The following is a 56983-nucleotide window of genomic DNA, read 5'->3' on the forward strand; positions in this document are numbered from 1 at the left end:
GAGTGCTGCATGGCCAGGTGCTGGATGTCGTTCAGTCCATCGAGTTCCGGCAGGCTCCAGAGCCCGCCCCAGAGCCCGCTGGAGGGGCGTCGGTAAAGCAGGATGGCGCCTTCGCGGTTGGCCAGCATGGGCATCAGGGTGCGCTTCTGTGGCACCTCCTTGCGCGGCTTGGGCACCGGGTAGCGGGTCTCAAGGCCGAGCATGTGCGCCTCGCAGTGCCGCTCCAGGGGGCATAGCAGGCAGCTGGGCTTGCTACGGGTGCACAGGGTTGCCCCCAGGTCCATCATCGCCTGGGTGTAGTGGTTGACCCGCGAGTGGGGCGTGAAGCGTTCGGCGGCCGCCCATAGCTGCTTGGCCACCTTGGGTTCCCCCGGGTAGCCCTCCTGGGCGGTGAAGCGCGCCAGGACCCGCTTGACGTTGCCATCCAGGATCGGCGCCCGCAGGCCCATGCTGATGCTGGCGATGGCCCCGGCGGTCGAGAGCCCGATACCCGGCAGCTCGGTGAGTTTTTCCACGTCGCGGGGAAACTCGCCGCCATGCTCGGCCATCACGATCTTCGCGGTCTTCTGCAGGTTGCGTGCGCGGGTGTAGTAGCCCAGGCCGGTCCACAGGTGCAGCACTTCGTCTTCCGGTGCCTCGGCCAGGGCCTGTACCGTGGGCAGGGAGGCCATGAAGCGGTCGAAGTAGTTGAGCACGGTACTGACCTGGGTCTGCTGCAGCATGATCTCCGAGACCCAGACCCGATACGGGTTGATGTCCTGTTGCCAGGGCAGGTCGTGGCGCCCGTGACGGTCATACCAATCCAGCACCGCGCTGGAAAAAGCCTCGGCTCTCATCGCTTGAACAGCCCCTTGATCGCGTTCTTCAGTTCCGGGCTGACCTTGTCGCCGAGTTTCTCGTCGATCTTTTCCTTGAGTCGGTCGCCGGCCAGCTTGGCTGCGACTTGGCCCAGGCCGTCCTTGTCCAGGCGGCAGGCCTTGGCGCCCAGCTCCAGCGGGCCACGGCAACGCAGCGGCAGCTCGATGCCACGGAAGCGCTCGCCCACCTGGCAGGCCGGATCCGGGTTATCGCTCAGGTCGCCTTCGACGATGATGCCCACGCGATAATCCAGGCCCAGCACGCGCAGGTCGATGTCGCCGTTGCCGTTGACGGTCATGCCGGGGATGCGCACCTTCAGGTCCGGGTTGCTGGCCACGCCATTACGCAAGGTCAGGTTGCCCTTGAGCTCCTGGAACGGGGTGTCCTTGCCGCGCGGGGTACTGGTCAGGTTCTTGCGGTTAAGCACGGCGATACCCTGGCACAGCTGTTGCTCGATGCTGGCGTTGAGCAGCACACCGTTGTTGATGGCGAAGCTGGCGGTGCCGTTGAGGCTGTCGATCAGCGCTTTTTGGCTGTTGCCATTGCCAGTGAGGTTGCTGCTCAGGGTGACCAGGCCCTTGACCGGAGGATTCTGGCCCTGGTTTTCCAGGATGCGCTCCACCGGCACCCGGTTGATCCGGGTCTGCAGGTTCAGTTTCGGGGTGCTCTGGCGTACGTCCAGGGTGCCATTGGCCTCGAAGCTGCCGTTGAACAGCTCGCCGCGCAGGTTGGCGAGTTTCAGCAGGCCGCCCTGGCCGGAGGCCTTGAGCGCGGCATTCTGGATCGGCAGCTTGTCCAGGGTCAGTTGGCCGAAGTTCAGGTCGGCGTCGACATCGAGCTGGGCCAGGCGCTCCACCGGCAGCAGGCGGTCGGTGCTCCAGGCGCCCTTGGTCGGTGCGTCGGGCAGCGGCGTGGTGCCGCCCGCGGCAGCCGCCTCGCTACCCTGTACTTCGGCCTTGCGGGCCGCGGCGGCGCTGTTGGCTGCTGCGGACTTGGGCGGCAGGTAGCGGTCGACATTGAAGGTATCGGCCTTGAGCTGGGCGCGCAGGGCTTGCTTGGCGAAGTCCTCGATGGCCAGGCGGCCGCTGAAGCTGCTGTCGTCGAGCTTCAGGTTGAGATCTTCCAGGGCCAGGCTGGTGGGAGTGCCTTGCAGGCGACTGGCCAGCTCGACCTTGCTCAGGCTGCCCTCGGCCATGGCCGGCAGGGTCTGGCCGATGCTGTCGACGAACTTCGCCAGGTCGAACTGGGCGATGGAGATCCCGCCGCTGATCTGTGGCGTCTTTTCCAGGTCATTGACCTTGAGTTCGCCCAGGGCCCGCAGCTGGTTGAGGGAGAGCTTCAGCCCGGTCCACTGGCCGACGTTGGCGGCCTTGTCCAGCAGCAGCTGGCCCTGGGCGGAGAAGGTCAGGGTCTTGCCTTGCAACGGGTCGCCGGCCGCCTCGCCGGACAAGCGCATGTCCTCGAACTGATAGCGCTGCAGGGCGCGGTCGAAGCGCAGTTCGCCGTTGAGCTCGGTGCGCACGCGCACTGCCGGTTGGCTGCTGGCCAGGAAGGCGGTGAGCTTGACCGGAGTGTTGGTGGCTTCGTGGATCGGCCCGGTGCTGAGCTGGATGCTCTCGGCGGTGAACTGCTTGCCGGTCTGTTCGTCGTTGTATTCGACCCGAGCGTTGTTCACCGTCAGGCTGTCGATATCCAGGCGGATCGGCTGCGCGGGTTTTTCCGCGCTGGTCGCAGCCTCGCCGGTTTCGCCGGTGCTGGTGGCAGGCGTCTCGGCCTGGCGGTCGGCCGGCGCAGCCTTGCCGATGTCCTGCCAGTTGCCGTGACCGTCCTTGTCGCGGTTCAGGCGCAGGTTCAGGCCCTCGACCCGGACGTCGCTCATCTGTACTTCGCGGCGCAGCAATGGCAGCACGCGAACCGACAGGCCCAGCATCTGCAGGTCGGCGAAAGGCTGGGTGGGGTTGGCCAGGGTGGCCACCCCGGCATCGTGCAGTTCCAGGCCGAGCCAGGGGAACAGGCTCCAGCCGATGTCGCCATTGAGGGTCAGCTCGATGTGGGCCTTGTCCCGGGCGATCTGGCGGATTTCGTCTTTGTAGTCGTTGGGGTCGAACAGGTGGGTCAGGGCGAAGCCCAGAGCCACGATGATCAGTAACAGCCCGAGAATTACCAGACCCAGGATTTTGCCGAGCGCTTTCATGGGCGAGTCCTTGTATGTCGAATTCAAAATTTAGCGGGGCAGTATAACGCCCCGGACCTGGCGACTGTTGACCCAAACCGTCTACGGGTACTTGAGCTCCAGTCGCAGCTTGGCCGCCAGGGCCTGGGCCTCGAGATGCCCGGCCGGTGCCAGCAGGCAGAGGTTCGCCCCCTCGGTCCGGGCCATTTCCCGGGCCTGGCTCACCAGGCGTTCGGCCACGCCGCGGCGCCGGGTGATCTTGCGCACACAAAGGTGGGACAGGGACCAGCCGTCCGAGTGCCGTTGCAGATATCCGGCTCCCAGCAGGCGGTCGTTGAAGCGCGCCACCAGCAGGCTGGCCTCCCCCAGGGCATGGGCGATCAGTTGCGGGGCATCGGCATGGGGGGCGAACAGCCAGTCCGGGGCGTCCTGGTAGATCTTGCGCAGGTCCTGCTGGTCCTGGGGGCTGGCGTCGTGCAGCGCTTGGACAACGATGGGCATTGGGGTTCCTGGAGCGAGGGTGGGCGGCGACCACCAGAGCAGTCGCGGTAAAAAAGGAGATAGCAGTTTGCTTTCTTAATGTTTTGCAAATGGTAACCTCTGGCGGTTCGTCCGTCCTTCTGCGACTTAATGTCGCGCCTGCCCAAAGGGAGCTTTACTCAATCAGAACGACCGTGCCCTCGTGCCAAGGTCGTCGCAGGGGAGTGGCCGATGAACAATTCTAATAATTGGGGGAACATCCATGAGCTCTAGCAACGTGGCGGCCAGCGTGCCCGCCCAGCCGGCGTTCTTGTCCAAAGAACGCATCATCGCCAAGCCCGGTTTCAACCGCTGGCTGGTACCACCGGCCGCCCTGGCCATCCACCTGTGCATCGGCATGGCCTATGGCTTCTCGGTGTTCTGGCTGCCGCTGTCCAAGGCGCTGGGTATCAGCGCGCCGGTGGCTTGCGAGCCGGGCATGGGCTTCATCGCCCAGGTCTTCTCGTCCCAGTGTGACTGGCCGATCTCCATGCTCGGCTGGATCTACACCCTGTTCTTCATCTTCCTGGGCTGCTCGGCGGCGATCTGGGGCGGCTGGCTGGAGCACGCCGGTCCGCGCAAGGCTGGGGTGGTCTCCGCCCTGTGCTGGTGCGGCGGCCTGCTGATTTCCGCCCTGGGGGTCTATACCCACCAGATCTGGCTGATGTGGATCGGCTCCGGGGTGATCGGCGGGATCGGCCTGGGCCTGGGCTACATCTCCCCGGTGTCGACCCTGATCAAGTGGTTCCCGGACAAGCGCGGCATGGCCACCGGCATGGCGATCATGGGCTTCGGCGGCGGTGCGATGGTCGGTGCGCCCCTGGCGGCCGCGTTGATGAGCCACTTCGCTACCCCCACCAGCGTCGGCGTCTGGCAGAGCTTCCTGGTGATGGCCGCGATCTACTTCGTGTTCATGATCGGCGGCGCCCTGGCGTATCGCGTACCGCCCACCGGCTGGAAGCCCGAGGGCTGGAACGCGCCGGCGAAAAAAGCCGGTAACGCGATGATCACCCACCGCCACGTGCATGTGAACGTGGCCTGGAAGACCCCGCAGTTCCGCCTGGTGTGGCTGGTGCTGTGCCTTAACGTGTCGGCCGGTATCGGCATCCTCGGCATGGCCTCGCCACTGCTGCAGGAAGTGTTCGCCGGCAAACTGCTGGGCAACGGCCTGAGCTTCAGCCAGCTGGACGCCGGGCAACTGGCGCAGATCGCCGCCATCGCCGCCGGCTTCACCGGACTGCTGAGCCTGTTCAACATCGGTGGCCGGTTCTTCTGGGCGTCGTTCTCCGACTACCTGGGCCGCAAGAACACCTACTTCGTGTTCTTCGCCCTGGGCTTTGCCCTGTATGCGCTGATCCCGAACCTCGGCCACCTGGGCAACATCGCCCTGTTCGTGGCGGCGTTCTGCATCATCCTGTCGATGTACGGCGGCGGTTTCGCCACGGTCCCGGCCTACCTGGCGGACCTGTTCGGTACCCAGATGGTGGGCGCGATCCACGGCCGCTTGCTGACGGCCTGGGCGGCCGCCGGCGTGCTGGGCCCGGTGCTGGTGAACTACCTGCGCGAATACCAGCTGAGCATCGGCGTCGAGCGCGCCGCGGCCTATGACATCACCCTGTACATCCTCGCGGGCCTGCTGGTGCTGGGCTTCCTGTGCAACCTGATGGTGCGCCCGGTGGCCGACAAGTACTTCATGACCGACGAGCAACTGGCGGCCGAGCAGGCCCTGGGCCATGACAAGGGCGCCGACAGCAGCGTCGTCCTGGAGTGGAAGGCTTCGCCTGGCAGCAAGCCGCTGGTGATCGCCGCCTGGCTGGTGGTGGGCATCCCCCTGGCATGGGGCGTGTGGATAACCCTGCAGAAGACCGCAGTGCTGTTCCACTAGGATCCTGCCTGGCGCGGGAGCGAGGTCGCTCGCTTTCGCGCCCGGGGTTGCTTGTCATGACAGGTACAACCCCGCAGCCATTGGTTCGCGCCCGTCAGGATGTCGTTCGACGTGTTCCTGTTTGGCCCTCCCCGGGCCTATACTGCTCGCCTTTTTCGCCCAATGATTTTGCGGAGCTGGTGATGGCCGAACGTAAGGCATCTGTCGAGCGCGACACTCTGGAAACCCAGATCAAAGCCTCGATCAACCTGGATGGCACCGGAAAGGCCCGATTCGATATCGGCGTACCTTTCCTCGAGCACATGCTGGACCAGATCGCCCGGCATGGGCTGATCGACCTGGATATCGAAAGCAAGGGCGACCTGCATATCGACGATCACCACACCGTGGAAGACGTCGGCATTACCCTGGGCCAGGCGTTCAGCAAGGCCATCGGCGACAAGAAAGGCATCCGCCGCTATGGCCATGCCTATGTGCCGCTGGATGAAGCCCTGTCCCGCGTGGTGATCGATTTCTCCGGCCGTCCCGGCCTGCAGATGCACGTGCCCTTCACCCGTGCCACCGTCGGCGGCTTCGATGTCGACCTGTTCCAGGAATTCTTCCAGGGCTTCGTCAACCACGCCAACGTGACCCTGCACATCGACACCCTGCGCGGCCACAACACCCACCACCAGATCGAGACCGTGTTCAAGGCCTTCGGTCGTGCGCTGCGCATGGCGGTGGAGCTGGACGAGCGCATGGCCGGGCAGATGCCTTCCACCAAGGGCGTGCTGTAATGCAGACGGTAGCCGTCATCGACTACGGCATGGGCAACCTGCACTCCGTGGCCAAGGCCCTGGAGCACGTGGGCGCCGGCAAGGTGCTGATCACCAGCGACGCCAGCGTGATCCGCGAAGCCGATCGGGTGGTGTTTCCCGGCGTGGGCGCAATCCGCGACTGCATGGCCGAGATCCGCCGCCTGGGCTTCGACGCCCTGGTGCGTGAAGTCAGCCAGGACCGTCCGTTCCTGGGGATCTGCGTGGGCATGCAAGCCCTGCTGGAGCGCAGCGAAGAGAACGACGGCGTGGACTGCATCGGGCTGTTTCCCGGCCAGGTGAAGTTCTTCGGCAAGGGCCTGGTGGAAGAGGGCGAGCACCTCAAGGTGCCGCACATGGGCTGGAACGAAGTGAAGCAGGCGGTGGACCATCCGCTGTGGCACAGCATCCCGGACCTGGCGCGCTTCTACTTCGTGCACAGCTACTACATCACCGCCGGCAATGCCCGACAGGTGGTGGGCAGCGGCCACTACGGCGTGGACTTCGCCGCGGCGCTGGCCGAGGGCTCGCGCTTTGCCGTGCAGTTCCACCCGGAGAAGAGCCATACCCATGGCCTGCAGCTGCTGCAGAACTTCGCGGCCTGGGACGGTCGCTGGTAAATGAACAGGTCGCGGACCAAGGCGCCGATACTGACGCTGACCCCCGAGCAGGAGCGCGAGGCGCTCGACAAGCTCAAACGCTTGCTCGAAGACCGCTTCGACCTGCAGCTGGGGTCGTTCGAGGTGGCCGAGGTCCTCGAGTTGTTCAGCAAGGAAATTGCCCCCCACTACTACAACAGGGCGATTGCCGATGTTCAGCTGCACCTCAAGGAGCGGTTCGAGAGCATCGAAAGCGACCTGTGGGCGCTCGAGAAGAATTAAGGCAGCGGCCAGCTTCCAGGCTGCAAGCTGCAAGAAATACCAATGCGTGCCTGCTTGCAGCTAACAGCTTGCAGCTTGCAGCTCTTTTGACGAAGGAAAAAGCATGCTGATCATTCCCGCAATCGACCTCAAAGACGGTGCCTGCGTGCGCCTGCGCCAGGGTCGCATGGAAGACTCCACCGTATTCTCCGACGACCCGGTGAGCATGGCCGCCAAATGGGTCGAGGGTGGCTGCCGCCGCCTGCACCTGGTTGACCTCAACGGTGCCTTCGAGGGCCAGCCGGTCAACGGTGAGGTGGTTACCGCCATCGCCAAGCGCTACCCGAACCTGCCGATCCAGATCGGCGGTGGCATCCGTTCGCTGGAAACCATCGAGCACTACGTCAAGGCTGGCGTCAGCTACGTGATCATCGGCACCAAGGCGGTGAAGGAGCCGGAGTTCGTCGCCGAGGCCTGCCGCGCCTTCCCGGGCAAGGTCATCGTCGGCCTGGACGCCAAGGACGGTTTCGTCGCCACCGATGGCTGGGCCGAAGTCAGCTCGGTACAGGTCATCGACCTGGCCAAGCGTTTCGAGGCCGATGGCGTCTCGGCGATCGTCTACACCGACATCGCCAAGGACGGCATGATGCAGGGCTGCAACGTGCCCTTCACCAAGGCCCTGGCCGAAGCCACCTCGATCCCGGTGATCGCCTCCGGCGGCATCCACAACCTGGGTGACATCCAGGCCCTGCTGGACGCCAAGACGCCAGGAATCATCGGCGCCATCACGGGCCGGGCGATCTACGAGGGCACGCTGGATGTGGCAGAGGCTCAGGCGTTCTGCGACAGCTACAAGCCGTAAGCTGCAAGCTGCAAGTTAAAAGCGCGGCCTCGGCCTGCTCTTACTTGCAGCTTGAAGCTTGAAGCTTCTTAATCGGAGATTAAGTCTATGGCGCTAGCCAAGCGCATCATCCCTTGCCTGGACGTGGACAACGGCCGGGTAGTGAAGGGCGTCAAGTTCGAGAACATCCGCGATGCCGGCGATCCGGTGGAGATCGCCCGGCGCTACGATGAACAGGGTGCCGACGAAATCACTTTCCTGGACATCACCGCTAGCGTCGATGGCCGTGATACCACCTTGCATACCGTCGAGCGCATGGCCAGCCAGGTGTTCATCCCGCTGACCGTGGGCGGTGGCGTGCGTACCGTGCAAGACATCCGCAACCTGCTCAATGCCGGTGCGGACAAGGTCTCGATCAACACCGCCGCGGTGTTCAACCCGGAGTTCGTGGGCGAGGCTGCGCAGCACTTCGGTTCCCAGTGCATCGTGGTCGCCATCGATGCCAAGAAGGTTTCCGGCCCGGGCGAAGAGCCGCGCTGGGAAATCTTCACCCATGGCGGGCGCAAGCCCACCGGGCTGGACGCGGTGGAGTGGGCGAAGAAGATGGAGGGCCTGGGGGCCGGCGAGATCCTGCTGACCAGCATGGACCAGGACGGCATGAAGAACGGCTTCGACCTGGGCGTCACCCGAGCCATCAGCGATGCCCTGGGTATCCCGGTGATCGCCTCCGGCGGTGTCGGCAACCTGCAGCATTTGGCTGATGGCATCATCGAGGGCCACGCCAGCGCCGTGCTGGCGGCCAGCATCTTCCACTTCGGCGAGTACACCGTTCCCGAGGCCAAGGCCTACATGGCCCAGCGCGGGATCGTGGTGCGATAGCCACTGGACAGCATGGCGGGCTCGCGGCACTCTTGAGTTCGCCATGGTTCCTGGTAACCCGTCATGCTCAAACGTCTTCTTGTGGTTGTCGCCAGCGCCGGTTTTCTGCTCGGTGGCCTCGCCCGCGCCGCCGAACCCGCCGACACCTCCCTGGTGTTGCTGACGGAAAACTTCCCTCCCTACAACATGGCCATCAACGGCAAGAATTTCGCCCAGGGCGAGAATATCAACGGTATCGCCGTGGATATCGTCCGTGAGATGTGCAAGCGCGCCGGCATCAACTACAGCCTGACCCTGCGCTTTCCCTGGGAACGCATCTACAAGATGGCCCTGGAGCAGCCGGGTTATGGCGTGTTCGTCACGGCCCGGCTGCCGGACCGCGAGCCGTTGTTCAAGTGGGTCGGCCCCATCGGCCCGGACGACTGGATCATGCTGGCCAAGGCCGGCAGCAAGATCACCCTCGAATCCCTGGAGCAGGCGCGCAAGTACAAGATCGGCGCCTACAAGGGCGATGCCATCGCCGAGACCCTGGCCAAGCAGGGCCTGGCCCCGCAAGTGGTACTGCGTGACCAGGACAACGCCAGGAAGCTGGTGGCGGGGCAGATCGATCTCTGGGCCACCGGTGATCCCGCCGGGCGCTACCTGGCCAAGCAGGAAGGCATCACCGGCCTCAAGACGGTGCTGCGTTTCAACAGCGCCGAACTGTACCTGGCCTTGAACAAGGACGTATCCGACGAGGTGGTAGCCAAGCTCCAGGCGGCCCTGGACGAGATGCGCAAGGAAGGCCTGGTGGAAGAGATCATGGGCCGCTACCTCTAGATCAGCGGCAAGCTACAAGTAACAGCAGATCGGTGGCGCTTTGGCTTGTAGCTTGAGGCTTGCCGCTTAGCGCTGCCCTATCTGTACTTGCCGTTCTTGCCATGCCCGCTCATGGCCTGGTTGCTGCGCAGGCTGATCATCGACTTGATATCGATCCACTCGATGCCCTGGGCCTTGAGCTTGGGCAGTTCGCGCTCCAGCACCGCCAGGGTCTGCGGATACGGGTGGCCGATCATCACCGCCGAGCCCTGCTTGTGTGCCAGCTTGATTGCCGTCTGCAACTGCTGGGCAATCGCCGGCTCGGTACGTTCATCGTCGAGGAACACATCCCGGGAAACGCTGGCCAGGCCGATCTTCTGCGCCTCGGCGGCGGCCACGGTCTGGGCACTGGTGCGGCTGTCGACGAAGAACTTGTTGCGCCGTTGCAGCTCGCCCATGAGCCAGGCCATGGCCGGTCGCTGGGACGTCATGCGGCTGCCCATGTGGTTGTTGATACCACTGGTGTAGGGCACGGCCTGGAACGCCGCTTCCAGGCGCTTCTGCAGTTCTTCCTGCGGCAGCTCCGGGTGCCAGGCGAAGGGCCCGGTGGCTGGGTCCATGGGCATGTGCAGGATGACGATCTTGCCCGCGCGGTGGGCTTCCCGGGCGAATTCGGCAGCGTGGGGCGTATCGGGCATGATCGCCGTGGTCACCGGGCCGGGTAGACCCAGCACGCGGCGATCGCGGGGCAGGTTCTGGCCCAGGTCGTCGATGATCAGGCTCAGGTAGGCCTTGGGCGCCTGTGGGGTGGCGGCCTGGGCCGGGAGGCAGCAGAGCAGGGCCAGCAGCAGGCCGCCGAACAGCCTGGAGAGCGGCTGGCGGCTGTGCGTCGAAGGAAAGTGCAGCATGGGAATCAGCAATGGCCTTGGCAGTGGGACGCCCTGGCGGACGCTTCGCCGGCTAGCCGGCTCCCTGCTTGGGAGTCGGCCGGCCGGCGAGGGTTCAATCATTTTCCGCGGGTGATGCTCAAGCCCTTGAGCAGGCTCAGGGCCTGGGCCAGCTGGTAATCGTCGTCCTGCGGCATCGGCTTGGCCTTGCCGCTCGAGCCGCTTGGCTTGTCGGCGCCGCCGTTGCCGTTGCCCAGGTGGCCCTGGAGGTCGGCTTCCTTGAAGTACTCGCCGTCCTGGGACTCGCTGGTGATCTTGGCGCGGCGCACCTCGATGTCCGGGACGATGCCCTGGGCCTGGATCGAGCGGCCATTGGGGGTGAAGTACAGCGCGGTGGTGATCTTCAGGGCGCGATCGTTGTTCAGCGGCAGCACGGTCTGTACCGAGCCCTTGCCGAAGCTGGTGGTACCCATCAGCACGGCGCGCTTCTGGTCCTGCAGGGCGCCGGCGACGATCTCCGAGGCCGAGGCGCTGCCGCCGTTGATCAACACCACCATGGGCACGGCTTCGCTCTCGTCCTTGCCGGTGGCGGAGAAGCGCAGCTCGGAATTGGCGATCCGGCCCTTGGTGTAGACGATCAGGCCCTTGGTGATGAAGTGGTCGACCACTTCCACCGCCGCCTGCAGCACGCCGCCCGGGTTGTTGCGCAGGTCGAGGATGATGCCGTTGAGCTTCTTGCCGTTGTCCTTGCGCAGCTTGGCCAGGGCCTTGGAGACTTCCTCGCCGGTCTTGACCTGGAACTGGGTGATGCGGATGTAGCCATAGCCGGACTCCAGCAACTGGCTCTTCACGCTCTTGACCTGGATGGTGGCGCGGGCCAGGGTCACGTCGAATGGCGTGCCACCGTCGCGGACCAGGGTCAGGGTGATCTTCTGGCCGATCTTGCCGCGCATCTTGTCCACGGCCTCGGTCATGGTCTGGCCGCGGGTCGGCTGGCCGTTGATCTTGACGATCAGGTCACCGGCCTGGATTCCGGCCTTGGAGGCCGGGGTATCGTCGATCGGCGACACCACCTTGATGAAGCCGTCTTCGGCGCCGACCTCGATGCCCAGGCCGCCGAATTCGCCGCTGGTGCTTTCCTGCAGTTCGGCGAAGTCTTCCGGCCCCAGGTAGGACGAGTGCGGGTCGAGGTTGCTGAGCATGCCCTTGATGGCGTTTTCCAGCAGGGTCTTGTCATCGACAGGTTCGACATACGCGGCCTTGATGCGGTCCATCACCTCGGCGAAGGTGCGCAGTTCTTCCAGCGGCAAGGGCGCCTTGGTGGTCGCGGCGCTGGTCGCCTGGGCGGTTTCGGCGGCGAACGCCAGGGGCGCGCCGATCACCAGGGCGATCGTCAGGGCCAGCGAGGTAAGGCGGGACAAATGCAGCATGTCGAACGAACTCCTAATTTAGATGCAGCGCTTATCCTTGCGCGTGGCACCACTGTGCCGGGTCGCTGGGGCGGCCCTGCTGACGAATTGCAAAGTACAGCGCAGGAGTGTCCTGTCCGCCACTATTACCCACTGTGGAGATGGACTCTCCGGCCTTGACCACGTCGCCAGCTTCCTTGAGCAGCGTCTGGTTGTGTCCGTAGAGGCTCAGGTAGCCGTTGCCGTGGTCGAGGATCACCAGTAGCCCGGCACCGCGCAGCCAGTCGGCGAATACCACCCGGCCCCCATGCACGGCATGGACCTGGCTGCCGGCGGCAGCGCTGATCATCACCCCGTCCCACTTGGAGCGGGCATCGTCGCCACGAGTTTCACCAAAGCGTGCCAGCAATCGACCATCGACTGGCCATGGAAGTTTGCCCCGTGCCGAAGCGAATGCTCCGCCATAGGACGGCCCACCGCTGGAAACCAGTGCCCCAGGGGTGGAGTGGACCGGCTTGCGCGGCGCATCGCTGGTGTCGGCCTGGGCTTCACGCAAGCGCTTTTTTTCGGCTTCCTGCTGGGCGATCAGCGCTTTCTGGCGCGCCTCTTCCGCCTCGCGAGCCTGGCGTGCCAGGGTTTCCTCGATGGTCTTGAGAACCTTGCCCAGGTCGGCCTGGTCCTGTTCGCGCTGCTGCAGCTTCTGGTCCCGGGCCTTGACGTCGTCGTTGAGCTTGGCCAGGGCCAGCTGGCGCTCCTTGCGGACCTTGGCCAGTTCTTCGCGCTGGGTGTCGAGGCTGCTTTTCTGCACCAGCAACTGGGCCTGCTGCAGGGAAATTTCCTTTTCCACGTTGGCCAGCTGGCGCAGGGTCTCGTTGAAGTTCTTCAACTGCTCCAGGCGGGCCTGGCTCAGGTAGTCGTAATAGGTGAGGGTACGGGCGAATTTTTCCGGATTCTGCTGGTTCAGCAGCAGCTTGAGGTATTCCTGGCGCCCGTTCTGATAGGCCGCGCGGGCCTGGATGGCGATCAGTCGCTGTTGTTCAGTGCGCGCGCTCTGGAGTTTTTTTTTCTCCTCATCGAGTCGCTGCAGCTCGGATTCGCTTTTCTTCAGCTCTTTCTGCAAGGCCTCGACCTGCTTCTCCAGCTTGCCCATCTCGGTCTCGGTACCGCGCAGCTCCTTCTGTACTCCGGACTTTTCTTCCTGAAGCTTGCCCAGCAGTTTCTTCAGCTCGGCAATGTCCTGACGCGTGGCGTCCAACTGTTGTTGGGTTTGCGCGCGCTCATCGGCGAAAGCCGGTTGGAGCAGGCAGGTCAGGGCAAGGGCAATCAAGGCGCGAAGCATAGAGGCGGGCGACACCAGGGAAAGGGACGGCCTAGTATGCCCGCCCATCGCCGCAAAAAAAACGCCTCAAAGCCAACTGCTTTGAGGCGTTCGTCATAAAAGGCCGTTTGCGGCCAATTATTGGGCCATTTGCTATCAGACCAGGATCGATTTACCGGTCATTTCCGCAGGTTGCGGCAGGCCCAGCAGCTTGAGCATGGTTGGCGCCACATCCGCCAGGACGCCGCCTTCACGGACCTTCAGCGGCCGCTTGCCGACATAGATGAAGGGCACCGGCTCGGTGGTGTGGGCGGTGTGGGCCTGGCCGGTGGTTTCGTCGGACATCTGCTCGACATTGCCGTGGTCGGCGGTGATCAGCGCTTCGCCACCGACCTTCTCCAGGGCGTCGACGATGCGCCCGACGCACAGGTCCAGGCATTCGACGGCTTTCACTGCGGCGTCGAACACACCGCTATGGCCGACCATGTCGCCGTTGGCGTAGTTGACGATGATCACGTCATAGCGCTGGTGCTCGATGGCGTCGACGATCTTGTCGGTGACTTCCGGGGCGCTCATTTCCGGCTGCAGGTCGTAGGTAGCGACCTTCGGCGACGGGATCAGGATGCGTTCCTCACCCGGGAACGGCTCTTCGCGGCCGCCGGAGAAGAAGAAGGTCACGTGGGCGTACTTCTCGGTCTCGGCGATGCGCAGCTGGGTCTTGCCGTTCTTGGCCAGGTAGTCGCCCAGCACGTTTTCCAGGCTGCTGGGGGCGAAGGCCGCCGGGGCCGGGATGCTCGCCGCGTACTGGGTGAGCATGACGAAACCGGCCAGTTTCGGCTGGCGCGCACGCTCGAACTCCTGGAAGTCGTCCTCGACGAAGACCCGGCTCAGCTCGCGGGCCCGGTCGGCGCGGAAGTTCATGAATACCACGGCATCGCCGTCCTCGACCTTGACCGGCTCGCCGATGGTGGTGGCCTTGACGAATTCGTCGCTCTCATCGCGCGCGTAGGCCGCTTGCAGGCCTTCCTGGGCGCTGGCGGCGCTGAACTGGCCCTGGCCCTCGACGATCAGGTTGTAGGCCTGGGCCACGCGGTCCCAGCGGTTGTCGCGGTCCATGGCGAAGTAGCGGCCGATCAGGCTGGCGATACGGCCCTTGCCCAGGGTCTTGAAGGTTTCGTCCAGCAGTTCGATGGACGACTGGGCGCTCTTGGGCGGAGTGTCGCGACCGTCGAGGAAGGCGTGCAGGTAGATTTTCTCGGCGCCACGCTTGAAGGCCAGCTCGGCCATGGCCACCAGGTGGTCCTGGTGGCTGTGCACGCCGCCGTCCGACAGCAGGCCGAGGATATGGACCGCCTTGCCGGCAGCCACGGCCTTGTCCACGGCGGCGCAGATGGTCGGATTCTCGAAGAATTCGCCGTCGCGGATGGCCTTGGTCACCCGGGTGAAGTCCTGGTACACCACGCGGCCGGCCCCGAGGTTCATGTGGCCGACCTCGGAGTTGCCCATCTGGCCGTCCGGCAGGCCGACATCCATGCCCGAGCCCGAGATCAGGCCGTTGGGCACGCTGGCGCACAGGCGATCCAGGACAGGCTTGTTGGCGGCATAGACGGCGTTGGATTCGTGGCTCTCGCTGTGACCGAAGCCATCCAGAATCATCAGGACCAAAGGTTTAGGCGTGGTAGTCATGGCGTCCACTCGTGGCTGGAAAAGGAGGTGTTGAAAAAGGGAGTGGCAGTTTAAAGGCAAGTTCCATCGGCGTCACCGCCGGGCGGGGTTTGGCCGGCCTTGAGGGCTGTGTATACTGGCCGGCATTTTCACGCCCTGGAACCTCCTTAGATGGTTGCTCACCTGATTCAATTCGCTACTGAACACTACTTGCTCGTCGGCGCCTTCGTCATTCTCCTGGCCCTGCTGATCGCTCACGAACTGAGCCGCGGTGGTCGCAGCCTCAGCACCGGTGAGCTGACTGCGCTGGTCAATAGCGAGCAGGGCGTGGTGATCGATATCCGTCCATCCAAGGAATACGCCGCGGGCCATATCGTCGGCGCGCTGAACATTCCCCAGGACAAGCTCACCGCTCGCATCGGCGAGCTGGAGAAGCACAAGGCCAAGACCATCATCCTGGTGGATGCCCAGGGCCAGCACGCCGGCACCCACGCCCGCGAGCTGATGAAGTCCGGCTTCACCGCGGCCAAGCTGTCCGGCGGTGTCGCCAGCTGGAAGGCCGATAACCTGCCATTGGTGAAGTAATGTCCCAGGTCATCGTCTACTCCAGTGATTACTGCCCTTATTGCTCGCGGGCCAAGCATCTGCTCGCAAGCAAAGGCGTAGCCTTCGAAGAGATCAAGGTCGATGGCAAGCCGCAGGTGCGCGCCGAAATGACCCAGAAGGCCGGGCGTACGTCCGTGCCGCAGATCTGGATCGGCGCCACCCACGTAGGTGGTTGTGATGATTTGTTTGCCCTGGAGCGCGCCGGCAAGCTCGACGCGCTGCTGGCAGCCTGAAACTTCCCTTATAGACCCCGAGATCAAGAAGGATCTGAGATGACTGACCAACAGAACACTGCTGCTGCCGAAGACGAAAGCGCACCGCAATTCTCCCTGCAGCGCATCTACGTGCGTGACCTGTCCTTCGAAGCGCCGAAAAGCCCGGCGATCTTCCGTCAGCAGTGGGAACCCAGCGTCTCCCTGGACCTGAACACTCGCCAGAAAGCCCTGGAAACCGACTTCCACGAAGTGGTGCTGACCTTGTCCGTGACCGTGAAGAACGGCGACGAAGTGGCCTTCATCGCTGAAGTGCAGCAGGCCGGTATCTTCCTGATCAAGAACCTGGACGAGGCTTCCATGAGCCACACCCTGGGTGCCTTCTGCCCGAACATCCTGTTCCCGTACGCTCGCGAAGCGCTGGACAGCCTGGTGACCCGTGGTTCGTTCCCGGCCCTGATGCTGGCTCCGGTGAACTTCGACGCGCTGTATGCCCAAGAGCTGCAACGCATACAGGCCGGCGAGAACACCGTTCAATAAGAGCTTCGCCAAGCCATGAAAAAAGCGCCTTTGACGGCGCTTTTTTCATGGCTCGGCGAAACCTCCAGGTAGGAGCGAGGCTTGCCCGCGACAAGGGCGACGCGAAATGCCTGAGCACCGCGTACCGTTCATCGCTGGCACGCTTGGCTCCGGCACGAGCAGGCGCTTATTTGAAGCCCAGTTGGCGCCAGCCTTCATAGACCGCCACCGCCACGGTGTTGGACAGGTTCAGGCTGCGGCAGCCTTCGCGCATGGGCAGGCGCAGGCGCTGTTCGCCGGGCAGGGCGTCCAGCACTTCGGCCGGCAAGCCACGGCTTTCCGGGCCGAACAAGAAGGCGTCGCCTTCCTGGAAGCTGGCGTCGTGGAAAGGCCGCGAGCCCTTGGTGGTGAAGGCGAACAGGCGCGGGTGGCCGAGGCTCTGCAGGCAGCTGGCGAGGTCGGGGTGGCGTTGCAGGGTGGCGTATTCGTGATAGTCGAGGCCGGCGCGACGCAGGCGCTTGTCGTCCATTTCGAAACCCAGCGGCTCGATCAAGTGCAGGTGGCAGCCGCTGTTGGCGCATAGCCTGATAACGTTGCCGGTATTCGGCGGAATTTCTGGTTGGAAGAGGATGACGTGAAACATGCACGGCTCCGAAGAGAAAGACAGGCAGCATTCTACGCCTGAAGAAGACCCGCGGCCGAAGCTAATGCTGCGGGTGTTCGGCTCCCTGGCCATAGTTGGGTTGATGGTTGGCTTGATGATCGGGCGCCTGACCCAGACCGAGCCGGTGCAGTTGCTCAAGGTCGAAGGCGTGGCCGAGGGCCTGGTGGTGTGGTTCGACCGTGAGCCCAAGGTCCATGGCGAGCATATCGAGGGGGCGGTGGCGCTGCTGTTCGATGCCACGGGCCAGGCACAACAGGGTCAATTGCAGGTCAACCAGCGGACCGCGAACTGGCGGATACGCCTGGCGGACCAGGGCTTGTTGCTGAACCTGGTGGCTGCTCGCCCGCTGCGGGGCGAATGGAGCGCAAGCGAGGTGGACGGGCGTTGGCGCCTGGAAGTCCGCCTACGCGAGCAATAAAAGAGGGAAACCCCGGCCTGCCTGTACCAAGGCCCCCAAAAGGGAAGGGCTGGTCGTTTTGTCGGCGACGAGCCCTGGTGTAAAGAAGGGGATTCCCGGCCTGCCTGTACCAGGGTCCCCAAAACTCTGGCCTGCTCGCTTGGCGCGGGCGGACCGGGTGTTAAAGAGGGGAGTCCTGGCCTGCCTGTACCAAGGTCCCCGAAACGGGTGAGCGGTGGCGCTCGTGATCTTGTTATTGCAGGGGGCGTGCCAATTCGGGATTAAACGGTTCAGTTAATTGCAGGCTCAAGCTGAGGGCCCCGTTTCTCGGGGCTTTCGCCGTTTTTTGAGTTTTTCTTGCCCGGCCTGGTGCGGCCGTTCGCAAGCGGATCCTGCGTCTGGCTGAGCCTTTTGCTGGTGCAGGCTCACCATTTCGGTGCACGAAAAGCATCGCGGGCAAGCCTCGCGCCTACGAAACACAAGATCCGTAGGGGCGAGGCTTGCCCGCGATAGGGGTTACAGAACAGCAGCTCAAGCCTCGTCGCTGTCCTCCTCGTCGCCACCGTCGACCTTCATGCCCAGTTCCTTGATCTTGCGGGTCAGGGTATTGCGCCCCCAGCCCAGCAGGACTGCGGCGTCGCGGCGCCGGCCCGCGGTGTGCTTGAGGGCGGTCTCGATCATGATCCGCTCGAAGCTCGGTACCGCGCTGTCCAGCAGGTTGGACTGGCCGCGGGCCAGGGCCTGGTCGGCCCACTGGCGCAATGCCTGCTCCCAGTTGGTCACCGGCGCCGAGTCCTGGGGCAGGCTCAGCAGTTCCGGTGGCAGGTCGCCGATATGCACCTCGCGCCCGGAAGCCATCACGGTGATCCAGCGGCAGGTGTTCTCCAGCTGGCGCACGTTGCCCGGCCAGGGCAGGTTCTTCAGGTATTCCTCGGTCTCGTGCTTGAGCAGCTTGGGTTCCACCGCCAGCTCCTGGGCCGCGCGGCCGAGGAAGTGCCTGGCCAGGGTCGGGATGTCCTCGCGACGATCCGACAGGCGGGGAATGTGGATGCGGATCACGTTGAGGCGGTGGAACAGGTCTTCGCGGAACTTGCCGGCATGGACCAGGGTTTCCAGGTTCTGGTGGGTGGCGGCGATGATCCGCACGTCGACCTTGACCGGGGTATGGCCACCGACCCGGTAGAACTCGCCGTCGGCCAGCACCCGCAGCAGCCGGGTCTGGGTGTCGGCCGGCATGTCGCCGATCTCGTCCAGGAACAGGGTGCCGCCGTCGGCCTGCTCGAAGCGCCCGCGCCGCAGGTTGGCCGCGCCGGTGAACGCGCCTTTTTCATGGCCGAACAGCTCGGACTCCATCAGGTCCTTGGGGATGGCCGCCATGTTCAAGGCGATGAACGGCGAACTCGCCCGGGGGCTGTGGCGATGCAGGGCATGGGCCACCAGTTCCTTGCCGGTGCCGGACTCGCCATTGATCAGCACGGTGATGTTGGAGTGGCTCAGCCGGCCGATGGCGCGGAATACCTCCTGCATCGCCGGCGCCTCGCCGATGATCTCCGGGGTGCGGGCCAGGCTCGGGGCCACTTCCAGGCCTTGCTGTTCCTGGGCGTGCTGGTTGGCGCGCTTGACCAGGGACACCGCCTCGTCGACGTCGAATGGCTTGGGCAGGTACTCGAAGGCGCCGCCCTGGTAGGAGGCGACGGCGCTGTCCAGGTCGGAGTGGGCGGTCATGATGATCACCGGCAGGCGCGGGTGCTGCTCGCGAATCCGTGCCAGCAGGTCGAGGCCGCTGGCCCCGGGCATGCGGATGTCGGAGATGATCACGTCCGGGGTCTGGCGTGCCAGGCGGCTCATCACCCCGTCGGCGCTGTCGAAGCTCTGGGTGGTCATCCCTTCCTGCTGCAAGGCTTTTTCCAGGACCCAGCGGATTGAACGGTCGTCATCGACGATCCACACGGTTTCACTTCGGCTCATGTCGATGGGGCTCCTTGTTCCAGTGGCAGAAAGATCGAGAACGTGGTGTGGCCTGGGTGGCTGTCGCACTCGATCAAGCCCTGGTGCTGGCTGATGATGTTCTGGGTGATGGCCAGGCCCAGCCCGGTACCATCCGGACGGCCGCTGACCATGGGGAAGAAGAGGGTGTCCTGCAGTTCGGCGGGAATCCCCGGGCCGTTGTCGATGATCTCGATCTTGGTCACCAGCCGGTGGCGTACGTGGCCGATGGTGAACTGGCGCATGGTGCGGCTGCGCAAGGTGATGCGGCCCAGGCGCAATTCGTTCTGGGTGCTGATGGCCTGCATGGCGTTGCGCACGATGTTCAGGACTGCCTGGATCATCTGCTCGCGGTCGACCAGCACGTCGGGAATGCTCGGGTCGTAGTCCCGGACCAGGGTGATGCAGCCCTGGCTCTCGGCCTCCACCAGGCTGCAGACCCGCTCCAGCACCTCGTGGATATTGGTCGGCGCCAGGACCGGCAGCTTGTTCGAGCCGAGCATGCGGTCCACCAGGTTCCGCAGGCGATCGGCCTCTTCGATGATGACGTTGGTGTAATCCCTGAGGCCTTCTTCAGGCAGCTGGCGGGCCAGCAACTGGGCCGCGCCACGGATTCCCCCCAGGGGATTCTTGATTTCGTGGGCCAGGCCGCGCACCAGCATCTTGCTGGTTTCCTGTTTGGACAGCTGGGCCTCTTCCTTGGTGATGCGCAGCAAGCGATCCCGGGGATGGACTTCCAGCAGCAGCAAGGTGTCGCCGTTGCTGAGGATCGGCGTCACTGCATAGTCCACGGTCAGGGTCTGGCCGGTCAGGGCGGTGAGCATCGCCTCGCGCTTGGTGAAGGGGTGGGCCTGCTCCACCGCCTGGCGCAGGGAGCTCAAGGCTTCGGCCGACTCGGTGAACAGCTCGCTGATGAACTGCCCATGGCTGCGCTGGCCGCTGATGGCCAGGAGCATTTCCGCCGCCGGGTTCATGTACTCAAGGCGCAGGTCGGCGTTGAGCAGGATGGTGGCGGTGGTCAGGTTGTCCAGTAACAGGCGATGCAGTGGGTCGCTGATGGTCATTCGGACCTCTTTTGGAGCAGGGCGATCTGCGGCCGGTCGCGGATCGTGCACGGGTTGAAGCACTGTCATGGGGAAAATGCAAAAACCAAACCAAGGCTCCGAAAAGAAGCGTCCGAGCCCCTGAAACAGGCGTTTGAACGACGCTTGCCTAGCGGGCTGCCAGCCCTGGCGAAGGTTTTCGACCCAAAATGGGTGGTCGATGAGCCATGGGTGCAAGGTTGTGCACCAATATAGTGCATGATCTGTGTCCGTGCATGATCCTTCGGCTGGATGGTGAATCGACGCCCGTTTTTCAGCGGCAACCATCCAGGCGCGGGTTTAGAGTGCCGGACCCGATGCTCGAAGATCCAGGATGCACCATGGACCACGCCCCCCTGCTGTTTCGCCTCCCCGACGACGACACCCTGTACCAGGCACTGCTGGATCGCGATCCGGCCTATGAAGGTTTTGCCTATGTCGGGGTGAAAAGCACCGGAGTGTTCTGCCGCCTGACCTGTGCCGCCCGCAAGCCCAAGCGCCATAACACGGTGTTCTTCGGCTCGATCAAGGGGTGTGTCGAAGCGGGTTTTCGCCCCTGCCTGCGTTGCCGCCCACTGGCCGAGGCGGGAGTCCAGGAGCCCTGGGTCAAGGTCTTGCTCGAGCAACTGCACGCGGATGCCGAGCGCCGCTGGTACGAGGATGACCTGGTGCGCCTGGGTTTGGACCCGTCCACCGTGCGGCGTGCCTTCAAGCGCTACTTCGGCGTGACCTTCCTGGAGATGGCCCGCTTGCGGCGCATGGGCCGGGGCATGCAGCAACTGGCATCGGGCGAGCCGGTGATCGAGGCCCAGATCAGTGCCGGCTTCGACTCCGACAGCGGCTTTCGCAAGGCCTTCGGCCGGCTGGTCGGCCAGCCACCCTCGAACTTGCGGGGGCGCGAGCTGCTCAAGGTGGATTGGTTGCAGACCCCCATCGGCGTGATGCTGGCCGTGGCCGATGCCCAGGTCCTGCATCTGCTGGAGTTCTTCGACCGCCCGGCCCTGGCGGGGGAGCTGCGCAAGTTGCAGGACAGCAGTGGTTCGAGCATCGGCTTCGGGCGTTTTGCCCCCATCGACCAGATCGAGGCCGAACTGCGCCGTTATTTCGCCGGTGAGCCGGTGTCTTTCCAGACACCGTTGGCGATGCAGGCCTCGGCCTTCACCCGTACGGTATGGCAGGCGCTGCGGGCCATTCCCCTGGGCAGCACTTGCAGTTACGCCGGGTTGGCGCGGGATATCGGCTCGCCGACGGCGGTGCGCGCCGTGGCCCGGGCCAATGGCGCCAACCAGATCGCCATCGTCATCGCCTGCCATCGGGTGATCGGCGCCGATGGCTCGCTCACCGGTTATGGCGGTGGTCTATGGCGCAAACGCTGGCTGTTGGAGCATGAGCGACGCATGCACCTGGCCGGACGGGAACAACCGGTGCAGGCCCAGGAGTCGTTCAGCGGTGGGCGCGCAGCAGGAAGAAACTGATTTCCGCGCTTTGCTGCAGGACTTGTTCGCCCTCAAGGACTTGCACCGCCAGGCGATGAAGGCCGCGGTCGAGGTTCGACAAATGCAACTGCGGGCCACGGCCAGGGGCGCCGTGAGGCTCGCCATCCAGCAGCAGGCGCAGGCGATGGGACGGCTGTAGCGGCGGGTGCAGGTCTACCTGGACGCTGAAGCTGCCGTTGTTGGCCCGCAGCGCGCCCTGCTCCTGCACTCCGTTGAGCTGCAGGCGGCGGTAGGCCTGCCTCTGGCTGGTCTGGCAGGCGGCCGGTGCCCTGTTCGAAGACGGCCAGTCGCTGGATCCTCGGTCGCTGCCGGTGCAATGGCCGGCGGTGGGGTGATAGAGGGCCGCATCAGCCGGCAGCAGGGTTATCCACAGCAGCCATAAAGCAGCGATACGCATGGTCCGGATCCTCCTGGTGAGCCCTCAGCATAGGGGCGCACCGGGCAGGGGCGGGCGTGGTTAACCTTTGAATACACATAATTCGGCGGTGGCCCGGATCATCGCCAGCTGGCGCAGCGGTTCGCCGGCGCTGGCCTGGTTGGCCCGGGCCAGCCACTGCGGGCAGTGCGGGTCGCTGCGCTGGGGAGCGAAGCTGGCCAGTTGTTGCAGCAGGCGCTTTTGCAGCTGGTCCAGTTGCGGGCGGATCTGTCCGGCCAGGTCCTGGCGGGGAGTGTCCGGAGCCCGGCCTTGCAGGTTCCAGGCCGAGAGCCTGGCGTATTGCACCAGCTTGTTGGCCTCGATCTGCGCGGCGAAGAACTGCTCCACCATGGCTTCATCCAGGCCATGGCTGGCAGCCTGGGCCGTGGCTGCGGCGATCACCTGTTGCTCCCGGGGCCGGTCTTCCACGGCCTTGTGGCTGTCCCATTTGCTCAAGGCCACCTGCTCGGCGAGTGTCAGGCGTTCAGCGATGCTGCCCAGTAGTGGGGCGAGGCTGGCCGGGCTGTCATCGGCCCGGGCCAGGCTGGCGGACAGGGCGCAGGCCAGGGCGAGAAACAGGCTCAGGGAAGATTTCATCGGCGGGCTTCCGGGTGGGTAATGGGCTGGCCATGATGCCTGCAAGCTGGCGGGACGCCCACGGAAAATCCCCGGGGCGTTTGTGCCGGGAATGAAAAAGGCCTCCCGAAGGAGGCCTTTCGATCACGCCGCTTGCGCGAGCGCTACCGGATCAGCAGCTGTAGTACAGCTCGTATTCCAGTGGGTGCACGAAGGTGCGGACCTTGATCTCTTCTTCGCTTTTCAGGGCGATGTAGGCGTCGATGAAGTCGTCGCTGAAAACGCCGCCTTTGGTCAGGAACGCACGGCCCTTGTCCAGCTCTTCCAGGGCTTCCTTCAGGCTGCCGCAAACTTGCGGGATCTCTTTGGCCTCTTCAGGCGGCAGGTCGTACAGGTTCTTGTCCGCGGCATCGCCTGGGTGGATCTTGTTCTGGATACCGTCCAGGCCGGCCATCAGCAGTGCGGCGAAGCACAGGTACGGGTTTGCAGCCGGGTCCGGGAAGCGTGCTTCGATACGGCGGGCCTTGGGGCTCGACACGTAAGGGATACGGATCGAAGCGGAGCGGTTACGGGCCGAGTAGGCCAGCATCACTGGAGCTTCGAAGCCTGGCACCAGGCGCTTGTAGGAGTTGGTGGCCGGGTTGGTGAAGCCGTTCAGGGCCTTGCCGTGCTTGATGATGCCGCCGATGAAGTACAGGGCGGTATCGGACAGGCCGGCATAACCTTCACCAGCGAAGGTGTTCTTGCCGTCTTTCCAGATCGACATGTGTACGTGCATGCCCGAGCCGTTGTCGCCGTACAGCGGTTTTGGCATGAAGGTGGCGGTGCGGCCATAGGCGTCGGCCACGTTGTGCACCACGTACTTCAGGGTCTGGGTTTCGTCGGCCTTCTTCACCAGGGTGTTGAACTTGACGCCGATTTCGTTCTGGCCGGCAGTCGCCACTTCGTGGTGGTGGACTTCGACGGTCAGGCCCATTTCTTCCAGTGCGTTGCACATGGAGGTACGGATTTCGTGGTCATGGTCGAACGGTGGCACGGGGAAGTAGCCGCCCTTGATGCCTGGACGGTGGCCCTTGTTGCCGCCTTCCACGTCCTGGTCGGACATCCACGAGCCTTGCTCGGAGTAGATCTTGAACATCGAGCCGGAGATGTCGGACTTGAACTTCACCTGGTCGAAGATGAAGAACTCAGGCTCTGGACCTGCGAATACGGTGTCGCCGATACCGGTGGCCTTCAGGTGCTCTTCGGCGCGCTTGGCGATCGCCCGTGGGTCACGGTCGTAGCCCTGCATGCTCGAAGGCTCGATGATGTCGCACACCAGGATCAGGGTCGGCTCTTCGGTGAACGGGTCGAGCACGGCGGTCTCGTCGTCCGGCATCAGGATCATGTCGGAGGCTTCGATGCCTTTCCAGCCAGCGATGGAGGAACCATCGAACATCTTGCCCGCTTCGAAGAAGTCCTCATCCAGCGCATCACGAGCCGGCATGGTCACGTGATGTTGAGTGCCCTTGGTGTCCGTGAAGCGCAGATCAATCCACTTGACGTCATGATCTTTGATGAGTTGAACCGACTTCGACATAGTGTCCTCCGGGGTGGCTTCGGGCTTGATGTTGGAGTGCCCTTAGAATGTGGGTGATGCCGGCGCGAATACTCTGCCATGGCAACCTGCCTCACAAGGGAGCAAATTGCATGCCAGTGCCCTGGGATGGGTTTTGTGCTCCAAAACCACGCTTTGTGCGACCCATGGCAACGAACGCCGGCTTTTTGCGCACTGCAATGTAGCGCTTATTCGAATGAATGACCCGTTTTGGTGCATTGAAAACCTTCTGCACATTAACTGGTTAAACCTTGAGCAATTTCCGCTATAATCCGCGCCCCCCTTTTTCGGCTGGCCCAGCGCGCGCTGTTTTCATGAAACTAATCGTTAAAGTTTTCCCGGAAATCACCATCAAGAGCCGCCCGGTACGGACGCGTTTCATCCGTCAGCTGGCCAAGAACATCCGTGCCGTGCTCCGCGACCTGGACCCGGCCGTGGTGGTCAATGGTGTGTGGGACAACCTCGAGCTGGAAACCGCCGTCAGCGAGCCCAAGGCCCTGAAGGAGATGACCGAGCGCCTGCGCTGCATGCCCGGCATCGCGCATTTCCTGCAGGTCGATGAATACCCCCTGGGGGATTTCGACGACATCGTCGCCAAGTGCAAGCAGCACTTCGGCCACGCCCTGGAAGGGAAGATCTTCGCCGTGCGCTGCAAGCGTGCCGGCAAGCATGAATTCAGCTCCATGGATGTGGAAAAGTACGTCGGCAGCCAGTTGCGCCGGCAGTGCGGTGCGGCGGGAATTTCCCTGAAAGAGCCGCAAATCGAAGTGCGGATGGAAATTCGCGACCAACGGTTGTTCGTGATCCACAGCCAGCACAACGGCATCGGCGGCTACCCGCTGGGCGCCCTGGAACAGACCCTGGTGCTGATGTCCGGCGGCTTCGACTCCACCGTGGCGGCCTACCAGATCATGCGCCGCGGCCTGATGGGGCATTTCTGCTTCTTCAACCTGGGCGGTCGTGCCCACGAATTGGGCGTGATGGAAGTCGCGCACTATATTTGGAAGAAGTACGGCAGCTCCCAGCGCGTGCTGTTCGTCAGCGTGCCGTTCGAGGAAGTGCTCGGCGAGATCCTGGGCAAGGTCGACGACAGTCATATGGGCGTCATCTTGAAGCGTATGATGTTGCGTGCCGCCTCGAGCATCGCCGAGCGCCTGCACATCGACGCGCTGGTCACCGGCGAGGCGATCTCCCAGGTTTCCAGCCAGACCCTGCCGAACCTGTCGGTGATCGACTGCGTGACCGACAAGCTGGTGCTGCGGCCGCTGATCGCCAGCCACAAGCAGGACATCATCGACCTGGCCAACCAGATCGGCACCGCCGATTTCGCCAGGCACATGCCGGAATACTGCGGGGTCATCTCGGTGAACCCCAAGACCAATGCCAAGCGCCATCGCGTCGAGCATGAAGAGAAAGAATTCGACATGGCCGTGCTCGAGCGAGCGATCGAGCGGGCCAAGCTGGTGCCGATCGATCGCGTGATCGACGAGCTGGGCCAGGACCTCAAGGTCGAGGAAGTCGACGAAGCCCTGGCCGGCCAGATCGTCATCGACATCCGCCATCCGGATGCCCAGGAAGACGATCCGCTGGAACTGCCGGGGATCGAAGTGCAAGCGCTGCCGTTCTATGCGGTGAACGCTCGTTTCAAGGAGCTGGACCCCAACCGCCAGTACCTGCTGTATTGCGACAAAGGCGTCATGAGTCGCCTGCATGCTCACCATCTGCTCAGCGAGGGACATGCCAATGTGCGCGTTTATAGACCGAGCTAAATGCCCGGGGCTGTTCGCCTGTGGCTTGCGTCACCGGCCCCCCGACGCCGCCGTCAAGCTGTAACGGCAAGGCCTGAATCTACTGTCCATCGCTGCCCGCACTGGTCAGCACACCGAATCCTCTGATCGAGATACACAAGTGATCGAAAATCTACGCAACATCGCCATCATCGCCCACGTTGACCATGGTAAGACCACCCTGGTAGACAAACTCCTGCGCCAGTCCGGCACCCTGGAGCGCAACGAGCTCAACGACGAGCGCGTGATGGACTCCAACGACCAGGAAAAAGAGCGCGGCATTACCATCCTGGCCAAAAACACCGCCATCAACTGGAACGGCTACCACATCAACATCGTGGACACCCCCGGCCACGCCGACTTCGGCGGCGAAGTTGAGCGCGTAATGTCCATGGTCGACTCCGTGCTGCTGCTGGTCGACGCTCAAGACGGCCCTATGCCGCAAACCCGTTTCGTGACCAAGAAGGCTTTCGAAGCCGGCCTGCGTCCGATCGTGGTGATCAACAAGGTCGACCGTCCGGGCGCTCGTCCTGACTGGGTTCTGGACCAGATCTTCGACCTGTTCGACAACCTGGGCGCTACCGAAGAACAGCTGGACTTCAAAGTGGTCTACGCCTCGGCCCTGAACGGCATCGCCGGTCTGGACCACACCGACATGGCCGAAGACATGACCCCGCTGTACCAGTCGATCGTCGACAACGTACCTGCGCCAAGCGTCGACCGTGACGGTCCGTTCCAGATGCAGATCTCTGCCCTGGACTACAACAGCTTCCTGGGTGTGATCGGTGTTGGCCGTATCGCCCGTGGTCGCGTCAAGCCGAACACCCCGGTTGTCGCCATCGACACCGAAGGCAAGAAGCGCAACGGCCGTATCCTCAAGCTGATGGGTCACCACGGCCTGCACCGCGTGGACGTTGAAGAAGCCGCTGCCGGCGACATCGTCTGCATCAGCGGTTTCGAGGAGCTGTTCATCTCCGACACCCTGTGCGACATGAACAACGTCGAAGCGATGAAGCCGCTGACCGTCGACGAGCCGACCGTTTCCATGACCTTCCAGGTAAACGATTCGCCGTTCTGCGGTAAAGAAGGCAAGTTCGTGACCTCCCGTAACATCAAGGAGCGTCTGGACAAGGAACTGCTGTACAACGTTGCCCTGCGCGTTGAAGAAGGCGACTCGGCCGACAAGTTCAAGGTTTCCGGCCGTGGTGAGCTGCACCTGTCGGTTCTGATCGAAACCATGCGTCGCGAAGGCTTCGAGATGGCTGTAGGCCGTCCGGAAGTGATCATCCGCGAAGTGAACGGCACCAAGCAGGAACCGTTCGAGAACGTGACCATCGACATCCCTGAAGAATCCCAGGGCAAGGTCATGGAAGAGATGGGCCTGCGTAAAGCCGACCTGACCAACATGGCGCCGGATGGCAAGGGCCGTGTACGCCTGGAATACAACATTCCAGCCCGTGGTCTGATCGGTTTCCGTAACCAGTTCCTGACCCTGACCAACGGTGCAGGCATCCTGACCTCGATTTTCGATCGCTACGACACCATGAAGTCCGGCCACATGTCCGGCCGCCTGAACGGTGTTCTGGTATCGGTTGAAACCGGCAAGGCCCTGACCTACTCCCTGGAAACCCTGCAGGCGCGCGGCAAGCTGTTCGTCGAGCACGGCCAGGAGATCTACAACGGTCAGATCATCGGCCTGAACAGCCGTGACAACGACCTGGGCGTGAACCCGACCAAAGGCAAGAAGCTCGACAACATGCGTGCTTCCGGCAAGGACGAGACCATCGCCCTGGTACCACCAGTTCGCCACACCCTCGAGCAGGCCCTGGAATTCATCCAGGACGACGAGCTGTGCGAAGTGACTCCTAAGTCGATCCGTCTGCGCAAGAAGATCCTCGACGAAGGCGAGCGTACCCGCGCTGCCAAGAAAGCCAAGTCCAACTAAGACTGGCTGAATGAAAAACGCCCCCGGTCGCAAGGCCGGGGGCGTTTTTTTATGCCTGGAGAAAACCTGTAGGGACCGTCTTGCCCGTTACCGGCCAAGACGGTATCTACAACGACAGCGGCGGCAGAGTTGTAGAGGGCGGGCGGGGATCAGAAGCGTTCCAGGGTCCGTCGGCTGGTGTTGCTCGGGCGTTCCAGGGGCTTGGGCTTGTAGGCGCAGTAGCCTGGGCGCGGGCCGATCTTGGGATGGTTGCGGCAGGTATCGGGGCGCTTGTCGTAAATGGTGCACAGGCGGCTCTTGCGGTCCAGATACAGGCAGTCGTTGTTGCTCATGCGCTGCAAGGTGAAGATTTCCGACTTCTGGTTGTAGCGCTCGACGATGCCTTCCTTCTGCAGGCGCTTGGCGATGTTCTTCGCCGGCTCACCCCGCTCGAACTCGTCGACGATGCCGATGCGGATCAGGTCCTTGATCTTCACTTCCACTGGCAGTGTGCAGCAACTGGACATGCAGGAACCGCACATGGGCGCGGAGTACTTGGCCCAGGTATCGAGGCGATCGATTTCCGCGGCGGCAATCAGGTTGGAGTTCATCAAGGTGGGTTCCGGCATGTTTTCGGGGGCGCGCGATCATACCGGGACTGCTGGATTTTTGAACAACTTTGCGTCGGATTTTTCGTACTGATGTGCCAGTTATTTCGTGCTGGTACGACCTCTGCTTGCTTTTTCACCGCTGGAGCGGGGGACGGCGCTTTTTGCCCGGTCATTTGAATCAAGGCCGAACCAGAGCCTTCACCTCGTGTCAGACCGACTAGGCTCAGTCAATTCCATGCTCACTGTGTATCTCGTCAGAGGTCTTAACGATGACTCAGGAATCCCCTGTTCGCGACACGGAGGTAGCGGCTTTTCGTGAAGCCGTCTTGACCAAACTCACCTATGCGGTCGGCAAGGATCCGGACCACGCCTTCGACCATGACTGGTTCGAGGCCATCGCCCTGGCGGCCCGGGACCACATGGTCGATCACTGGATGGATCACACCCGGCAGATCTATCGCCGGGGCCAGAAGCGGGTGTACTACCTGTCCCTGGAGTTCCTGATCGGCCGCTTGCTGGTCGACAGCCTGAGCAACCTCGGGCTGCTGGACGTGGCCCGCGAAGCCCTGTCGGACCTGGGCGTGGACCTGGAGCGCATTCGCCTGCTGGAGCCCGACGCGGCCCTGGGCAATGGCGGCCTCGGGCGCCTGGCGGCCTGTTTCATGGAAAGCATGTCGACCCTGGGGATTGCCGGCCATGGCTATGGCATCCGTTATGAACACGGGTTGTTCCGCCAGGCCATAGTCGATGGCTGGCAGCAGGAGCAGACCGAGCACTGGCTGGACTTCGGCAACCCCTGGGAGTTCGAGCGTCCCGAGGTGATCTACTCCATAGGTTTCGGCGGCGGTGTCGAGACCGTGGTCGACGAGAGCGGCGCGACCCGCCAGGTCTGGTGGCCGGCGGAAACCGTGCGGGCGGTGGCCTACGATACCCCGGTGGTGGGTTGGCGCGGTGCCAGCGTCAACACCCTGCGGCTGTGGCGGGCACGGGCCATGGAGGAGTTGCACCTGGAGCGCTTCAACGCCGGCGACCACCTGGGCGCCGTGGCCGAAGTGGCGCGGGCCGAGAGCATCTCGCGGGTGCTGTACCCGGCCGACAGCACCGAGGCTGGCCAGGAGCTGCGCCTGCGCCAGGAATACTTCTTCGTCTCGGCGTCCCTGCAGGATCTGCTGCGCCGGCACAAGAACATGCACGATTCGGTGCTCAGCCTCGGCGAGCATGCGGCCATCCAGCTCAACGATACCCACCCGTCGATCGCCGTGGCCGAGCTGATGCGCCAACTGGTGGACCTGCATGGCATCGCCTGGGATGCGGCCTGGCAGGTCACCGTGGAAACCCTGGCCTACACCAACCACACCTTGCTGCCAGAGGCCCTGGAGACCTGGCCGGTGGGCCTGATGGAGCGCCTGCTGCCACGGCACATGCAGATCATCTACCTGATCAACGCCCAGCACATCGATTCGCTCAGGGCCAAGGGCCTGCATGATTTCGACGTGCTGCGGGCGGTATCGCTGATCGAAGAGGACAACGGCCGCCGGGTACGCATGGGCAACCTGGCGTTCCTCGGCTCCCACAGCGTCAATGGCGTTTCCGGCCTGCATACCCAGCTGATGCGTAGCACGGTGTTCTCCGAACTGCACAAGCTGTACCCCGAAAGGATCAACAACAAGACCAACGGCATCACCTTCCGCCGCTGGCTGTACCAGGCCAACCCGCAACTGACCCAGATGCTGGTGGACGCCCTGGGCCCCGAGCTGCTCGACAGTCCCGAGGACCGGCTGCTGGCGCTCGAGCCCCTGGCCGACAAGCCGGCGTTTCGCAAACAGTTCGCCGAGCAGCGCCTGCACAGCAAGCGGGCCCTGGCGGCGATCATCCATGAGCGCCTGGGGATCGCGGTCAACCCGGCGGCGATGTTCGATGTGCAGGTCAAGCGTATCCACGAGTACAAGCGCCAGTTGCTCAACCTGCTGCATACCGTGGCGCTCTACCAGGCGATCCGCGCCGAGCCGGAAACCGACTGGGTGCCCCGGGTGAAGATCTTCGCCGGCAAGGCCGCCGCCAGTTATCACCAGGCCAAGCTGATCATCAAGCTGGCCAACGATATCGCCCGCACGGTGAACAACGACCCTACGGTGCGTGGCTTGCTCAAGGTGGTGTTCCTGCCCAACTACAACGTCAGCCTGGCGGAAAGCATCATTCCCGCCGCCGACCTGTCGGAGCAGATCTCCACCGCCGGTTTCGAGGCCTCGGGCACCAGCAACATGAAGTTCGGCCTCAACGGCGCCTTGACCATCGGCACCCTGGACGGCGCCAACGTCGAGATGTGCGAGCGGGTCGGGGCCGAGCACATGTTCATCTTCGGCCTCACCGCCCAGCAGGTGGAGGCACGCAAGCGCAACGGCGAGTTCAGCGCGGCGCCGGATATCGCCGCGTCCCACCGGCTCAACGATGTCCTGCAGGCGATCCGTGGCGGGGTGTTCTCCCCGGACGATCCGTCGCGCTATACCGGCCTGGTGGATTCGCTGGTGGACCATGACCGGTTCCTGGTCTGTGCCGACTTCGATGCCTACTGGAATGCCCAGGCCCGGGTCGAGGAGCGCTGGCACGATTCCAAGGAATGGTGGCGCTCGGCGGTGCTCAACAGTGCGCGAATGGGCTGGTTCTCTTCGGACCGGACCATTCGCGAGTACGCCACGGAGATTTGGAAGGCCCTGGAGTAAGCCCGCCGGCCAGGCGCTGGAACTGTGAGCAAGGCCCGGCGTTCGCCGGGCCTTGTCGATATACTGGGCAGCGTTTTTGTCCCGGCCCGTGCCTCGTCGCTCGTGCCCGGCTTCCAATGTCAATGGCGGCCCCGCACAGGCAGGGCCGCGGCCGAAGCGGTAAAACAACAACAGCTGGACCTGTCCGTTACCGGACTGTTTAGGGATGTCGACACATGCAATGGATGTTCATGCTGCTGGGCGCGGTGTTGGGGTGGATCGTCGATGAGTCTTTGGGCGATGCACTGATTGGCGCTTTCCTCGGACTGGCGGTTGGCCTGGCCTTTCGTCTTGGCCTGTTGCACAAGCAGGTGGCTGGCCAGCAGCTTGAGCTGCAGCAAGCCAGGCAGGACTTGTCCCGGCTGGGCCAGCGTCTGGAACTGCTGGAAGCCGGCAACGGCTCGCCGGCCGAACCTGTGGCCCAGCCCGAGGCCAGCAACGCCCCGGCTCCCGAGGTCCAGGTCGCCAGTGCTCCGGTTCCCGAGCCGGCCGCACCGCCGCAGTTCGTCCTCGACGAGATCCTCCCCGTGCAGCCGGCGCCCACCACCGCGGACCTGGTCTGGGAACTGCCTCCCGCCGCCACCCCGGCTGCCGTCAGCGAGCCGCTGCCTGACTCGGCCTGGCGTTCGCAGCCGCAGCGGCAAGCCGAACCGCAGCCGGCACCTTCGCCGGCAGCACCCGTGGAGTACGAGCCGAACCTGATCGAGCGCGCCATCAGCGGTGCGCGCAATTGGCTGTTCGGTGGCAACACCGTGCTGCGGGTCGGGGTGGTGCTGTTATTCCTCGGCTTGGCATTCCTCCTGCGCTACGCCACCGAAGGCGTGGTGGTGCCCATCGAGTTGCGCTATGCCGGGGTCGCGGCCTGTTCCCTGGGCCTGCTGGGCCTGGGCTGGTGGTTGCGCCGACGTAACGGTGCCTATGCGCTGATGCTCCAGGGCACGGGGATCGCGGTGCTGTACCTGACCGTGTTCGCAGCCATGCGCCTGCACCCGTTGCTCGATCCTTCCGCGGCCCTGGGCCTGCTGGTGGCGGTGACGCTGTTCTCGGCGATCCTGGCCATCACCCAGGATGCCCTGGGCCTGGCCGCCGCGGCGGCACTAGGCGGGTTCGCGGCGCCGATCCTCACCTCCACCGGCGCAGGCAGCCACGTGGCGTTGTTCAGCTACTTCGCCCTGCTCAACGCCGGCATCCTCGCCATTGCCTGGTTCAAGGCCTGGCGCCTGCTCAACCTGATCGGTTTCGTCGGTACCTTCGGCATCGGTTTCGCCTGGGGCATGCGTTCCTATACCCCTGAACTGTTGTGGAGCACCGAACCGTTCCTGGTCCTGTTCTTCCTCATGTACCTGGCCATCGGCCTGCTGTTCACCCGGCGCAAGCTGCTGGACCTGAACGATGCCCCCGCCGATGGTGACCGCCAGGCGCTGTTGCAATGGTCGGCGCGCAAGGGCGACTACGTCGACGGCAGCATGCTCTTCGGTCCTCCGCTGGTGGGCTTCGGCCTGCAACTGGCGCTGGTCCAGCACCTGGAGCTGGCCGCGTCCTTCAGCGCCCTGGCCCTGGGCCTGGTGTACATGCTGCTGGCCCGCTTGTTGATGGGTGGCCGGGCCCTGCTGCTGGGCGAGACCTGCCTGGCCCTGGGCGTGATCTTCGCCAGCCTGGCCATTCCCCTGGGCCTGGATGCGCGCTGGACCACCGCCGCCTGGGCGGTGGAGGGCGCCGGGATCTTCTGGCTCGGCATGCGCCAGCGGCGCTCGTTGGCCCAGGCCTTCGCCCTGCTGCTGCAGGCAGGTTCTGCCGCGGCCTTCCTCAATGAACTGCGCTTTGCCAGTACCAGCCTGCTGTCCGGTGCGCCCCTGGGGGCGTTGCTGCTCGGTGGCGCCCTGCTGTTCAGCTTCGACCAGTTGCGGCGCACGCCGCAGGAGCAACTGCCGAACTGGCTGAAAGAAGGCATCCGCCCACTGTTGGCGGTGGCTGGCCTGGGCTTCCTGTATCTGCTGGCGCCGCTGTTCTTCGCCGCCCAGGGCACGGCCATCAGCTGGGCCCTGGCAGGGTTGGCGACACTGTTCGTCGGCTTGCGCCTGCAATCGCGGACGTTCCTGTTCAGTGCGTTCGCCATCCAGTTGCTCGGGGGCGCGTTGTTCCTGCTGCACCTGAAGGGCGCGGACGGCGATGCCGGTGGGGTCTTGAGCAGTGGCTGGAGCGGGTTGATGAGCGCCTCGCTGATCGGCCTGGCGCTGATCGGCGGCATGCTGGTGGCCTCGCGCGATGCCATGGTGCGCGACGATCCGCGTTTGCTGCGTGGCCTGTCGGTGGTGCTGCTGGCGGGGTTGGTGCTGATCAACCTGGCGGTGCTGTTCGTCCTGCCGTGGCGCACCGCCAGCGGCGTCTGGGCTGCCAGTGGCTTGTTGATCATCTGGTTGAGCCTGTACCTGCAGCAGCGGGTGAGTTTCTTCTTCGGCCTGGCGTTGCAGGTGATCGGCGGCAGCGCCTTCCTGCTGGTCGGTTCGGACTGGTTCTACGCGGCGCTGGCTGAGGGCGTGCGGCCCCTGGCCAATGGCGACTTCTGGACGCCGATGGTGCTGGCCCTGGCGGCGCTGGTGGGGGCCTGGCGCCTGCAGCGGGGCAACCATGGCTCGGCGTTCGACGCCCTGGCCCTGGGCCGCCTGGCCGATTTGCTGCTGGCCTGGGGTGCCTGTTGGTGGGCGTTCACCTGGATCAAGGAAGTACTGCGTTTCGCTCCCGTGCATTGGCAGCCGGCGCTGCTGTTGGCGCTGGCTACGGCCAGCGTATTGCTAGCCACGCTGCTGGCGGTACGTTTGCAATGGAAGTCCCTGGGCTTGCTGGGCAGCCTGTTGATCCCGGCTGGCGGGCTGGTGCTGATGGCTTGCTGGACCAGCCGCTACAACCCGGCGGCAGATTTCGGCTGGCTGGCCTGGACGGCGCTGTTCGCCGTGCATTTCTTCAGCCTGCGGCGCCTGGCTGCGCTGCTGCCGGCGCGGGTGGCAAGCGTCGCCCATGTGCTGGGTTGCTGGTTGTTGATTGGCGTGTTGGCGCTGCAGCTGCGTTATGGCCTGCTGCTGTTGTCCGAGCAGTACAACGCTTGGCGCTGGCTGGGTTGGGCGATCCTGCCGAGCCTGTACCTGGTGGCGATGGCTGCGCCGCGCAACTGGCCGTGGCCGGTGGCCGGCCACTCCCGGGAGTATCGCCTGTATGCCGCGCTACCCCTGGCGGTGCTGATGCTTGGCTGGTTCTGGCTGGCCAACCTGTTCAGCGACGGACGCGCCGATCCGCTGCCCTACCTGCCGTTGCTCAACCCGCTGGAGCTGGGGCTGCTGTTCGCCCTGTTCGGGGTCTATGTCTGGGCCCGTAGCGCGGCGCTGGAGCTGGCGATTCGCAGTGACTACGCCGAGCGTGGCACGCAGTTGGTGGCCGGGGTCTCGCTGTTCGCCTTCTTCACCGTAATGGTGATGCGCGCTGCCCATCACTGGAGCGGGGTGCCGTTCCATCCCGATGCCCTGCTGGCCTCGATGATGGTCCAGGCCGGGCTGTCCATCGTCTGGACCTTGATCGCCCTGGGCCTGATGATCGGCGGGCACCTGCGCCATCGCCGCGAGATCTGGCTGATCGGCGCGGCGTTGATCGCGGTGGTGGTGGCCAAGCTGTTCCTGGTGGAGCTGAGCAACCGTGGCGGCCTGGCGCGGATCGTCTCGTTCATCGGGGTCGGGGCGCTGCTGCTGGTGGTGGGTTATTTCGCCCCATTGCCGCCCAAGCGGGCGGAGGCCGAGCCTGAGGCCGGCAAGTCGTTGAATGAAGGAGTGTCGCCTTGAGTCAGAAGCTGAACCTGCGCTGGTGGGGGGCCATGGGCCTGTGTGTGGCGCTGTCCGCCGTGGCCCAGGAGCAACCGGGGGACTTCAAGTCCCGGGTGCCGTTGAGCCTGAGCGGCGAAGGTCCCTGGTACCGCCTGGAGCTGCCCCTGGCGGTGCAGATGCGCGCCAGCCAGACCGACCTGCGCGACATCCGGGTATTCAATGCCGCCGGCGAGCCCCAGGCTTATGCCCTGGCCCGCCAACAGGCCCAGGCCAGCGAGCAGCGCAGCCTCAGCGCGGTGAAGTGGTTTCCGCTGTACAGCTCCGCCCAGGCCGGCGACAGCCCGGCCAGCGTGCGGGTGCAGTCGGGCACCAACGGTACCCTGGTGGAGGTGCAGCCCGAGGCGCGGGCGCAAGCGGAGCAGCAGGTACTGCGCGGCTGGTTGCTCGATGCCAGCGCGATCAAGGCACCGCTTCAGCAGCTGGTCCTGGATTGGAGCAGCGAGCATGACGGTTTCCAGCGTTTCAGCATCGAGGCCAGCGACGACCTGCGGCACTGGCAGGCCTGGGGCGAAGGGCAGGTCGCGCGTTTGTCGTTCGCCGACGAGCGGGTCGAGCAGCATGAAGTGGCGTTGCCCGGGCAGTCGGCGCGTTACCTGCGCTTGTTGTGGAAATCTGCGCAGGTGGCGCCGGCGCTGACTGCCGCGCAGTTGCAGAGCAGCACCACCAGCAACCAGCCATCGCCATTGGTGTGGTCGCAGCCGCTGGCCGGCACTGCGGCCAAGGCGGGCGAGTACAGCTGGCAATTGCCCATGGGCCTGAACGTCGAGCGGGTACGGGTCGAACTCAAGCAGGCCAACAGCCTGGCCCCGGCCCGGCTCTACGGGCGCCGCGACAGCAGCCTGCCCTGGCAGCCGCTGGGCAACGGCCTGTTGTATCGCCTGACCCAGAACGGCCAGGACGTGCAGCAGAACGAACTGCAATTGCCCGGGCAGACCGTACAGCAACTCAAGCTGGTGGTGGATGAGCGTGGCGGTGGCCTGGGAGCGGCGGCGCCGGCCCTGGAGTTCGCCGTGCGTGGCGCGCAGCTGGTGTTCCTGGCGCGTGGGGATGGGCCTTACACCCTGGCGCTGGGCAACCCCGGGGTGAGCGCGGCCAACCTGCCGTTGTCCACCCTGATTCCCGACTACAGCCCGCAGCGCCTCAAGCAGTTGGGCCAGGCCCGGATCGAGGGTGATGTACAACTGAGCGCATCCGCTCCTGGCGATGCCGCGGCGCCCGCAGCCCCCGGGCCGGACTGGAAGAAGATCGGCCTGTGGGCGGTACTGCTGCTGGGCGTGCTGGCCCTGGGCGCGATGGCCTTCAGTCTCCTGCGCAAGCCTCAAGCCAAGGCTTGAGCCCGGCGCGAGGGGGTTCGCTCCCTCGCCACCCGTGCCCGTGGTTTTGCGACTACGCTGAACCCGGCGCCTGAACTCTATCTGCCCGTTCCCTGTCTCAGAGGAGGAAATGCGCCTCGACTCGCGTTAAACTGCGCGGGTTTTTCAAGCCCCCCATCCTTCCGGAGCCTTCCATGTCCCGCGTTACCCTGAGTCGCTATTTGATTGAGCAGACCCGCAGCAACAACACTCCTGCCGATCTGCGCTTCCTGATCGAAGTGGTGGCGCGTGCTTGCAAGGAAATCAGCCATGCCGTTTCCAAGGGCGCCCTGGGCGGCGTGCTGGGCAGCATGGGCACGGAAAACGTGCAGGGCGAAGTGCAGAAGAAACTCGACGTGATCTCCAACGAGATCCTGCTCGAGGCCAACGAGTGGGGCGGCCACCTGGCCGGCATGGCGTCCGAGGAAATGGACAACGCCTACCAGATCCCCGGCAAATACCCCAAGGGTGCCTACCTGCTGGTATTCGACCCGCTGGATGGCTCGTCGAACATCGACATCAACGCCCCGGTCGGCACCATCTTCTCGGTACAGCGTTGCCCCAACGAGTACCTGAGCCAGAACGAAGCGCTGAATGAAAAGGCCTTCCTGCAGCCTGGCTCCAAGCAAGTGGCCGCCGGCTATGCGATCTACGGCCCGCAGACCATGCTGGTGCTGACCCTGGGCGACGGCGTCAAGGGCTTCACCCTGGACCGCGAGATGGGCAGCTTCGTCCTGACCCACGAGAACATCACCATTCCTGAAAGCACCCAGGAATTCGCCATCAACATGTCCAACGAGCGTCACTGGGAAGCACCGGTCAAGCGCTACGTGGACGAGCTGCTGGCCGGCGATACCGGTCCGCTGCAGAAGAACTACAACATGCGCTGGGTCGCCGCGATGGTGGCCGACGTGCACCGCATCCTGACCCGTGGTGGCCTGTTCATGTACCCACGCGACAGCCGCGAGCCGGAAAAACCCGGCAAGCTGCGCCTGATGTACGAAGCCAATCCGATGTCGTTCCTGGTGGAGCAGGCGGGCGGCGCGTCGACCAACGGCCACCAGCGCATCCTCGATATCCAGCCTGAAGGCCTGCACCAGCGCGTAGCGGTGTTCCTCGGCTCGAAGGAAGAAGTGGCCCGGGTTACCGCCTACCACCAGGAGTAAGTTCATGAGCGCACCCTGGCAGCCCCTGCTCGACTGGTGGTTCGGCGACGCCGAGACGCCGGCACAGATCGTCGCTGCCAAGGGTGGCTTGTGGTTCGGCAAGCGCGACAGCCAGGATCGCCAGGCGCAAGAGCGTTTCGGTGACCTGGTGGAGCAGGCCCTGGCCGGCGGCCTGGTCGAGTGGACGCAAAGTCCCCAAGGCTGGCTGGCCCTGGTGCTGTTGCTGGACCAGCTGCCGCGCATGATCCACCGCGATACCCCCGGGGCATTCTCCGGCGACGCCCGGGCCCAGGCCCTGGTGGCTCAGGGTATTGCCGCAGACTTCGATCGGCGCCTGACGCCCATGCAGCGTTGCTTCATCTACCTGGTGTTCGAGCACTGCGAACACCTGGCGGTGCAGAATGAAGCCGTATCGCGCTTGGCTGCCTTGCACGACGAGCAGCCGGAGCAAGACCGCCCGGTCTTCGCCAGCCAATTGGACTATGCCGAACGGCACCAGAAGATCATCGCTCGCTTCGGGCGCTTTCCCCACCGCAACGCCATTCTCGAACGTGAATCCAGCGCCGAGGAATTGGCCTTCCTGAGCCAGCCCGGCTCAAGCTTCTAATCCTTCTCCTGTAACCGCTGCCGAGCGGGCGAGGCTGCGCCAACGCCCCCAGGGCTTGCGGCGCTTTTGCCGATGCGACTCCCGCGTCCTTGCGGGCCGTGTACCGCCTCTAGTAGCGGCTGCACGAGGCTATCCCTGTTGCCCGACGTCAGATCCGGAAGCTGCCCACCAGGTGTTGCAGGCGCTGGGCCTGCTGTTCCAGGTCGGCGCAGGCGCGCAGGGTGGCTTGCAGGTTTTCCACGCCCTCCTGGTTGAGGGTGTTGATCTCGTTGATGTCGACATTGATCGACTCCACCACGGCGGTCTGTTCTTCCGTCGCGGTCGCCACCGACTGGTTCATGCCATCGATCTCGCCGATGCGCTGGGTCACGCTGCCCAGGCGCTCGCCGGCCTGGTTGGCGATGCCGACGCTGCTTTCGCTCTCGCGCTGGCTTTCGGTCATTGTCCCGACTGCCTGGCGGGCGCCTACTTGCAGCTCCTCGATCATCTTCTGCACTTGCTGCGCCGAGTCTTGGGTGCGGTGGGCGAGGTTGCGCACCTCGTCGGCGACCACGGCGAAGCCACGTCCGGCCTCACCGGCGCGGGCGGCCTCGATGGCAGCGTTGAGCGCCAGCAGGTTGGTCTGCTGGGAGATACCGGTGATCACTTCGAGGATCTGGCCGATGTTCACCGTGTTGCTGTTGAGGGTCTCGATGTGCTCGCAGGAGTTGCTGATCTTGGCCGACAGCTGGTGCATGGCGTCGATGGTCCGATCCACCACTTGCTGGCCATCTTGTGCCAGGTTGCGTGCTTCGCTGGAATGCTGCGACGCCAGGGCGGCGTTCTGGGCGATTTCCTGGGCGGCCGCGCCCAGCTGGTTGATGGCTGCGGCCACGCTGTTGGTGCGCGAGGCTTGCTGGTCGGAGTTGAGCATCGACGAGTTGGAGGCGGCGACTACACGCAGGGCCACTTCGTTGACCTGGCCGGTGGCCGAGGAGACTTCGCGGATGGAGCTGTGGATGCGTTCGACGAAACGGTTGAAGGCAACGCCCAGGGTGCCGAATTCGTCATGGTTGTGGATCTCCAGACGCCGTGTCAGGTCACCTTCGCCTTCGGCGATATCGTGCATGGCCCGGCCCATCAGGTGCAGGGGTTGCAGCAGCAAGCGGATCAGCATGCCCAGCAGACCGATGATGATTACCACGGCGATCGCCATGGCGATCAGCGCCGAGGTGCGGAACTCACCGAGCATGGCGAAGGCCGCGTCCTGGTCCAGGACCAGGGCCACGTACCAGTTGGTCGAGTTCACGCCGTTGACGCGAGTGAAGGAGATGAACTGGGTCTTGCCGTTCAGCTGTACTTCCTGCAGCCCGGGGCTCACCCGCGGCGCGCCGTCCGGATAGGCCTCGGCCAGGTTCTTGAGCACCAGCTTGTTGTCGGGGTGGATCAGGATCTTGCCATCGGCGCCGACGATGAAGGCGTGGCCATGGCCGCCGAAGTTCAGCGAGTTGATGATGGCGCTGATGCTCGACAGGTCGATGTCGGCACCGGCGACGCCGATCATCCGGCCCTGGTGCTGCACGGGAGTGGCGACGGTGATCACTAGCTTGCCCGACGAGGCGGCGACGTAGGGCTCGGTGACGATGGTCTGCTGCGCCGTGTTGGCCGCCTTGTACCAGCCACGGCTGCGGGGGTCGTAGTCGGCCGCGCGGTTACCGGCCGGGACCGAGAACATCATGCCGTCCTGGCCGCCGAAGTAGGTGAGCTGGAAGTTGCCGGTGTAGGCGGGCAGGCCGACGCTGCGCTTGAGGCTATCGGCGCCGCTGCCGTCCACGGCGATCTGCTGCGCCAGGGACTGCAGGAGCTGGATGCGGCTTTCCAGCCAGGTCTGGATGTTGCTGGTGCTCAGGCTGCCCAGTTCCTGCATCGAGGATTCGGTACTGCTGCGCAAGGCTTCGCGCTGGCGGTAGTCGTTGAACAGAATGAAACAGGCGAACGCGACGGCGACCACAAGGGCGGCGGCAAGCAGGATCTTGTGGCTGAACTTCATATTACTGGTCATTAAGTGAACTACCGCGAGGGGGTGGTCAACGAGGGGCGTCAATTTGCCACAGTGGTGGTGTTTGCGCTGCAGTTATGTCGACTGGCCATCAGTGAAAATGAGCCCGACCGGCACAAAACCGACGAACAGCCAGGCGCTGATCGAAGGTGGTTGATTTGTGTGGGAAATGCCTGGCTCATCGGCAAGAAATACCCGGCCTGGCGGGGAACCAGAAGGGGGTTTTCTCTTCTAAGCTTCTGGTTGGCTAACAGGCCTTCCCCCTTTCGTCCAGGAGTTCACCATGTCCCTGCGTTCCATCGCTCTGTTGTCGTTCTGCGTGCTGTTGGCCGCATGCAGCAAGGTCAATCAGGAAAACTATTCCAAGCTCTCGACGGGCATGCCCAAGGCCGATGTCGAACAGCTCCTGGGCAAGCCGACCGACTGCTCGGGCGCACTGGGCATGTCCAGTTGCACCTGGGGCGACAAGAACAGCTTTATCAGCGTGCAGTATGCCGGTGACAAGGTCCTGATGTTTTCCGGGCAAGGCCTGAAGTAAAGACCGGGGCCTGGGGCCCACGGGAGAAAAATAATGATGCGTTTCGTTGTCACTCTTCTAGCCGGCCTGCTCTTGGTCGGCTGCGCCACGTCCCGGGACGATTCGTTGGCGCCCAAGACCGCTAGCCATGTCGAACTCAAGCGCTACCAGGGGACCTGGTACGAGTTGGCGCGCCTGCCGATGTACTTCCAGCGCAATTGCGCGCAATCCGAAGCCCGCTACACCCTGTTGCCGGATGCGACGATGGCGGTGCTCAACCGCTGCCTGACCCCGGAATGGAAGTGGGAAGAAGCCCGAGGCACCGCCACGCCCCAGGTGCCGGGCCAGACCGACAAGCTCTGGGTGCGCTTCGACAACTGGTTCACGCGCTTGCTGCCGGGAGTGGCCAAGGGTGAGTACTGGGTGCTGTACGTCAGCGATGACTACAAGACGGCGATCGTCGGCAACCCGAACCGGCGCTATCTGTGGCTGCTGTCGCGGACCAAGGAAGTCAACGAGACGGTACGCGAGGAGTTGTTGAGCAAGGCACGCCAGCAGGGCTACGACACCACGCGGTTGATCTGGCGGGTCTCGGACTCGGCCATGGCCAAGACCTCCAAGTAGTCCGGTTTCATCGAGGCGGGGCCCATTGTGGCAAGAGCATCGTTGGCGAGATGCCGTGATGATCAGGAGCCTGGCTCACGGCCCGCAAGGCGGGCCTGGTGGTTGGCCGGGCCGCCGGGACTCAGCCCAGCAAGTCGCGCAGGACCTGGGCGAAGGCCCGGCTGCTGGTTTCCTCTGCGGCATGTCGACCGTCGCGCACCACCCAGCGCCCGCCAACCATCACATCCCGTACCTGGCGATCGCCACCGGCGAACAACCAGCGGTTGAGAATCCCGTCGGCATTGGCGGTGGCCAGGTAAGGGTCGTTGCCGTCGAGCACCAGCCAGTCGGCGCGGTTGCCCACCGCCAGCGTGCCGATCGCTTGCCCCAGGGCCTGGGCGCCGCCATCCAGGGCCGCGTCGTAGAGGGTGCGGCCGACCATGGGCTGGTCTGCCCGGTACAGGCGATTGCGGCGCTGATCCCGCAGGCGCTGGCCATATTCCAGCCAGCGCAATTCCTCCACCACGCTCAACGAGACATGGCTGTCGGAACCGATGCCCAGGCGGCCGCCCTGGGCCAGGAAATCCACTGCGGGGAAGATACCGTCGCCCAGGTTGGCCTCGGTGGTCAGGCACAGGCCGGCGATGGCCCGGCTCCTGGCCATGAGGCTGACTTCCTCGGGGTTGGCATGGGTGGCGTGGACCAGGCACCAGCGCTGGTCCACCGCGACGTTTTCATATAGCCACTGCAAGGGCCGGCGGCCACTCCAAGCCAGGCAGTCATCGACTTCCTTCTGTTGCTCGGCAATGTGGATATGCACCGGGCAGTCCGGGTCGCTGGCGGCCAGCACTTCGCTGATCTGCTGTGGCGTGACTGCGCGCAGCGAGTGGAAGCACAGGCCCAGGTGCTGGTTGGCTTGTCCGGCCAGCAGGGGACGTAGCTGCTGTTGCAGCTTGAGGTAGTGCTCGGTGCTGTTGATGAAGCGGCGCTGGCCGTCGTTGGGCGCCTGGCCACCGAAGCCCGAATGGCTGTACAGCACCGGTAGTAGGGTCAGGCCGATGCCGGTGTCGGTGGCGGCCTGGCTGATCCGGCGCGACAGCTCTGCGGGGTCGGCGTAGGCCTGGCCGTCGGTGTCGTGGTGCACGTAGTGGAATTCGGCCACCGAGGTGTAGCCGGCCTTGAGCATTTCGATGTACAGCTGGCGGGCGATGACTTCCAGTTGCTCGGGGCTGATCCTGCCCACCAGGCGGTACATCAGGTCGCGCCAGGTCCAGAAGCTGTCATTGGGGTTGCCGGCCACTTCCGCCAGGCCGGCCATGGCCCGCTGGAAGGCATGGGAGTGCAGGTTGGGCATCCCTGGCAACAGTGGACCCTTGAGTCGTTCCGCGCCCTCTGCGCCAGCGTTGGCCTGGATTTGGCTCAGCTGGCCGTCGGCATCGACTTCAAGACGTACATCATTGGCCCATCCGTCAGGCAGCAGCGCGCGTTCGGCAAAGAAGGCGGACATGGTTCGAGTACCCCATTGTGTGTTATTTGTATATACATATACAGACGTTTGCCTGCCCGGTAAACTCCGGCAAGCTAGGCTTTCGTCGCCAGGCGTCGACCGACCCTGACCACTTTCACCGACCCTCAAGGATTTCCCGTGCCGACCCCGACTGCCAACTCGCCGCTGGCCGCCCACCTGAGCGATAGTCCGGCGCCCTTGTATGCCCGCGTCAAACAGATGATCACCCAGCAGATCGAGAGCGGAAACTGGCCGCCGCACTATCGCGTGCCCTCGGAAAGCGAACTGGTCAGCCAGCTGGGCTTCAGCCGCATGACCATCAACCGTGCGCTGCGCGAGATGACCGCCGAAGGCATGCTGGTGCGCATGCAGGGCGTGGGTACCTTCGTCGCCGAGCCCAAGACCCAGTCGGCATTGTTCGAGGTGCACAACATCGCCGACGAAATCGCCTCCCGCGGTCATCGCCACACCTGCCAGGTCATCACCCTGGGCGAGGAGGCCGCCGGTTCCGAGCGGGCCCTGGCCCTGGACATGCGCGAAGGGCAGAAGGTCTTCCATTCGCTGATCGTGCATTTCGAGAACGACATCCCGGTGCAGATCGAGGATCGCTTCGTCAACGCCCTGGTGGCGCCGGAATACCTCAAGCAAGACTTCACCCTGCAAACGCCCTATGCCTACCTGTCCCAGGTCGCGCCCCTGACCGAGGGCGAGCATGTGGTGGAGGCGATCCTCGCCGAACCTGAAGAATGCAAGTTGCTGCAGATCGAGCGTGGCGAACCCTGCCTGCTGATCCGCCGCCGCACCTGGTCCGGGCGCCAGCCGGTGACCGCCGCGCGGCTGATCCACCCTGGTTCCCGTCATCGCCTCGAAGGACGCTTTCACAAATGATCCGGTCTAGCCTGCTACGCGCCGCCGACTATCCACGCATGCCCTGGAAGAACGGCGGCGGCAGTACCGAGGAAATCACCCGGGACAGCGGAGCTGGCCTGGAAGGCTTCGGCTGGCGCCTGTCGATCGCCGACATCGGCGAATCCGGCGGTTTCTCCAGCTTCGCCGGCTACCAGCGGGTCATCACCGTGCTGCAGGGCGCTGGCATGCAGCTTTGCGTGGATGGCCAGGATGTGCGCCCGTTGCTGCCCCTGGATCCCTTTGCCTTCAGTGGCGCCAGCCAGGTCAACTGCACCCTGCTGGACGGCGCCATCCGGGATTTCAACCTGATCTACAGCCCCGAGCGCTATGTGGCGCGGCTGCAGTGGTTCGATGGCCAGCAGCGCTTCTTCAGCCAAGCCCATACGGTGCTGGTGTTCAGTGCCGCCGAACAGGCCTGGGTCGATGTGGCCGGCGCTGCGGTCCAGGCCCTGGGCCGCTACGATTGCCTGCGCCTGGACGACAATGCCGGCCTGCTGGAAATCGCCCTCGACGGGCGCTGCTGCGTGATCGAACTCACCAGTATCTGAGTCACCCTTGCTGGCGGGCCAGGGCGTGGCCTGCCAGCTTCCCTTCTGGTCTCCATCACTCTTCTATCCGTGCTTCGGCCTCCTGCTCGAGGTGGCTGGCTCTTGTCCGTTCCCGGGGGCGGTCCCTGTTCCTGACGGCGCACCAATCTGTTACCGAATGCCCCAGCAGCGGGCAAAACCTGCCTCTGGTAACAACCAGCGGGAGCTTCGATTGATACCCGAGGGAAAATTCATTCAAGGCCGAGGAGCCCGATCTAGAAGGTTTCCAGGCTTTTTTCGGTGATTGTTTCAGGTGGCTTGGACAGAGTTGGCCGCTTGATTGCATATGCTTGTATGTACAAGTAAATATGTGTGCGTAAGAGTCGATGCCATCCTCTTCGCACCTTGGGCTCATCGTCGAGGAGGTTTTCCGTGGCTGACAACAAATTCACCAAATACCGGAACGTAGAAATCCGTGCCCCGCGTGGCAACAAGCTGACCGCCAAGAGCTGGCTGACCGAAGCGCCGCTGCGCATGCTGATGAACAACCTCGATCCGGAAGTCGCCGAGAACCCCAAGGAGCTGGTGGTCTACGGCGGCATTGGGCGCGCGGCGCGCAACTGGGAGTGCTACGACAAGATCGTCGAGAGCCTCACCCACCTGAATGACGACGAGACCCTGCTGGTGCAGTCCGGCAAGCCGGTCGGCGTGTTCAAGACCCACGCCAACGCCCCACGCGTGCTGATCGCCAACTCCAACCTGGTGCCGCATTGGGCCAACTGGGAACACTTCAACGAACTGGATGCCAAGGGCCTGGCCATGTACGGCCAGATGACCGCCGGCAGCTGGATCTACATCGGCAGCCAGGGCATCGTCCAGGGCACCTACGAAACCTTCGTCGAAGCTGGTCGCCAGCACTACGGCGGCAGCCTCAAGGGGCGCTGGGTACTGACTGCGGGCCTGGGCGGCATGGGTGGCGCCCAGCCACTGGCCGCGACCCTGGCCGGCGCCTGCTCGTTGAACATCGAATGCCAGCAGAGCCGCATCGACTTCCGCCTGAGCAGCCGTTATGTCGACGAGCAAGCCAAGGACCTGGACGACGCCCTGGCGCGTATCGCCAAGTACACCGCCGAAGGCAAGGCGATCTCCATCGCCCTGCTGGGCAACGCCGCCGAAATCCTGCCCGAGCTGGTCAAGCGTGGCGTGCGCCCGGACATGGTCACCGACCAGACCAGCGCCCACGACCCGCTCAACGGCTACCTGCCGGCCGGCTGGACCTGGGAGCAGTACCGCGATCGTGCCCAGACCGAACCGGCTGCCGTGGTCAAGGCTGCCAAGCAATCGATGGTCGTGCACGTGCAAGCCATGCTCGACTTCCAGAAGCAGGGCATCCCGACCTTCGACTATGGCAACAACATCCGCCAGATGGCCAAGGAAGAGGGCGTGGCCAACGCCTTCGACTTCCCGGGCTTCGTCCCGGCCTACATCCGCCCGCTGTTCTGCCGTGGCATCGGCCCGTTCCGCTGGGCGGCGCTGTCCGGCGACCCGCAGGACATCTACAAGACCGACGCCAAGGTCAAGGAGCTGATCCCGGACGACGCCCACCTGCACAACTGGCTGGACATGGCTCGCGAGCGCATCAGCTTCCAGGGCCTGCCGGCGCGTATCTGCTGGGTCGGCCTGGGCCAGCGCGCCAAGCTGGGCCTGGCATTCAACGAAATGGTCCGGCGCGGTGAGCTGTCGGCACCGATCGTCATCGGCCGCGACCACCTGGACTCCGGTTCGGTGTCCAGCCCGAACCGTGAAACCGAATCGATGCAGGACGGTTCCGATGCCGTGTCCGACTGGCCGCTGCTCAACGCCCTGCTCAATACCGCCAGTGGCGCGACCTGGGTTTCCCTGCATCACGGCGGCGGCGTCGGCATGGGCTTCTCCCAGCACTCGGGCATGGTCATCGTCTGCGACGGCAGCGATGAAGCCGCCGAGCGTATCGCTCGCGTCCTGACCAACGATCCGGGCACCGGCGTGATGCGCCATGCCGATGCCGGTTACCAGATCGCCATCGACTGCGCCAAGGAGCAGGGCCTGAACCTGCCGATGATCACCGGCAAGTGACACTCCGGCGGTTCGCCGCCAGGACCAGGGAAGGAGCCGCCGCACCTCGCAGTGCGGCGGTTCGGTCCATGTAGCAGAGCTTTGACATGACAAGAATCCCCCGGGAGAACAATAACGATGTCCACGGCCAGTGATAGCTCCAAACCCCTGATCGAGCGGCGGTCGATCAACTACATTCCCGAAGCCGAACGCCACGGCAAGCTCTACAGCCAGTTCACCCTGTGGCTGGGCGCCAACCTGCAGATCACCGCCATCGTCACCGGCGCCCTGGCCGTGGTGCTGGGCGGCGACGTGTTCTGGTCGTTGATCGGCCTGTTCGTCGGCCAGTTGCTGGGCGGCGGCGTCATGGCCCTGCATGCCGCGCAAGGACCCAAGCTCGGCCTGCCGCAGATGATCTCCAGCCGGGTGCAGTTCGGCGTCTACGGCGCGGCGATCCCGATCGTGCTGGTATGCCTGATGTACCTGGGCTTCACCGCCACCGGCACGGTGCTGTCCGGCCAGGCCCTGGGCCAGCTGTTCGGCGTCAGCGACAGCCTCGGCATCCTGATCTTCGCCAGCGTCATCGTCCTGGTCACCGTGCTCGGCTACCGGGTCATCCATTTCATCGGCCGGGTCGCCAGCGTCATCGGCGTCATTGCCTTCGTCTACCTGTTCAGCCGCCTCATGGGCCAGACCGATGTCGGCGCGCTCCTGGAGATCCGTCACTTCAGCTGGGCGAGCTTCCTGCTGGCGGTATCCCTCGCCGCTTCCTGGCAGATCGCTTTCGGTCCCTACGTGGCCGACTATTCGCGCTACCTGCCGAGCAAGACGTCCTCGGTGAAGACCTTCCTCGCCGTGGGTGCCGGCTCGGTGATCGGCGCCCAGGTAGCGATGATCCTCGGTGTATTCGCCGCGGCCATGGCCAACGGGCAGTTCGCCGGGCGTGAAGTGGCCTACATCGTCGGCCTCAGTGGCAGTGGCGCCACCGCAGCGCTGCTGTACTTCAGCATCGCCTTCGGCAAGATCACCATCTCGACGCTGAACTCCTACGGCAGCTTCATGTGCATCGCCACCATCATCAGCGGCTTCCGTGGCCACCTGGAGGTGACGCGCCTGCAGCGCCTGGTGTTCGTGCTGGTCATCGTCGGCGCCGCGACCCTGATCGCCCTGCTCGGCCAGCATTCGTTCCTGGGAGCATTCAAGTCCTTCATCCTGTTCCTGCTGGCTTTCTTCACCCCCTGGAGCGCGGTGAACCTGGTGGACTACTACTGCATCACCCGCGAGAACTACGACGTGCCGGCGCTGGCCGATCCCAATGGCCGCTATGGCCGGTGGAACATGCTGGGCATCAGCGTCTATGTGATCGGCGTGCTGGTACAGCTGCCGTTCATCAGCACCAAGTTCTATACCGGGCCGCTGGTGGAGGTACTGGGTGGCGTGGATATCTCCTGGATCATCGGCCTGGTGGTGCCGGCGGCGCTGTACTACGTCTGTGCCAGGAAATGGCATGGTGCGGTGCCCGAAAAACTGATCCTGCCGCCCGAGCAGGACGCCGCCAATGAACAAGAAGTCGCTGGGACCCGCCGCGCCGCCGCGGTGTGAGTCCGATTGGACGTGGACAGGGCTGGATGCCTCTTGACTGCCGTAAGCCAACCCATGTTTAGGAGCGCCACATAATGAAAAAACACAAGACCCTGCTGACCACGTTGTTGTCCATGGGCCTTCTGGCCGCGTCCGGCGCCCAGGCGGCTGGCTGGTGCGAGTCGGGCAAGCCGGTGAAGTTCGCTGGCTTGAACTGGGAAAGCGGCATGCTGCTCACCGATGTCCTGCAGTTCGTCCTGGAGAAGGGCTACGGCTGCAAGACCGATAGCCTGCCGGGCAACTCCATCACCATGGAGAACGCCCTGGGCAGCAACGACATCCAGGTCTTCGCCGAAGAATGGGTAGGGCGCAGCGAGGTTTGGAACAAGGCCGAGAAGGCCGGCAAGGTGGTCGGCGTCGGCGCGCCGGTGGTGGGCGCCGTCGAAGGTTGGTACGTGCCGCGCTATGTGATCGAGGGCGATGCCAAGCGCAAGCTCGAGGCCAAGGCCCCGGACCTGAAGAACGTCGCCGACCTGGCCAAGTACGCCAGTGTCTTCAAGGACCCGGAAGAGCCGGCCAAGGGCCGCTTCTACAACTGTCCGGCCGGCTGGACCTGCGAGCTGGACAACAGCGAGATGCTCAAGGGCTACGGCCTGGAAAACAGCTACACCAACTTCCGCCCCGGCACCGGCCCGGCCCTGGATGCCGCGGTGCTGTCGAGCTACAAGCGCGGCGAGCCGATCCTGTTCTACTACTGGACGCCAACCCCTCTCATGGGCCAGGTGGACGTGGTCAAGCTGGAGGAGAAACCCGGCGTCGACAAGAGCGTGAGCATCAAGGTCGGCCTGTCCAGGACCTTTCACGACGAAGCCCCGGAGCTGGTGGAGGTACTGGCCAAGGTCAACCTGCCGATCGACCTGCTCAACCAGAACCTGGCGCGCATGACCAAGGAGCGCATCGAGTCGCCGAAACTGGCGAAAACCTTTCTCAAGGAACATCCTGAGGTCTGGCACGCCTGGGTGAGCGAAGAGGCCGCCAGGAAGGTCGACGCGGCCCTGTAGGTCGGGCCTCTGCGGCGGCCCTGGAGGTCGCCGGAAGCTGGACTACAACCTCCTTTGATCGAGAGTTTCCTATGTTTCCAGAAAGCTTCACGTTTTCCATCGCCGACTGGGTCAACGGCTGGGTCGATTCGCTGGTGACCAACTATGGCGACGTGTTCCGGCACATCTCCGATACCCTGCTATGGGCCATCGTCAACCTCGAAGGCCTGCTGCGCATGGCGCCCTGGTGGCTGATGCTGGGCATCGTCGGCGTCGTGGCCTGGCATTCGACCCGCAAGTGGCTGACCACCCTGGTGATCGTCGGCCTGCTGTTCCTGGTGGGGGCCGTCGGCCTGTGGGACAAGCTGATGCAGACCCTGGCCCTAATGCTGGTGGCCACGCTGATCTCGGTGCTGATCGGCATTCCCCTGGGGATCCTCTCGGCTCGCAGCGACCGCCTGCGCTCGGTGCTGATGCCGTTGCTGGACATCATGCAGACCATGCCCAGCTTCGTGTACCTGATCCCGGTGCTGATGCTGTTCGGCCTGGGCAAGGTGCCGGCGATCTTCGCCACGGTGATCTACGCCGCGCCGCCGCTGATCCGTCTCACCGACTTGGGGATCCGCCAGGTCGACGGCGAGGTGATGGAGGCGATCAACGCCTTTGGCGCCAACCGCTGGCAGCAACTGTTCGGCGTGCAACTGCCGCTGGCCCTGCCGAGCATCATGGCCGGGATCAACCAGACCACCATGATGGCCCTGTCGATGGTGGTGATCGCCTCGATGATCGGCGCCCGTGGCCTGGGCGAGGACGTGCTGGTGGGAATCCAGACCCTCAACGTCGGCCGTGGCCTGGAAGCGGGCCTGGCGATCGTGATTCTCGCGGTGGTGATCGACCGCATTACCCAGGCCTACGGCCGGCCACGGCATGAGGTGAGTAAATGAGCGCGCAGGTCAGCAAGATCGAGGTGAAGAATGTCTTCAAGATCTTCGGCAACCGCGCCGAGGACGCCCTGCGGTTGATCCAGCAGCAACGCAGCAAGGAGCAGGTGCTGGCCGAGACCGGCTGCGTGGTGGGGGTCAACGACCTGTCGCTGTCCATCGGCAGCGGCGAGATCTTCGTCATCATGGGTTTGTCCGGCTCTGGCAAGTCGACCCTGGTGCGCCATTTCAACCGCCTGATCGACCCGACCAGCGGGCAGATCCTGGTGGACGGCGAAGACATCCTGCAGTACGACATGGATGCCCTGCGCGACTTCCGCCGGCGCAAGATCAGCATGGTGTTCCAGAGCTTCGGCCTGTTGCCCCATCGCAATGTGCTGGACAACGTCGCCTATGGCCTGAAGGTTCGTGGTGAGGGCAAGCAGCTGTGCGTCGAACGGGCCCAGCACTGGATCAACACCGTGGGCCTCAAGGGCTACGAGAAGAAATACCCGCACCAGCTGTCCGGCGGCATGCGCCAGCGGGTCGGCCTGGCCCGGGCGCTGGCCGCGGACACCGACATCATCCTCATGGACGAGGCCTTCAGCGCCCTCGACCCGTTGATCCGCGCCGAAATGCAGGACCAGTTGCTGGAGCTGCAGAAGACCCTGCACAAGACCATCGTCTTCATCACCCATGACCTGGACGAGGCGGTACGCATCGGTAATCGCATCGCCATTCTCAAGGATGGCCGGCTGATCCAGGTGGGAACGCCGAAGGAGATCCTGCATGCGCCGGCCGACGACTACGTCGACCGCTTCGTCCAGCGCCGGGCGGCGACCGCATGACGGGCCGCCTCGCAATACACCACGGGATCACCCAGTACGAGGTTGGACATGTCCCAGGCTGAAACTATCGTTGTCGCCGACGCCCCGGTGGGTTGGCAGGATGTGGTGGCCGTCGCCCGCCACGGGGCGCGGCTGGAGCTATCGCCCCAGGCCTGGGCGCGAATCGACAACGCCCAGGCCATCGTTCGCCAGGTGGTGGAGAACGGTGAGCGGGCCTATGGCATCAGTACCGGCCTGGGGGCGCTGTGCAACGTACTGCTGGCCGGCGAACAGCTCAGCCAGTTGTCGCGCAATACCCTGCTCAGCCACGCCTGTGGCGTGGGGCCGGCGCTGCCCGACGAGCAGGCCCGGGCCATCCTCTGCGCGGCGGTGATCAACTACAGCCATGGCAAGTCCGGCATCCACCGGCAGGTGGTCGAGGCCCTGCTGGCGCTGCTCAATCGCGGCATCACCCCACAGGTACCGTCCCAGGGCTCGGTGGGTTACCTGACGCACATGGCCCATATCGGCATCGCCCTGCTCGGGGTCGGCCTGGTCAGCTATCGCGGGCGCATCATGGCCGCGGCGCAGGCCCTGGCCGAAGAGGGGCTGCAGCCGGTGCAACTGGGCGCCAAGGACGGGCTGTGCCTGGTCAATGGCACGCCCTGCATGACCGGCCTTGCCTGCCTGGCCCTGGCCGATGCCGAGCGCTTGCTGCAATGGGCCGACGTGATCGGCGCCATGAGCTTCGAGGCCCAGCGTGGCCAGATCGCCGCTTTCGACCCGGAAATCATCGCCCTCAAGGCCCACCCTGGCATGCAGCGGGTGGGTGGCAACCTGCTGGCCTTGCTCGAGCGCAGCGAGGTGATCGCCGCCAGCAAGGGCCTGCGCACCCAGGATGCCCTGAGCATCCGCTCCATTCCCCAGGTCCATGGCGCTGCCCGGGACCAGTGGGCCCATGCCGCGAAGCAGGTGCAGACCGAACTCGAATCGGCCACCGACAACCCGCTGCTGCTGGGGACTCCCGAACACTATCGGGTGGTCTCCCAGGCCAATCCCCATGGCCAGTCGGTGGCCATGGCGGCCGACGTGCTGGCCATCGCCATGGCCGAGATCGGCTCCATCGCCGAACGGCGCCTGGACCGGCTGATCAATCCCCATGTCAGCGGCCTGCCGGCGTTCCTGGTGAGCGAGCCCGGGGTCAATTCCGGAATGATGATCGTGCAGTACGTCGCCGCTTCGCTGTGCGCGCAGAACCGCCAGTTGGCCCAGCCGGCGGTGCTCGACAACTACGTGACTTCAGGCCTGCAGGAAGACCACCTGAGCCTGGGCACCAATGCCGCGCTGAAGCTGCACCAGGTACTGGAGAACTGCACCCGGATCCTCGCCATCGAGTACCTGCTGGCGGCCCAGGCTTTCGAATTTCTCAAGGAACAGCGTTTCGGCGCCGGCACCGGGCTTGCCTGGAGCCTGCTGCGCGAACGGATCCCGGCCTATCACCAGGACCGCTGGCTGGCCCCCGACATCGCCAGTGCGGCGGCGCTGCTCAAGGAGCCGGCGCTGCTGGGCAGGCATTTTCCGAAGTTGCAATAAAAGGTTCTTCCCATAGCCAGCGTGCCAAGGCGCCACCTGCCCGACTTGGTGGGTGACGACGGATAACGGATGTTTCCGGAGCGACTGGTAGTTATTACAAAACTCTCAAAAGGAGCATGAATGTGACTGCGCTAAACCTGATTCCCGGTCAACTGAGCCTGGCCCAACTGCGGGCTATCTACCAGCAGCCGCTGAGCCTGACCCTGGACGACAGCGCCTCGGCGCAGATCGACGCCAGCGTGGCTTGTGTCGAGCAGATACTCGCCGAGAAACGCACCGCCTATGGGATCAACACCGGTTTTGGCCTCTTGGCGTCGACCCGTATCGCCAGCGCCGACCTGGAGAACCTCCAGCGCTCCCTGGTGCTGTCCCATGCCGCGGGTGTCGGCGAGCCCATCAGCGACGATCTGGTGCGCCTGATCATGGTGCTCAAGGTCAACAGCCTGAGCCGTGGTTTTTCCGGCATCCGCCGCCAGGTGATCGATGCCCTGATCGCGCTGATCAATGCCGAGGTCTACCCGCATATCCCGCTCAAGGGTTCGGTGGGCGCATCCGGCGACCTGGCGCCGTTGGCGCACATGTCCCTGGTGCTGCTGGGCGAAGGCAAGGCCCGCTACAAGGGTGAGTGGCTGGACGCCCCGGCGGCCTTGAAAGTCGCCGGCCTGGCACCGTTGACCCTGGCGGCCAAGGAGGGCCTGGCGTTGCTCAACGGCACCCAGGTATCCACCGCCTTCGCCCTGCGTGGCCTGTTCGAAGCCGAGGACCTGTTTGCCGGGGCCCTGGTTTGCGGTGGCCTGACCGTGGAAGCGGTGCTGGGTTCGCGTTCGCCGTTCGATGCACGGATCCATGCCGCCCGAGGCCAGCGTGGGCAGATCGATAGCGCTGCGGCCTATCGCGCGTTGCTGGGCGAGCGCAGCGAGGTATCCGCTTCGCACCAGAACTGCGACAAGGTCCAGGATCCGTATTCCCTGCGCTGCCAGCCCCAGGTGATGGGCGCCTGCCTGACCCAGTTGCGCCAGGCCGCCGAGGTGCTGGTGGTGGAAGCCAACGCCGTATCCGACAACCCGTTGGTGTTCGCCGCCGAAGGCGACGTGATCTCCGGTGGCAACTTCCACGCCGAGCCGGTGGCGATGGCTGCCGACAACATGGCCCTGGCCATCAGCGAGATCGGGTCCCTGAGCGAGCGTCGCATCTCGCTGATGATGGACAAGCACATGTCGCAGTTGCCGCCGTTCCTGGTGGCCAATGGCGGGGTCAACTCCGGCTTCATGATCGCCCAGGTCACCGCCGCGGCCCTGGCCAGCGAGAACAAGGCCCTGGCCCACCCGCATTCGGTGGACAGCCTGCCGACCTCGGCGAACCAGGAAGACCACGTGTCCATGGCTCCGGCTGCGGGCAAGCGCCTGTGGGAAATGGCCGAGAACACCCGCGGCATCCTCGCCGTGGAATGGCTGGCGGCCTGCCAGGGCCTGGACCTGCGCGAAGGCCTGAAGTCCTCGCCGGCCCTGGAGCAGGCCCGCGCCACCCTGCGCGAGCAGGTGGCCTACTACGAGAAGGACCGCTTCTTCGCGCCGGATATCAATGCCGCCAGTGACTTGCTGGCCTCGCGCTGCCTGACCGGCTTGCTGCCGGCCGGCCTGCTGCCGAGCCTGTAACCTCGGCCAGCGGCCCTGGGCCGCTGTCCAGCCAGACGCGGAACGTCTGCTTCAGCCACCGTGCACCGGCGTGCGCGGTGGTTGTCCAATAACAATAAAAGGGACGAAGACATGCAATCGCAAGAAACAGGATTACGGCGTGGCCTGACGGCGCGCCACATACGTTTCATGGCCTTGGGGTCGGCCATCGGCACCGGGTTGTTCTACGGTTCCGCCTCGGCCATCCAGATGGCCGGGCCGGCTGTGTTGCTCGCCTACCTGATCGGTGGCGCGGCGGTATTCATGGTGATGCGCGCCCTGGGAGAGATGGCGGTGCACAACCCGGTGTCCGGCTCGTTCGGCCACTACGCCAGCCAGTACCTGGGGCCATTGCCGGGGTTCATCCTGGGCTGGACCTATGCCTTCGAGATGCTGATCGTCTGCCTGGCGGACGTGACTGCCTTCGGCATCTACATGGGCTTCTGGTTTCCCGAGGTGGAGCGCTGGATCTGGGTGCTGTCCATCGTGCTGTTCATCGGCGCGCTGAACCTGTGCAACGTCAAGGTCTTCGGCGAGATGGAGTTCTGGCTGTCGTTGCTCAAGGTCGGGGCCATCGTGGCGATGATCCTCGGCGGCGTCGGCATCATGCTGTTCGGGATCGGCAGCGCGAGCCAGGAGCAGGCCACAGGGCTCAGCAACCTCTGGAGCCATGGCGGGTTCATGCCCAATGGCATCAGCGGGGTGATCGCCTCCTTCGCGGTGGTGATGTTCGCCTTCGGCGGCATCGAGATCATCGGGGTCACCGCTGGCGAGGCCAAGGACCCGCAGCGCGTCATTCCCAAGGCCATCAATGCCGTGCCCATGCGCATCCTGCTGTTTTACGTGCTGACGCTGCTGGTGCTGATGGCGATCTTCCCCTGGCCGCAGATCGGTACCCAGGGCAGCCCTTTCGTGCAGATCTTCGATAGCCTGGGGATCAGCTCGGCGGCGACCATTCTCAATATCGTGGTGATCTCCGCGGCGGTGTCGGCCATCAACAGCGATATCTTCGGTGCCGGCCGCATGATGTATGGCCTGGCCCAGCAGGGGCAGGCGCCCAAGGGTTTTGCCCGGGTCTCCAGGCACGGGGTGCCGTGGATGACCGTGGTGGTGATGGCGGCGACCCTGCTGATCGGCGTGGTGCTCAACTACCTGATTCCGGAGAACATCTTCCTCTTGATCGCTTCCCTGGCCACTTTCGCCACGGTCTGGGTATGGCTGATGATCCTGCTGACCCATGTGGCCATGCGCCGCTCCATGACCGCCGAGCAGGTGGCGGGGCTGCAATTCAAGGTACCGTTCTGGCCCTGGGCGCCGGCGGCGGCCATTGCCTTCATGCTGTTCATCTTCGCTGTCTTGGGCTACTTCCCCAAGACCCAGGCGGCGCTGCTGGTGGGCGTGGTGTGGATCGTGCTGCTGGTGCTGGCCTACAAGCTCTGGGTCAAGCCGGTAGCTGGCCAGGCGCGTTCCAGCGACGGCCACTCTTCTTTAACTATTGATCATTGACGGAGGCCTTGGATGAAGACTCTTTGGCAACACTGCAACGTCGCCAGCATGGCCCTGGGTAGCTACTCGATCATCGAGGATGCGGCCATCGTGACGTCAGGGGCGCACATCGAGTGGATCGGCCGGCGCGAACAGCTGCCGGCCAGCGATTACCAGCAGGTCCACGACCTGGCGGGCGCCTGGGTGACCCCGGGCTTGATCGATTGCCACACCCATACGGTGTTCGGTGGCAATCGCAGCGGCGAGTTCGAGCAGCGCCTGCAAGGGGTGAGCTATGCCGAGATCGCCGCCGCCGGTGGCGGGATCGCCAGCACCGTGCGCGCGACCCGGGCGGCCAGCGAGGACGAATTGTTCGCCAGTGCCCGCAAGCGCTTGCTGAGCCTGATGCGCGATGGCGTCACCAGCATCGAGATCAAGTCCGGTTATGGCCTGGACCTTTCCAGCGAACGCAAGATCCTGCGGGTGATCCGCCGGCTCGGCGAGGAACTGCCGGTCAGCGTGCGCAGCACCTGCCTGGCGGCCCATGCCCTGCCGCCGGAATATGCCGAGCGTGCCGACGACTATATCGAGCACATCTGCAGCGAGATGCTTCCGGCCCTGGCAGCCGAGGGGCTGGTGGACGCCGTGGATGCCTTCTGCGAATACCTGGCGTTCTCCCCGGCCCAGGTGGAGCGGGTGTTCATCGCCGCGCAAAAACTCGGCCTGCCGGTCAAGCTGCATGCCGAGCAATTGTCCTCGCTGCATGGTTCGAGCCTGGCGGCGCGCTACCAGGCCCTGTCCGCCGATCACCTGGAGTTCATGACCGAGGACGATGCCATCGCCATGGCCGCCTCGGGCACCGTGGCGGTGTTGTTGCCGGGGGCGTTCTACTTCCTGCGCGAGACCCAGTTGCCACCGATGGAAGCACTGCGCAAGCATGGGGTGAAGATCGCCCTGGCCAGCGACCTCAATCCAGGGACCTCGCCGGCGCTGTCGGTACGCCTGATGCTGAACATGGCCTGCACCTGTTTTCGCATGACGCCCGAGGAAGCCCTGGCCGGAGTCACCCTACACGCGGCCAAGGCCCTAGGAATGGACAAGACCCACGGTTCGCTGGAGGTGGGCAAGGTGGCGGATTTCGTCGCCTGGCAAATAGAT

Annotated in this window: 48 protein-coding genes (2 of these 48 only partly in view); 32 read left to right on the forward strand and 16 right to left on the reverse strand. The window is 64.3% G+C overall.

The annotated features are described in order from the left end of the window. The 3 genes from mutY to C4K40_RS01840 form a co-directional block, all read right to left on the reverse strand. Positions 1-836 carry the 5' portion of an A/G-specific adenine glycosylase gene (mutY, locus tag C4K40_RS01830; protein ID WP_053132573.1) on the reverse strand. The gene continues 232 nt to the left of window position 1, outside the view, so only the first 836 of its 1068 coding nucleotides appear in the window; its start codon is at positions 834-836; the stop codon falls past the left edge of the window. Further along, positions 833-3052, reverse strand: a complete 2220-nt coding sequence (locus C4K40_RS01835; protein WP_053132570.1) for an AsmA family protein — start codon at positions 3050-3052, stop codon at positions 833-835. The genes mutY and C4K40_RS01835 overlap by 4 nt, the downstream gene beginning before the upstream one ends. An 81-nt stretch (positions 3053-3133) precedes the next feature. Continuing rightward, on the reverse strand, positions 3134-3532 hold the full coding sequence (locus C4K40_RS01840; protein ID WP_053132567.1) for an acetyl-CoA sensor PanZ family protein: 399 nt from the start codon (positions 3530-3532) through the stop codon (positions 3134-3136). Between the two features lie 241 nt (positions 3533-3773). Between C4K40_RS01840 and C4K40_RS01845 the strand changes: the two genes are divergently transcribed. From C4K40_RS01845 to C4K40_RS01875, 7 genes are all read left to right on the forward strand, one after another. Next, positions 3774-5435 carry an OFA family MFS transporter gene (locus tag C4K40_RS01845; protein WP_031319992.1) on the forward strand — a complete coding sequence of 554 codons (1662 nt, stop codon included), beginning with the start codon at positions 3774-3776 and terminating at the stop codon, positions 5433-5435. A 182-nt stretch (positions 5436-5617) separates the two neighbouring features. Beyond that, on the forward strand, positions 5618-6211 hold the full coding sequence (hisB, locus tag C4K40_RS01850) for an imidazoleglycerol-phosphate dehydratase HisB (RefSeq protein ID WP_010453482.1): 594 nt from the start codon (positions 5618-5620) through the stop codon (positions 6209-6211). After that, positions 6211-6849, forward strand: coding sequence for an imidazole glycerol phosphate synthase subunit HisH (gene hisH, locus C4K40_RS01855; protein WP_053132565.1), 639 nt, complete (start codon positions 6211-6213; stop codon positions 6847-6849). The genes hisB and hisH overlap by 1 nt, the downstream gene beginning before the upstream one ends. Beyond that, positions 6850-7110, forward strand: coding sequence for a DUF2164 domain-containing protein (locus C4K40_RS01860; RefSeq protein ID WP_053132563.1), 261 nt, complete (start codon positions 6850-6852; stop codon positions 7108-7110). 103 nt (positions 7111-7213) lie between these two features. Beyond that, complete coding sequence (hisA, locus tag C4K40_RS01865) at positions 7214-7951, forward strand: 1-(5-phosphoribosyl)-5-[(5-phosphoribosylamino)methylideneamino]imidazole-4-carboxamide isomerase (protein ID WP_053132561.1); 738 nt, start codon at positions 7214-7216, stop codon at positions 7949-7951. 87 nt (positions 7952-8038) lie between these two features. Continuing rightward, positions 8039-8809 (forward strand): imidazole glycerol phosphate synthase subunit HisF, encoded by a 771-nt coding sequence (gene hisF, locus C4K40_RS01870; RefSeq protein WP_022639244.1) that lies wholly within the window; start codon positions 8039-8041, stop codon positions 8807-8809. Positions 8810-8872: 63 nt separating this feature from the next. Continuing rightward, positions 8873-9628: an ABC transporter substrate-binding protein gene (locus C4K40_RS01875; RefSeq protein ID WP_022639245.1), complete on the forward strand. Its 756-nt coding sequence runs from the start codon at positions 8873-8875 to the stop codon at positions 9626-9628. Positions 9629-9705: 77 nt separating this feature from the next. On the opposite strand, the gene C4K40_RS01880 is transcribed toward C4K40_RS01875, so the two are convergent. From C4K40_RS01880 to gpmI, 4 genes are all read right to left on the reverse strand, one after another. Then, positions 9706-10515, reverse strand: coding sequence for a divergent polysaccharide deacetylase family protein (locus C4K40_RS01880; RefSeq protein WP_053132559.1), 810 nt, complete (start codon positions 10513-10515; stop codon positions 9706-9708). 98 nt (positions 10516-10613) lie between these two features. Next, positions 10614-11924, reverse strand: a complete 1311-nt coding sequence (locus C4K40_RS01885) for a S41 family peptidase (protein ID WP_022639247.1) — start codon at positions 11922-11924, stop codon at positions 10614-10616. 31 nt (positions 11925-11955) lie between these two features. Continuing rightward, positions 11956-13242 carry a murein hydrolase activator EnvC gene (locus tag C4K40_RS01890; protein WP_053132556.1) on the reverse strand — a complete coding sequence of 429 codons (1287 nt, stop codon included), beginning with the start codon at positions 13240-13242 and terminating at the stop codon, positions 11956-11958. 135 nt (positions 13243-13377) lie between these two features. Further along, a complete protein-coding gene (gpmI, locus tag C4K40_RS01895; protein ID WP_031319998.1) occupies positions 13378-14907 on the reverse strand; it encodes a 2,3-bisphosphoglycerate-independent phosphoglycerate mutase in 1530 nt (509 codons plus the stop codon). A 150-nt stretch (positions 14908-15057) separates the two neighbouring features. On the opposite strand from gpmI, the gene C4K40_RS01900 reads away from it, so the two are divergent. From C4K40_RS01900 to secB, 3 genes are read left to right on the forward strand one after another with little or no spacing between them, the layout of a single operon-like run. Continuing rightward, positions 15058-15471, forward strand: coding sequence for a rhodanese-like domain-containing protein (locus C4K40_RS01900; RefSeq protein WP_022639249.1), 414 nt, complete (start codon positions 15058-15060; stop codon positions 15469-15471). Then, complete coding sequence (gene grxC / locus C4K40_RS01905) at positions 15471-15725, forward strand: glutaredoxin 3 (protein ID WP_022639250.1); 255 nt, start codon at positions 15471-15473, stop codon at positions 15723-15725. The genes C4K40_RS01900 and grxC overlap by 1 nt, the downstream gene beginning before the upstream one ends. 39 nt (positions 15726-15764) lie before the next feature. Next, the gene (gene secB, locus C4K40_RS01910; RefSeq protein ID WP_022639251.1) at positions 15765-16244 is read left to right on the forward strand and encodes a protein-export chaperone SecB; all 480 of its coding nucleotides are present in this window, start codon (positions 15765-15767) and stop codon (positions 16242-16244) included. A 166-nt stretch (positions 16245-16410) separates the two neighbouring features. Here secB and C4K40_RS01915 read toward each other — a convergent pair whose 3' ends face one another. Further along, complete coding sequence (locus C4K40_RS01915) at positions 16411-16866, reverse strand: tRNA (cytidine(34)-2'-O)-methyltransferase (RefSeq protein ID WP_022639252.1); 456 nt, start codon at positions 16864-16866, stop codon at positions 16411-16413. On the opposite strand from C4K40_RS01915, the gene C4K40_RS01920 reads away from it, so the two are divergent. Further along, complete coding sequence (locus C4K40_RS01920; protein ID WP_053132554.1) at positions 16865-17305, forward strand: hypothetical protein; 441 nt, start codon at positions 16865-16867, stop codon at positions 17303-17305. The two genes, C4K40_RS01915 and C4K40_RS01920, sit on opposite strands and share 2 nt — an antisense overlap. Before the next feature lie 510 nt (positions 17306-17815). Here the strand turns inward: C4K40_RS01920 and ntrC are convergent. Together ntrC and glnL are read right to left on the reverse strand one after the other, a co-directional pair. Continuing rightward, positions 17816-19252, reverse strand: a complete 1437-nt coding sequence (gene ntrC, locus C4K40_RS01925; protein WP_022639254.1) for a nitrogen regulation protein NR(I) — start codon at positions 19250-19252, stop codon at positions 17816-17818. Continuing rightward, positions 19249-20334, reverse strand: coding sequence for a nitrogen regulation protein NR(II) (glnL, locus tag C4K40_RS01930; RefSeq protein ID WP_022639255.1), 1086 nt, complete (start codon positions 20332-20334; stop codon positions 19249-19251). The genes ntrC and glnL overlap by 4 nt, the downstream gene beginning before the upstream one ends. A 359-nt stretch (positions 20335-20693) precedes the next feature. Between glnL and C4K40_RS01935 the strand changes: the two genes are divergently transcribed. After that, positions 20694-21827, forward strand: a complete 1134-nt coding sequence (locus C4K40_RS01935; RefSeq protein ID WP_053132551.1) for a bifunctional transcriptional activator/DNA repair enzyme AdaA — start codon at positions 20694-20696, stop codon at positions 21825-21827. Here the strand turns inward: C4K40_RS01935 and C4K40_RS01940 are convergent. The 3 genes from C4K40_RS01940 to glnA all read right to left on the reverse strand — a co-directional run bounded on the left by C4K40_RS01940 (position 21796) and on the right by glnA (position 24418). Continuing rightward, complete coding sequence (locus C4K40_RS01940; protein ID WP_022639258.1) at positions 21796-22245, reverse strand: hypothetical protein; 450 nt, start codon at positions 22243-22245, stop codon at positions 21796-21798. The two genes, C4K40_RS01935 and C4K40_RS01940, sit on opposite strands and share 32 nt — an antisense overlap. 60 nt (positions 22246-22305) lie before the next feature. Then, a complete protein-coding gene (locus C4K40_RS01945) occupies positions 22306-22860 on the reverse strand; it encodes a chorismate mutase (protein WP_053132548.1) in 555 nt (184 codons plus the stop codon). A gap of 151 nt (positions 22861-23011) precedes the next feature. Further along, the gene (gene glnA / locus C4K40_RS01950) at positions 23012-24418 is read right to left on the reverse strand and encodes a glutamate--ammonia ligase (protein WP_053132545.1); all 1407 of its coding nucleotides are present in this window, start codon (positions 24416-24418) and stop codon (positions 23012-23014) included. A gap of 332 nt (positions 24419-24750) precedes the next feature. Here glnA and thiI point away from each other — a divergent pair, with 332 nt between their 5' ends. Continuing rightward, positions 24751-26205 carry a tRNA uracil 4-sulfurtransferase ThiI gene (thiI, locus tag C4K40_RS01960; RefSeq protein ID WP_053132543.1) on the forward strand — a complete coding sequence of 485 codons (1455 nt, stop codon included), beginning with the start codon at positions 24751-24753 and terminating at the stop codon, positions 26203-26205. A 139-nt stretch (positions 26206-26344) separates the two neighbouring features. Further along, positions 26345-28168, forward strand: coding sequence for a translational GTPase TypA (gene typA, locus C4K40_RS01965; protein ID WP_022639515.1), 1824 nt, complete (start codon positions 26345-26347; stop codon positions 28166-28168). Positions 28169-28317: 149 nt separating this feature from the next. On the opposite strand, the gene C4K40_RS01970 is transcribed toward typA, so the two are convergent. Then, entirely contained in the window at positions 28318-28761 is a 444-nt protein-coding gene (locus C4K40_RS01970; protein WP_031320092.1) for a YkgJ family cysteine cluster protein, read from the reverse strand. 266 nt (positions 28762-29027) lie between these two features. On the opposite strand from C4K40_RS01970, the gene C4K40_RS01975 reads away from it, so the two are divergent. The 5 genes from C4K40_RS01975 (at position 29028) to C4K40_RS01995 (ending at position 38511) form a co-directional block, all read left to right on the forward strand. After that, positions 29028-31478, forward strand: a complete 2451-nt coding sequence (locus C4K40_RS01975) for a glycogen/starch/alpha-glucan phosphorylase (protein WP_053132541.1) — start codon at positions 29028-29030, stop codon at positions 31476-31478. A gap of 215 nt (positions 31479-31693) precedes the next feature. Continuing rightward, positions 31694-35344, forward strand: a complete 3651-nt coding sequence (locus tag C4K40_RS01980) for a DUF2339 domain-containing protein (RefSeq protein ID WP_053132537.1) — start codon at positions 31694-31696, stop codon at positions 35342-35344. Next, positions 35341-36720 (forward strand): DUF3999 domain-containing protein, encoded by a 1380-nt coding sequence (locus C4K40_RS01985; protein ID WP_053132533.1) that lies wholly within the window; start codon positions 35341-35343, stop codon positions 36718-36720. Before C4K40_RS01980 ends, C4K40_RS01985 begins: the two co-directional genes overlap by 4 nt. A 173-nt stretch (positions 36721-36893) precedes the next feature. Further along, positions 36894-37904: a class 1 fructose-bisphosphatase gene (locus C4K40_RS01990; protein ID WP_022639522.1), complete on the forward strand. Its 1011-nt coding sequence runs from the start codon at positions 36894-36896 to the stop codon at positions 37902-37904. Between the two features lie 4 nt (positions 37905-37908). Then, positions 37909-38511 carry a DUF924 family protein gene (locus C4K40_RS01995; protein ID WP_053132531.1) on the forward strand — a complete coding sequence of 201 codons (603 nt, stop codon included), beginning with the start codon at positions 37909-37911 and terminating at the stop codon, positions 38509-38511. Between the two features lie 148 nt (positions 38512-38659). On the opposite strand, the gene C4K40_RS02000 is transcribed toward C4K40_RS01995, so the two are convergent. Continuing rightward, positions 38660-40552: a methyl-accepting chemotaxis protein gene (locus tag C4K40_RS02000; protein WP_218188667.1), complete on the reverse strand. Its 1893-nt coding sequence runs from the start codon at positions 40550-40552 to the stop codon at positions 38660-38662. Between the two features lie 280 nt (positions 40553-40832). On the opposite strand from C4K40_RS02000, the gene C4K40_RS02005 reads away from it, so the two are divergent. Both C4K40_RS02005 and C4K40_RS02010 read left to right on the forward strand, forming a co-directional pair. Further along, positions 40833-41087 carry a hypothetical protein gene (locus tag C4K40_RS02005; protein WP_022639525.1) on the forward strand — a complete coding sequence of 85 codons (255 nt, stop codon included), beginning with the start codon at positions 40833-40835 and terminating at the stop codon, positions 41085-41087. Positions 41088-41120: 33 nt separating this feature from the next. Next, positions 41121-41690, forward strand: a complete 570-nt coding sequence (locus C4K40_RS02010) for a lipocalin family protein (RefSeq protein ID WP_031320095.1) — start codon at positions 41121-41123, stop codon at positions 41688-41690. 121 nt (positions 41691-41811) lie between these two features. Here the strand turns inward: C4K40_RS02010 and C4K40_RS02015 are convergent, their stop codons facing one another. After that, a complete protein-coding gene (locus C4K40_RS02015; RefSeq protein ID WP_053132525.1) occupies positions 41812-43176 on the reverse strand; it encodes a formimidoylglutamate deiminase in 1365 nt (454 codons plus the stop codon). 219 nt (positions 43177-43395) lie between these two features. Here C4K40_RS02015 and hutC point away from each other — a divergent pair, with 219 nt between their 5' ends. The 11 genes from hutC to hutI all read left to right on the forward strand — a co-directional run. After that, positions 43396-44064, forward strand: a complete 669-nt coding sequence (hutC, locus tag C4K40_RS02020) for a histidine utilization repressor (protein WP_235777293.1) — start codon at positions 43396-43398, stop codon at positions 44062-44064. Continuing rightward, complete coding sequence (locus C4K40_RS02025) at positions 44061-44633, forward strand: HutD family protein (protein ID WP_022639529.1); 573 nt, start codon at positions 44061-44063, stop codon at positions 44631-44633. Before hutC ends, C4K40_RS02025 begins: the two co-directional genes overlap by 4 nt. Positions 44634-45044: 411 nt before the next feature. Next, the gene (gene hutU / locus C4K40_RS02030) at positions 45045-46727 is read left to right on the forward strand and encodes a urocanate hydratase (protein ID WP_053132521.1); all 1683 of its coding nucleotides are present in this window, start codon (positions 45045-45047) and stop codon (positions 46725-46727) included. A 117-nt stretch (positions 46728-46844) separates the two neighbouring features. After that, on the forward strand, positions 46845-48308 hold the full coding sequence (locus C4K40_RS02035) for a cytosine permease (RefSeq protein WP_053132520.1): 1464 nt from the start codon (positions 46845-46847) through the stop codon (positions 48306-48308). A 74-nt stretch (positions 48309-48382) separates the two neighbouring features. Then, complete coding sequence (locus C4K40_RS02040; protein WP_022639531.1) at positions 48383-49348, forward strand: ABC transporter substrate-binding protein; 966 nt, start codon at positions 48383-48385, stop codon at positions 49346-49348. A 71-nt stretch (positions 49349-49419) separates the two neighbouring features. Beyond that, on the forward strand, positions 49420-50271 hold the full coding sequence (locus C4K40_RS02045) for a proline/glycine betaine ABC transporter permease (protein ID WP_022639532.1): 852 nt from the start codon (positions 49420-49422) through the stop codon (positions 50269-50271). Further along, positions 50268-51095, forward strand: a complete 828-nt coding sequence (locus C4K40_RS02050) for a glycine betaine/L-proline ABC transporter ATP-binding protein (protein WP_053132517.1) — start codon at positions 50268-50270, stop codon at positions 51093-51095. Before C4K40_RS02045 ends, C4K40_RS02050 begins: the two co-directional genes overlap by 4 nt. Positions 51096-51143: 48 nt before the next feature. After that, a complete protein-coding gene (hutH, locus tag C4K40_RS02055) occupies positions 51144-52667 on the forward strand; it encodes a histidine ammonia-lyase (protein WP_053132514.1) in 1524 nt (507 codons plus the stop codon). A gap of 116 nt (positions 52668-52783) precedes the next feature. After that, a complete protein-coding gene (gene hutH, locus C4K40_RS02060) occupies positions 52784-54322 on the forward strand; it encodes a histidine ammonia-lyase (RefSeq protein ID WP_022639534.1) in 1539 nt (512 codons plus the stop codon). Positions 54323-54433: 111 nt separating this feature from the next. Beyond that, positions 54434-55846, forward strand: coding sequence for an amino acid permease (locus C4K40_RS02065; RefSeq protein WP_053132511.1), 1413 nt, complete (start codon positions 54434-54436; stop codon positions 55844-55846). A 12-nt stretch (positions 55847-55858) separates the two neighbouring features. Further along, positions 55859-56983, forward strand: partial view of an imidazolonepropionase gene (gene hutI, locus C4K40_RS02070; protein WP_053132508.1) — the 5' portion only. The gene runs 81 nt beyond the window's last position; only the first 1125 of its 1206 coding nucleotides appear in the window; it begins with the start codon at positions 55859-55861; its stop codon lies off the right edge, out of view.

The sequence above is a fragment of the Pseudomonas sp. CMR5c genome (assembly GCF_003850545.1).
Classification (GTDB): domain Bacteria; phylum Pseudomonadota; class Gammaproteobacteria; order Pseudomonadales; family Pseudomonadaceae; genus Aquipseudomonas; species Aquipseudomonas piscis.

What these genes read in the sequence shown, in the direction of transcription:
- C4K40_RS02065 (WP_053132511.1), top strand. Translation starts at nt 54,434, where the DNA reads ATGCAATCGCAAGAAACAGGATTACGGCGTGGCCTGACGGCGCGCCAC.
- hisA (WP_053132561.1), top strand. Translation starts at nt 7,214, where the DNA reads ATGCTGATCATTCCCGCAATCGACCTCAAAGACGGTGCCTGCGTGCGC.
- C4K40_RS01880 (WP_053132559.1), bottom strand. Translation starts at nt 10,515, where the DNA reads ATGCTGCACTTTCCTTCGACGCACAGCCGCCAGCCGCTCTCCAGGCTG.
- ntrC (WP_022639254.1), bottom strand. Translation starts at nt 19,252, where the DNA reads ATGAGCCGAAGTGAAACCGTGTGGATCGTCGATGACGACCGTTCAATC.
- C4K40_RS01975 (WP_053132541.1), top strand. Translation starts at nt 29,028, where the DNA reads ATGACTCAGGAATCCCCTGTTCGCGACACGGAGGTAGCGGCTTTTCGT.
- secB (WP_022639251.1), top strand. Translation starts at nt 15,765, where the DNA reads ATGACTGACCAACAGAACACTGCTGCTGCCGAAGACGAAAGCGCACCG.
- C4K40_RS01995 (WP_053132531.1), top strand. Translation starts at nt 37,909, where the DNA reads ATGAGCGCACCCTGGCAGCCCCTGCTCGACTGGTGGTTCGGCGACGCC.
- C4K40_RS02050 (WP_053132517.1), top strand. Translation starts at nt 50,268, where the DNA reads ATGAGCGCGCAGGTCAGCAAGATCGAGGTGAAGAATGTCTTCAAGATC.
- C4K40_RS02025 (WP_022639529.1), top strand. Translation starts at nt 44,061, where the DNA reads ATGATCCGGTCTAGCCTGCTACGCGCCGCCGACTATCCACGCATGCCC.
- C4K40_RS02035 (WP_053132520.1), top strand. Translation starts at nt 46,845, where the DNA reads ATGTCCACGGCCAGTGATAGCTCCAAACCCCTGATCGAGCGGCGGTCG.
- hutH (WP_022639534.1), top strand. Translation starts at nt 52,784, where the DNA reads ATGAATGTGACTGCGCTAAACCTGATTCCCGGTCAACTGAGCCTGGCC.
- C4K40_RS01980 (WP_053132537.1), top strand. Translation starts at nt 31,694, where the DNA reads ATGCAATGGATGTTCATGCTGCTGGGCGCGGTGTTGGGGTGGATCGTC.
- C4K40_RS01920 (WP_053132554.1), top strand. Translation starts at nt 16,865, where the DNA reads ATGCACGGCTCCGAAGAGAAAGACAGGCAGCATTCTACGCCTGAAGAA.
- C4K40_RS02040 (WP_022639531.1), top strand. Translation starts at nt 48,383, where the DNA reads ATGAAAAAACACAAGACCCTGCTGACCACGTTGTTGTCCATGGGCCTT.
- C4K40_RS01990 (WP_022639522.1), top strand. Translation starts at nt 36,894, where the DNA reads ATGTCCCGCGTTACCCTGAGTCGCTATTTGATTGAGCAGACCCGCAGC.
- grxC (WP_022639250.1), top strand. Translation starts at nt 15,471, where the DNA reads ATGTCCCAGGTCATCGTCTACTCCAGTGATTACTGCCCTTATTGCTCG.
- C4K40_RS02010 (WP_031320095.1), top strand. Translation starts at nt 41,121, where the DNA reads ATGATGCGTTTCGTTGTCACTCTTCTAGCCGGCCTGCTCTTGGTCGGC.
- C4K40_RS02015 (WP_053132525.1), bottom strand. Translation starts at nt 43,176, where the DNA reads ATGTCCGCCTTCTTTGCCGAACGCGCGCTGCTGCCTGACGGATGGGCC.
- C4K40_RS01875 (WP_022639245.1), top strand. Translation starts at nt 8,873, where the DNA reads ATGCTCAAACGTCTTCTTGTGGTTGTCGCCAGCGCCGGTTTTCTGCTC.
- C4K40_RS01860 (WP_053132563.1), top strand. Translation starts at nt 6,850, where the DNA reads ATGAACAGGTCGCGGACCAAGGCGCCGATACTGACGCTGACCCCCGAG.
- gpmI (WP_031319998.1), bottom strand. Translation starts at nt 14,907, where the DNA reads ATGACTACCACGCCTAAACCTTTGGTCCTGATGATTCTGGATGGCTTC.
- glnA (WP_053132545.1), bottom strand. Translation starts at nt 24,418, where the DNA reads ATGTCGAAGTCGGTTCAACTCATCAAAGATCATGACGTCAAGTGGATT.
- C4K40_RS01900 (WP_022639249.1), top strand. Translation starts at nt 15,058, where the DNA reads ATGGTTGCTCACCTGATTCAATTCGCTACTGAACACTACTTGCTCGTC.
- glnL (WP_022639255.1), bottom strand. Translation starts at nt 20,334, where the DNA reads ATGACCATCAGCGACCCACTGCATCGCCTGTTACTGGACAACCTGACC.
- C4K40_RS01885 (WP_022639247.1), bottom strand. Translation starts at nt 11,924, where the DNA reads ATGCTGCATTTGTCCCGCCTTACCTCGCTGGCCCTGACGATCGCCCTG.
- hisF (WP_022639244.1), top strand. Translation starts at nt 8,039, where the DNA reads ATGGCGCTAGCCAAGCGCATCATCCCTTGCCTGGACGTGGACAACGGC.
- C4K40_RS01915 (WP_022639252.1), bottom strand. Translation starts at nt 16,866, where the DNA reads ATGTTTCACGTCATCCTCTTCCAACCAGAAATTCCGCCGAATACCGGC.
- C4K40_RS01935 (WP_053132551.1), top strand. Translation starts at nt 20,694, where the DNA reads ATGGACCACGCCCCCCTGCTGTTTCGCCTCCCCGACGACGACACCCTG.
- C4K40_RS01840 (WP_053132567.1), bottom strand. Translation starts at nt 3,532, where the DNA reads ATGCCCATCGTTGTCCAAGCGCTGCACGACGCCAGCCCCCAGGACCAG.
- hutC (WP_235777293.1), top strand. Translation starts at nt 43,396, where the DNA reads ATGATCACCCAGCAGATCGAGAGCGGAAACTGGCCGCCGCACTATCGC.
- C4K40_RS02005 (WP_022639525.1), top strand. Translation starts at nt 40,833, where the DNA reads ATGTCCCTGCGTTCCATCGCTCTGTTGTCGTTCTGCGTGCTGTTGGCC.
- hisH (WP_053132565.1), top strand. Translation starts at nt 6,211, where the DNA reads ATGCAGACGGTAGCCGTCATCGACTACGGCATGGGCAACCTGCACTCC.
- thiI (WP_053132543.1), top strand. Translation starts at nt 24,751, where the DNA reads ATGAAACTAATCGTTAAAGTTTTCCCGGAAATCACCATCAAGAGCCGC.
- C4K40_RS01890 (WP_053132556.1), bottom strand. Translation starts at nt 13,242, where the DNA reads ATGCTTCGCGCCTTGATTGCCCTTGCCCTGACCTGCCTGCTCCAACCG.
- hutH (WP_053132514.1), top strand. Translation starts at nt 51,144, where the DNA reads ATGTCCCAGGCTGAAACTATCGTTGTCGCCGACGCCCCGGTGGGTTGG.
- hisB (WP_010453482.1), top strand. Translation starts at nt 5,618, where the DNA reads ATGGCCGAACGTAAGGCATCTGTCGAGCGCGACACTCTGGAAACCCAG.
- C4K40_RS01945 (WP_053132548.1), bottom strand. Translation starts at nt 22,860, where the DNA reads ATGAAATCTTCCCTGAGCCTGTTTCTCGCCCTGGCCTGCGCCCTGTCC.
- C4K40_RS01835 (WP_053132570.1), bottom strand. Translation starts at nt 3,052, where the DNA reads ATGAAAGCGCTCGGCAAAATCCTGGGTCTGGTAATTCTCGGGCTGTTA.
- C4K40_RS01845 (WP_031319992.1), top strand. Translation starts at nt 3,774, where the DNA reads ATGAGCTCTAGCAACGTGGCGGCCAGCGTGCCCGCCCAGCCGGCGTTC.
- C4K40_RS01940 (WP_022639258.1), bottom strand. Translation starts at nt 22,245, where the DNA reads ATGCGTATCGCTGCTTTATGGCTGCTGTGGATAACCCTGCTGCCGGCT.
- C4K40_RS02000 (WP_218188667.1), bottom strand. Translation starts at nt 40,552, where the DNA reads ATGACCAGTAATATGAAGTTCAGCCACAAGATCCTGCTTGCCGCCGCC.
- C4K40_RS02045 (WP_022639532.1), top strand. Translation starts at nt 49,420, where the DNA reads ATGTTTCCAGAAAGCTTCACGTTTTCCATCGCCGACTGGGTCAACGGC.